Origin of the sequence: Thermus caldifontis (assembly GCF_003336745.1) — a bacterium.
Classification (GTDB): Bacteria; Deinococcota; Deinococci; order Deinococcales; family Thermaceae; genus Thermus; species Thermus caldifontis.
The window spans coordinates 107,409-161,680 of the sequence record NZ_QGMX01000003.1; the positions used below are offsets into that span (position 1 = coordinate 107,409).

At 65.7% G+C, this 54,272-nt stretch carries 55 protein-coding genes, 1 tRNA gene and 2 pseudogenes (2 of these 58 cut by a window edge); 27 read left to right on the top strand and 31 right to left on the bottom strand.

Annotation, left to right across the window (positions count from 1 at the left end):
• The 3 genes from DK874_RS06040 to DK874_RS06050 form a co-directional block, all read right to left on the bottom strand.
• Positions 1-129 carry the beginning of a TRAP transporter small permease subunit gene (locus tag DK874_RS06040; RefSeq protein WP_114313125.1) on the bottom strand. The gene continues 411 nt to the left of window position 1, outside the view, so 129 of the gene's 540 nt are visible here — the first part of the coding sequence; its start codon is at positions 127-129; the stop codon falls past the left edge of the window.
• Between the two features lie 108 nt (positions 130-237).
• Positions 238-1,446, bottom strand: a complete 1,209-nt coding sequence (locus DK874_RS06045) for an MFS transporter (RefSeq protein ID WP_114313126.1) — start codon at positions 1,444-1,446, stop codon at positions 238-240.
• 10 nt (positions 1,447-1,456) lie between these two features.
• Positions 1,457-1,705 carry a hypothetical protein gene (locus DK874_RS06050; RefSeq protein WP_240307616.1) on the bottom strand — a complete coding sequence of 83 codons (249 nt, stop codon included), beginning with the start codon at positions 1,703-1,705 and terminating at the stop codon, positions 1,457-1,459.
• Positions 1,706-1,737: 32 nt separating this feature from the next.
• Here DK874_RS06050 and folP point away from each other — a divergent pair, with 32 nt between their 5' ends.
• The 3 genes from folP to DK874_RS06065 all read left to right on the top strand — a co-directional run bounded on the left by folP (position 1,738) and on the right by DK874_RS06065 (position 3,637).
• A complete protein-coding gene (gene folP, locus DK874_RS06055; protein WP_114313127.1) occupies positions 1,738-2,556 on the top strand; it encodes a dihydropteroate synthase in 819 nt (272 codons plus the stop codon).
• A gap of 2 nt (positions 2,557-2,558) precedes the next feature.
• The gene (gene folB, locus DK874_RS06060) at positions 2,559-2,915 is read left to right on the top strand and encodes a dihydroneopterin aldolase (protein ID WP_114313128.1); all 357 of its coding nucleotides are present in this window, start codon (positions 2,559-2,561) and stop codon (positions 2,913-2,915) included.
• 176 nt (positions 2,916-3,091) lie between these two features.
• A complete protein-coding gene (locus DK874_RS06065) occupies positions 3,092-3,637 on the top strand; it encodes a LabA-like NYN domain-containing protein (protein WP_114313129.1) in 546 nt (181 codons plus the stop codon).
• 20 nt (positions 3,638-3,657) lie between these two features.
• On the opposite strand, the gene ndk is transcribed toward DK874_RS06065, so the two are convergent.
• Positions 3,658-4,071 carry a nucleoside-diphosphate kinase gene (gene ndk, locus DK874_RS06070; RefSeq protein WP_114313130.1) on the bottom strand — a complete coding sequence of 138 codons (414 nt, stop codon included), beginning with the start codon at positions 4,069-4,071 and terminating at the stop codon, positions 3,658-3,660.
• 21 nt (positions 4,072-4,092) lie between these two features.
• Positions 4,093-5,025 carry a PP2C family protein-serine/threonine phosphatase gene (locus tag DK874_RS06075; RefSeq protein ID WP_114313131.1) on the bottom strand — a complete coding sequence of 311 codons (933 nt, stop codon included), beginning with the start codon at positions 5,023-5,025 and terminating at the stop codon, positions 4,093-4,095.
• Between the two features lie 438 nt (positions 5,026-5,463).
• On the opposite strand from DK874_RS06075, the gene DK874_RS06080 reads away from it, so the two are divergent.
• The 5 genes and pseudogenes from DK874_RS06080 to DK874_RS06090 all read left to right on the top strand — a co-directional run bounded on the left by DK874_RS06080 (position 5,464) and on the right by DK874_RS06090 (position 10,393).
• Positions 5,464-5,859 carry a hypothetical protein gene (locus DK874_RS06080; RefSeq protein ID WP_114313132.1) on the top strand — a complete coding sequence of 132 codons (396 nt, stop codon included), beginning with the start codon at positions 5,464-5,466 and terminating at the stop codon, positions 5,857-5,859.
• A gap of 119 nt (positions 5,860-5,978) precedes the next feature.
• Positions 5,979-6,296, top strand: a pseudogene (locus DK874_RS12105) (RtcB family protein); the annotation flags it as partial.
• A 33-nt stretch (positions 6,297-6,329) separates the two neighbouring features.
• Positions 6,330-6,434, top strand: a pseudogene (locus DK874_RS12110) (hypothetical protein); the annotation flags it as partial.
• 1,188 nt (positions 6,435-7,622) lie between these two features.
• The gene (locus DK874_RS12060; RefSeq protein ID WP_369126466.1) at positions 7,623-8,855 is read left to right on the top strand and encodes an RtcB family protein; all 1,233 of its coding nucleotides are present in this window, start codon (positions 7,623-7,625) and stop codon (positions 8,853-8,855) included.
• Between the two features lie 74 nt (positions 8,856-8,929).
• On the top strand, positions 8,930-10,393 hold the full coding sequence (locus tag DK874_RS06090; RefSeq protein WP_114313134.1) for a phosphodiester glycosidase family protein: 1,464 nt from the start codon (positions 8,930-8,932) through the stop codon (positions 10,391-10,393).
• 96 nt (positions 10,394-10,489) lie between these two features.
• On the opposite strand, the gene pyk is transcribed toward DK874_RS06090, so the two are convergent.
• The 4 genes from pyk to dnaA all read right to left on the bottom strand — a co-directional run bounded on the left by pyk (position 10,490) and on the right by dnaA (position 15,982).
• On the bottom strand, positions 10,490-11,914 hold the full coding sequence (gene pyk / locus DK874_RS06095; RefSeq protein WP_114313135.1) for a pyruvate kinase: 1,425 nt from the start codon (positions 11,912-11,914) through the stop codon (positions 10,490-10,492).
• Positions 11,901-13,169, bottom strand: a complete 1,269-nt coding sequence (eno, locus tag DK874_RS06100; protein ID WP_114313136.1) for a phosphopyruvate hydratase — start codon at positions 13,167-13,169, stop codon at positions 11,901-11,903. The genes pyk and eno overlap by 14 nt, the downstream gene beginning before the upstream one ends.
• A gap of 52 nt (positions 13,170-13,221) precedes the next feature.
• The gene (dnaN, locus tag DK874_RS06105; protein ID WP_114313137.1) at positions 13,222-14,370 is read right to left on the bottom strand and encodes a DNA polymerase III subunit beta; all 1,149 of its coding nucleotides are present in this window, start codon (positions 14,368-14,370) and stop codon (positions 13,222-13,224) included.
• A gap of 298 nt (positions 14,371-14,668) precedes the next feature.
• Positions 14,669-15,982 carry a chromosomal replication initiator protein DnaA gene (dnaA, locus tag DK874_RS06110; protein WP_114313262.1) on the bottom strand — a complete coding sequence of 438 codons (1,314 nt, stop codon included), beginning with the start codon at positions 15,980-15,982 and terminating at the stop codon, positions 14,669-14,671.
• Positions 15,983-16,026: 44 nt separating this feature from the next.
• Here dnaA and mnmG point away from each other — a divergent pair, with 44 nt between their 5' ends.
• From mnmG to DK874_RS06130, 4 genes are read left to right on the top strand one after another with little or no spacing between them, the layout of a single operon-like run.
• Positions 16,027-17,841, top strand: coding sequence for a tRNA uridine-5-carboxymethylaminomethyl(34) synthesis enzyme MnmG (mnmG, locus tag DK874_RS06115; RefSeq protein WP_275887332.1), 1,815 nt, complete (start codon positions 16,027-16,029; stop codon positions 17,839-17,841).
• A 37-nt stretch (positions 17,842-17,878) separates the two neighbouring features.
• Positions 17,879-18,607: a 16S rRNA (guanine(527)-N(7))-methyltransferase RsmG gene (gene rsmG / locus DK874_RS06120; RefSeq protein ID WP_114313139.1), complete on the top strand. Its 729-nt coding sequence runs from the start codon at positions 17,879-17,881 to the stop codon at positions 18,605-18,607.
• Complete coding sequence (soj, locus tag DK874_RS06125) at positions 18,601-19,353, top strand: chromosome-partitioning ATPase Soj (RefSeq protein ID WP_114313140.1); 753 nt, start codon at positions 18,601-18,603, stop codon at positions 19,351-19,353. Before rsmG ends, soj begins: the two co-directional genes overlap by 7 nt.
• Complete coding sequence (locus tag DK874_RS06130; protein ID WP_114313141.1) at positions 19,337-20,149, top strand: ParB/RepB/Spo0J family partition protein; 813 nt, start codon at positions 19,337-19,339, stop codon at positions 20,147-20,149. Before soj ends, DK874_RS06130 begins: the two co-directional genes overlap by 17 nt.
• Here the strand turns inward: DK874_RS06130 and DK874_RS06135 are convergent.
• The 3 genes from DK874_RS06135 to DK874_RS06145 are packed head-to-tail and all read right to left on the bottom strand — an operon-like array spanning position 20,137 to position 23,126.
• The gene (locus DK874_RS06135; RefSeq protein WP_114313142.1) at positions 20,137-22,188 is read right to left on the bottom strand and encodes a DNA internalization-related competence protein ComEC/Rec2; all 2,052 of its coding nucleotides are present in this window, start codon (positions 22,186-22,188) and stop codon (positions 20,137-20,139) included. The two genes, DK874_RS06130 and DK874_RS06135, sit on opposite strands and share 13 nt — an antisense overlap.
• Positions 22,189-22,437 carry a ComEA family DNA-binding protein gene (locus DK874_RS06140; protein ID WP_162798739.1) on the bottom strand — a complete coding sequence of 83 codons (249 nt, stop codon included), beginning with the start codon at positions 22,435-22,437 and terminating at the stop codon, positions 22,189-22,191. It lies immediately after the preceding gene.
• A 32-nt stretch (positions 22,438-22,469) separates the two neighbouring features.
• Positions 22,470-23,126, bottom strand: coding sequence for a YcxB family protein (locus DK874_RS06145; RefSeq protein ID WP_114313143.1), 657 nt, complete (start codon positions 23,124-23,126; stop codon positions 22,470-22,472).
• 23 nt (positions 23,127-23,149) lie between these two features.
• On the opposite strand from DK874_RS06145, the gene DK874_RS06150 reads away from it, so the two are divergent.
• The 5 genes from DK874_RS06150 to pfkA all read left to right on the top strand — a co-directional run bounded on the left by DK874_RS06150 (position 23,150) and on the right by pfkA (position 26,703).
• Entirely contained in the window at positions 23,150-23,800 is a 651-nt protein-coding gene (locus tag DK874_RS06150; RefSeq protein ID WP_114313144.1) for a glycerophosphodiester phosphodiesterase, read from the top strand.
• Between the two features lie 10 nt (positions 23,801-23,810).
• Positions 23,811-24,341 (top strand): inorganic diphosphatase, encoded by a 531-nt coding sequence (locus tag DK874_RS06155; RefSeq protein ID WP_114313145.1) that lies wholly within the window; start codon positions 23,811-23,813, stop codon positions 24,339-24,341.
• Between the two features lie 85 nt (positions 24,342-24,426).
• On the top strand, positions 24,427-24,924 hold the full coding sequence (locus tag DK874_RS06160; RefSeq protein WP_114313146.1) for a TFIIB-type zinc ribbon-containing protein: 498 nt from the start codon (positions 24,427-24,429) through the stop codon (positions 24,922-24,924).
• A 1-nt stretch (position 24,925) separates the two neighbouring features.
• Positions 24,926-25,738: a 16S rRNA (cytidine(1402)-2'-O)-methyltransferase gene (rsmI, locus tag DK874_RS06165; protein WP_114313147.1), complete on the top strand. Its 813-nt coding sequence runs from the start codon at positions 24,926-24,928 to the stop codon at positions 25,736-25,738.
• Positions 25,735-26,703, top strand: coding sequence for a 6-phosphofructokinase (gene pfkA / locus DK874_RS06170; protein ID WP_114313148.1), 969 nt, complete (start codon positions 25,735-25,737; stop codon positions 26,701-26,703). The genes rsmI and pfkA overlap by 4 nt, the downstream gene beginning before the upstream one ends.
• A gap of 107 nt (positions 26,704-26,810) precedes the next feature.
• On the opposite strand, the gene DK874_RS06175 is transcribed toward pfkA, so the two are convergent.
• The 5 genes from DK874_RS06175 to DK874_RS06195 form a co-directional block, all read right to left on the bottom strand.
• A complete protein-coding gene (locus DK874_RS06175; RefSeq protein WP_114313149.1) occupies positions 26,811-27,266 on the bottom strand; it encodes a hypothetical protein in 456 nt (151 codons plus the stop codon).
• Positions 27,267-27,282: 16 nt separating this feature from the next.
• Positions 27,283-29,655, bottom strand: coding sequence for a phenylalanine--tRNA ligase subunit beta (gene pheT, locus DK874_RS06180; RefSeq protein ID WP_114313150.1), 2,373 nt, complete (start codon positions 29,653-29,655; stop codon positions 27,283-27,285).
• Positions 29,652-30,713: a phenylalanine--tRNA ligase subunit alpha gene (pheS, locus tag DK874_RS06185; RefSeq protein ID WP_114313151.1), complete on the bottom strand. Its 1,062-nt coding sequence runs from the start codon at positions 30,711-30,713 to the stop codon at positions 29,652-29,654. The genes pheT and pheS overlap by 4 nt, the downstream gene beginning before the upstream one ends.
• A 128-nt stretch (positions 30,714-30,841) precedes the next feature.
• Entirely contained in the window at positions 30,842-31,501 is a 660-nt protein-coding gene (locus tag DK874_RS06190; RefSeq protein WP_114313152.1) for a DUF5639 domain-containing protein, read from the bottom strand.
• A gap of 19 nt (positions 31,502-31,520) precedes the next feature.
• On the bottom strand, positions 31,521-32,570 hold the full coding sequence (locus tag DK874_RS06195) for an MFS transporter (protein WP_114313153.1): 1,050 nt from the start codon (positions 32,568-32,570) through the stop codon (positions 31,521-31,523).
• Positions 32,571-32,591: 21 nt separating this feature from the next.
• Here DK874_RS06195 and DK874_RS06200 point away from each other — a divergent pair, with 21 nt between their 5' ends.
• The 3 genes from DK874_RS06200 to DK874_RS06210 are packed head-to-tail and all read left to right on the top strand — an operon-like array spanning position 32,592 to position 36,169.
• Positions 32,592-34,718 (top strand): primosomal protein N' family DNA-binding protein, encoded by a 2,127-nt coding sequence (locus DK874_RS06200; RefSeq protein ID WP_162798736.1) that lies wholly within the window; start codon positions 32,592-32,594, stop codon positions 34,716-34,718.
• A gap of 1 nt (position 34,719) precedes the next feature.
• On the top strand, positions 34,720-35,844 hold the full coding sequence (alr, locus tag DK874_RS06205; protein ID WP_114313154.1) for an alanine racemase: 1,125 nt from the start codon (positions 34,720-34,722) through the stop codon (positions 35,842-35,844).
• Between the two features lie 4 nt (positions 35,845-35,848).
• Positions 35,849-36,169 (top strand): DUF3208 domain-containing protein, encoded by a 321-nt coding sequence (locus DK874_RS06210; RefSeq protein ID WP_114313155.1) that lies wholly within the window; start codon positions 35,849-35,851, stop codon positions 36,167-36,169.
• On the opposite strand, the gene DK874_RS06215 is transcribed toward DK874_RS06210, so the two are convergent.
• From DK874_RS06215 to DK874_RS06230, 4 genes are all read right to left on the bottom strand, one after another.
• Complete coding sequence (locus DK874_RS06215; RefSeq protein WP_114313265.1) at positions 36,166-36,864, bottom strand: glucodextranase DOMON-like domain-containing protein; 699 nt, start codon at positions 36,862-36,864, stop codon at positions 36,166-36,168. The two genes, DK874_RS06210 and DK874_RS06215, sit on opposite strands and share 4 nt — an antisense overlap.
• Before the next feature lie 8 nt (positions 36,865-36,872).
• A complete protein-coding gene (locus DK874_RS06220; RefSeq protein ID WP_205387566.1) occupies positions 36,873-38,033 on the bottom strand; it encodes a gluconeogenesis factor YvcK family protein in 1,161 nt (386 codons plus the stop codon).
• Between the two features lie 73 nt (positions 38,034-38,106).
• Complete coding sequence (rapZ, locus tag DK874_RS06225) at positions 38,107-38,928, bottom strand: RNase adapter RapZ (protein WP_114313157.1); 822 nt, start codon at positions 38,926-38,928, stop codon at positions 38,107-38,109.
• Positions 38,929-38,936: 8 nt separating this feature from the next.
• A complete protein-coding gene (locus DK874_RS06230) occupies positions 38,937-39,731 on the bottom strand; it encodes a CPBP family glutamic-type intramembrane protease (protein WP_114313158.1) in 795 nt (264 codons plus the stop codon).
• 96 nt (positions 39,732-39,827) lie between these two features.
• Here DK874_RS06230 and DK874_RS06235 point away from each other — a divergent pair, with 96 nt between their 5' ends.
• Positions 39,828-40,112 (top strand): hypothetical protein, encoded by a 285-nt coding sequence (locus DK874_RS06235; RefSeq protein WP_114313159.1) that lies wholly within the window; start codon positions 39,828-39,830, stop codon positions 40,110-40,112.
• Here DK874_RS06235 and DK874_RS06240 read toward each other — a convergent pair.
• Positions 40,109-40,672: a cob(I)yrinic acid a,c-diamide adenosyltransferase gene (locus DK874_RS06240; RefSeq protein ID WP_114313160.1), complete on the bottom strand. Its 564-nt coding sequence runs from the start codon at positions 40,670-40,672 to the stop codon at positions 40,109-40,111. The genes DK874_RS06235 and DK874_RS06240 overlap by 4 nt on opposite strands.
• Positions 40,673-40,723: 51 nt before the next feature.
• Positions 40,724-40,800 (bottom strand) — tRNA-Arg (locus tag DK874_RS06245).
• A gap of 44 nt (positions 40,801-40,844) precedes the next feature.
• Between DK874_RS06245 and DK874_RS06250 the strand changes: the two genes are divergently transcribed.
• Entirely contained in the window at positions 40,845-41,063 is a 219-nt protein-coding gene (locus DK874_RS06250) for a hypothetical protein (RefSeq protein WP_114313161.1), read from the top strand.
• Here the strand turns inward: DK874_RS06250 and DK874_RS06255 are convergent.
• Positions 41,031-42,887, bottom strand: coding sequence for a M66 family metalloprotease (locus tag DK874_RS06255; RefSeq protein ID WP_240307617.1), 1,857 nt, complete (start codon positions 42,885-42,887; stop codon positions 41,031-41,033). The genes DK874_RS06250 and DK874_RS06255 overlap by 33 nt on opposite strands.
• 71 nt (positions 42,888-42,958) lie before the next feature.
• On the opposite strand from DK874_RS06255, the gene proB reads away from it, so the two are divergent.
• From proB to leuS, 4 genes are all read left to right on the top strand, one after another.
• Entirely contained in the window at positions 42,959-44,062 is a 1,104-nt protein-coding gene (gene proB / locus DK874_RS06260; protein ID WP_114313163.1) for a glutamate 5-kinase, read from the top strand.
• Positions 44,059-45,327, top strand: coding sequence for a glutamate-5-semialdehyde dehydrogenase (locus DK874_RS06265; RefSeq protein ID WP_162798737.1), 1,269 nt, complete (start codon positions 44,059-44,061; stop codon positions 45,325-45,327). The genes proB and DK874_RS06265 overlap by 4 nt, the downstream gene beginning before the upstream one ends.
• Positions 45,328-45,343: 16 nt before the next feature.
• Positions 45,344-46,126, top strand: a complete 783-nt coding sequence (locus DK874_RS06270; RefSeq protein ID WP_114313164.1) for a YhjD/YihY/BrkB family envelope integrity protein — start codon at positions 45,344-45,346, stop codon at positions 46,124-46,126.
• Positions 46,127-46,257: 131 nt separating this feature from the next.
• Entirely contained in the window at positions 46,258-48,894 is a 2,637-nt protein-coding gene (gene leuS, locus DK874_RS06275; RefSeq protein WP_114313267.1) for a leucine--tRNA ligase, read from the top strand.
• Here leuS and DK874_RS06280 read toward each other — a convergent pair.
• A complete protein-coding gene (locus DK874_RS06280; RefSeq protein ID WP_114313165.1) occupies positions 48,872-49,594 on the bottom strand; it encodes a Clp1/GlmU family protein in 723 nt (240 codons plus the stop codon). The two genes, leuS and DK874_RS06280, sit on opposite strands and share 23 nt — an antisense overlap.
• Positions 49,595-49,691: 97 nt before the next feature.
• Between DK874_RS06280 and DK874_RS06285 the strand changes: the two genes are divergently transcribed.
• Positions 49,692-50,855, top strand: coding sequence for an acyl-CoA dehydrogenase family protein (locus DK874_RS06285; protein ID WP_114313269.1), 1,164 nt, complete (start codon positions 49,692-49,694; stop codon positions 50,853-50,855).
• Here the strand turns inward: DK874_RS06285 and rlmN are convergent.
• The 6 genes in view from rlmN to DK874_RS06315 are tightly spaced (at most 53 nt apart) and all read right to left on the bottom strand, a layout consistent with a single transcriptional unit that may run on beyond the window.
• Positions 50,824-51,873 (bottom strand): dual-specificity RNA methyltransferase RlmN, encoded by a 1,050-nt coding sequence (gene rlmN / locus DK874_RS06290; RefSeq protein WP_114313268.1) that lies wholly within the window; start codon positions 51,871-51,873, stop codon positions 50,824-50,826. The two genes, DK874_RS06285 and rlmN, sit on opposite strands and share 32 nt — an antisense overlap.
• A 53-nt stretch (positions 51,874-51,926) precedes the next feature.
• Positions 51,927-52,151, bottom strand: coding sequence for a hypothetical protein (locus tag DK874_RS06295; protein WP_114313166.1), 225 nt, complete (start codon positions 52,149-52,151; stop codon positions 51,927-51,929).
• Positions 52,152-52,164: 13 nt separating this feature from the next.
• A complete protein-coding gene (gene moaD, locus DK874_RS06300) occupies positions 52,165-52,836 on the bottom strand; it encodes a molybdopterin converting factor subunit 1 (protein WP_114313167.1) in 672 nt (223 codons plus the stop codon).
• Positions 52,826-53,731 carry an HrcA family transcriptional regulator gene (locus DK874_RS06305; RefSeq protein WP_114313168.1) on the bottom strand — a complete coding sequence of 302 codons (906 nt, stop codon included), beginning with the start codon at positions 53,729-53,731 and terminating at the stop codon, positions 52,826-52,828. Before DK874_RS06305 ends, moaD begins: the two co-directional genes overlap by 11 nt.
• Positions 53,732-53,735: 4 nt before the next feature.
• On the bottom strand, positions 53,736-54,086 hold the full coding sequence (locus tag DK874_RS06310) for a P-II family nitrogen regulator (RefSeq protein ID WP_114313169.1): 351 nt from the start codon (positions 54,084-54,086) through the stop codon (positions 53,736-53,738).
• Positions 54,083-54,272, bottom strand: partial view of an ammonium transporter gene (locus DK874_RS06315; RefSeq protein ID WP_114313170.1) — the 3' end only. 1,139 nt of this gene lie beyond the right edge of the window; only the last 190 of its 1,329 coding nucleotides appear in the window; its start codon lies beyond the right edge, outside the window; the stop codon is at positions 54,083-54,085. Before DK874_RS06315 ends, DK874_RS06310 begins: the two co-directional genes overlap by 4 nt.

The following is a 54,272-nucleotide window of genomic DNA, read 5'->3' on the forward strand; positions in this document are numbered from 1 at the left end:
GAACCCATAGCGCATGATGGCGTTGCCGGCGGACACCAAGGCCACCAAAAGCACCAACCACACGGTTACCCTTCCCACCGCCTCGGTAAGCGTATCTATGGCTCTAGAAAGACCCAGAAGAAAGCGCATTCCCAACCCCCTTGAAACCCGCCCCATCCTACCCAGGGCAACCGGGGATGTCAATGCGGGGTTGCGTCCAGGAGGGATTTTTCCCTGTGGCCCTTCCATTTCCAAGCCCTAGCGGGCCCGGCGGATAGGGGCCACCAAAAACGCCCCCAAGAGGAAGAAGGCCCCCGCCAGCAAAAAGAGCACCAGGTACCCCAGGCCCTCCTCGTGGGCATTGAGAAGGTCCAACGGCCGCCCGAAAGCCCCCGCCAACACCTGGGGCACCACGATGGAGGTCTGCCACAGGCCCATGTCGGTGGCGTGGGCCTCGGGGTCGCGAAGCACATCCGCCACCAAGGCCCAGTCCACCGCCAGGTAGACCCCATAGAAAAGGCCAAAGAAGAGGGAGAGGAAAAGCATGACCTCATAGCGGGGAAAAAGGAGGATGAAGGGCATCAAAAGGCCCAGGCCAACCCCCGAAAGGTAAATGAGGGGCTTGCGCCCGAGCCGGTCCGAGGCCCGGCCTGCGGGGACGCTGGCCAAAGCAGCCCCCAAGGAGATGAGGAGACCCAAAAGGGCCACCGCCTGGAAGGGCTCTTCCGTGAGGACCCGCCCCAAGGCTTGGAAGACCCGCACCACGTCGGCCAGAAAGTACTGCAGGTAGGTCTGGGCCAGGTAAAACCCCAGCATCACCAGGAAGCGGGTAAGGTAGACCAGCAGGAAGTCCCTATCCGTCCAGGGCCTCCTCATGGCAGCCCAAAAGGGCCTGGGGTTGGCCTTTAGGGGTTGGTCGGGGATGACCCGCATGCTCAAGCCCGCCCCCGCCAGGTTCAGGAGGGCCGCCAGGTACGCCTGAACGGCCAAGGGGAAAAGGAAGCCCACCGCACCCCCTAGGATCTGGCCGGAAACCTGCAACACCCCCATATACCCCGAGGCGGTGCCCCGTTCCCTTCGGGGGACCAGGTCGGGGATGAGGGCAGAGTAGGGCCCGGTGGCCAGGTCGTCCGCCACCTGCAAAAGCAGGTAGGCCAGGAGAAGCCAGAGGTAGCTGGGCGCATGGACCAAAAGGAGGAGGGCCAAGGCGGTGAGAAGGCTTCCCGAAAGGAGGAAGGGCTTCCTCCGCCCCAAGCGGTCCGAGAGGTAGCCCATGACGGGGGGGCCCAGGATGGCCATCACCGCCCCCAGGGCGAAGAGAAACCCCAGCCTCGAGGCCTTCTCCTCGGGAGGGGAAAGCTCCGCCACCTTGGCGGGCAGGATCACCAAAAGGACCAGGAACCACTTGAAACTGGTGGAAAACCAGTAGGCGGAAAGGGAAAGAAACCAACCAGGCCCGTGGCGCATGGGCCTCACCTTACCAGACCGTGGCCTCGGGAACCACCAGAAGGGGCAAGGAGCTCTGGCGGGAAAGCACCTCCACCATACGCCCAAGCCGGTGGCGCCAGGTGCTCTTGGCCTTGGACCCCAGCACCAGAAGATCGGCCACCCTAAAGGCGCTGAGGCTTGCGGGGCTTTCGTCCAGGCCCACGGCAATGCGTCGCACCTGGGTTAGGGCCTTGGGCAGAAGCAGCACGGGCGCCTCCCCCGCAGCCAACAGGCGCATGCTTCACCCCCTGGCCCCAATATAATCCTTGCGTGCTTTGGCTTCGCGACCGCACCCTGGACCTTTCCCGCCCCAGGATTATGGGCATCCTCAACCTCACCCCCGATTCCTTTTCCGATGGCGGCCTCTACCTGGACCCGGAAAGGGCCCTGGAAAGGGCCAAGACCCTGGTGGCCGAGGGAGCGGACCTTTTGGACCTGGGGGCCGAGTCCACCCGCCCCGGGGCGGAGCCCGTACCCCTGGAAGAGGAAAAAAGGCGGCTTCTTCCGGTTTTGGAAGCGGTCCTGGAGCTGGGGGTGCCGGTGAGCGTGGACACCCGCAAGCCCGAGGTGGCGGCGGAGGCCCTGAAACTGGGGGCGCACCTCCTCAACGACGTGACGGGCCTTCGGGATGAGCGCATGGTGGCCCTTTGCGCCCGGTATGGGGTGGCCGCGGTGGTCATGCACATGCCCGTGCCCGATCCCAAGGCCATGATGGCCCATGCCCGCTACGGGGACGTGGTGGCCGAGGTGAAGGCCTTCCTAAAAGCCCAGGCGGAAAAGGCCCTAAGGGCCGGGGTGCCCCAGGTGGTCCTGGACCCGGGCTTTGGCTTCGGAAAACTTTTGGAACACAACCTCGCCCTCCTCAAACACCTGGAGGAGATCGTGGCCCTGGGCCATCCTGTTTTGGTGGGGCTTTCCCGCAAGCGGAGCATCGGGGAGCTTACGGGGGTGGAGGAGCCCGCCAAACGGGTCTTTGGCTCCGTGGCCGCCCACCTCTTTGCCGCCACGAAGGGGGCCAGGATCCTTCGCGTCCACGACGTGGCCGCCCACCGGGAGGCCCTTGCGGTGTGGAACGCCCTTAGGGGGTAGACGTGGGGGAGATCGCCCTTTTGGGTCTGGAGTTCTACGGCCGCCACGGGGTGAGGCCCGAGGAAGGCCAGCTGGGAGCCAGGTTCGTGGTGGACCTCTGGCTCAAGGTGCCCTTTGAGGGCAGGGGGGACCGGCTGGAGGAAACCGTGGACTACGCCGCCGTCTACGCCCTGGTGGAGGAGGTGGTGCGCCACCGGCGGTTTTACCTGATCGAGGCCCTGGCGGACCACCTGGCGGAGGAGCTCTTAAAGGCTTTCCCCCGCCTCGAGGGGGTGAGGGTCCGGGTACACAAACCCCACGCCCCTATTCCTGGGGTCTTCCGCGACGTGTACGCGGAAACGGAAAAAGTGCGTTCCTGAGGATTCTTTTGTCCCTCATCTTGCGCTCATGGGAAAACCGTGATAGGATAGCCCCGCCCAAAAGGGCTACGTGGAGTGTGTATCCCTTCCCCCACTGCTCCATAGGAGCGGTGGGCTATAAACTTTCTCACCCATCTGGGCTAGACTAGAAGAGCCCGGCAAGGGGCGGGTTTATTATGGAAAGGGTAGCGATATTTATAGACGGCTCCAACCTGTACAAGGGGTTGGTGCAGCATCTGGGGGCGGATTATCGGCTCAACTTTGTGGAGTTTATAAGCCTTCTCACCGCTGGGCGCAGGCTCCTTCGCGCCTACTACTACAACGCCCCCCTTCCCCCGGAAGACCCCGCCGCCAAGGCCCACCAGAGCTTTCTCAACTACCTGAAGCGGGTGCCCTATGTGGCTGTGCGCCTAGGCCGCCTGGAGAGGCGGGCAGAGGGGTTCGTGGAAAAAGGGGTGGACATCCAGATCGCCATTGACATCCTTCGCCTGGCCTACGCCGACGCCTACGACGTGGCGGTTTTGGTCTCCGGAGATGGGGATTTCGCCGAGGTGGTCAGGGTAGTCCAGGACATGGGCAAGCAGGTGGAAAACACCACCTTCCACGCCCTTTCCTCCCACCGCCTGGCCCAGCAGGCAGACCGCTTTTACCCCTTAGACGGCTTCCCCTGGGAGCGGCTTAGGGCACAAAGCCTTCCCCAGGCCCCAGAAAGCGGCGAGTAAACCCGGGCTTCCAAGCAAGCCTAGAGGAGTTCCTCGGGCCGGAAGAAAAGGTCTATCTCCCTCTTGGCATCCTCCAGGCCTGCGGAACCGTGGATCACGTTCTCGTCAATGGTGGTGGCAAAGTCGCCACGGATGGTGCCCGGAAGGGCGTCCTTGGGGTGGGTGGCCCCCATCATCTTCCGCACCTCGGCCACCGCGTTCGGCCCCTCCAGCACCATGGCCACCACAGGACCCGAGGTGATGAAGCTCACCAAGCCGGGGAAGAAGGGCTTTGCCCGGTGCTCGGCGTAATGCCTTTCCGCAAGCTCTTGGGTGATCTGCAAAAGCTTAAGCCCCACGATGCGAAAGCCTTTCCGCTCAAAGCGGGCAAGGATCTCCCCCACCAAGCCCCTGCGCACGCCGTCGGGTTTCACCATGACAAAGGTCCGCTCCATACCCCTAGGAGTCTAACAGGTCTAGGGCCTTTTGAAGTAGCCCAGGAGGATGTAGACCACCACCACCACCCATAGGAGCACCAAAAGGGCGTCCCGCCAGTTCAAGCGCCCCCGGGGGCGCTCCGGTTCCAGGACCTGGGTGGGGAGTTCCTCGGGCTCCTCCCCCAGCTTGAGGCGCACCGGGGCACCCCCCGCCGCCTCCAGGGGCAGGGCATAAGGTCGACCCCCCTGGGGAAGCTCCTCGGGGATGCGCACCACTACGGCGCTCACGTTATCCGGCCCCCCCCATTCGTTGGCCAAGGCCACCAAGCGCTTGGCCGCCTCTTCGGGAGGAAAACTCTTTAGAACTTCTCCGAGGGTGCGGTCCTCCAAAACTCCCGAAAGGCCGTCGCTACACAACAAAAACACGTCCCCGGGTTCAAGCTTAAGCCCCATGAGGTCCACCCGGGCCTGGGGGAAAGAGCCTAGGGCATTGGTGATCACGTTGCGCCAGCGGTGGGTCTTGGCCTCCTCGGGCCTTAGGAGCCCCTGGCGCACCCTTTCCGCCACCCAGGAGTGGTCCTCGGTGAGGAGGGTGAGCTCCCCTTTCCTTAGGAGATAGGCCCTGGAATCCCCCACGTGGGCGATCAGGGCATAGGGCAAATCCAGGAGAAGGCAGGTGGCGGTGGTGCCCATGCCCCGGTTCTCAGGGCGTTGCGCCTCTTGATAAATGCGCTCGTTGGCCTTTTCCAAGGCTTGAAGCAGGGCCCTGGGGCTTGGGTCCGCATTGCAGAGGTTCTCCAGGATCATCTCCACGGCCAGCCTGGCCGCCACCTCCCCCGTGCGGTGCCCCCCCATCCCGTCCGCCACCACGAAGACCCCACCCCAAGGGGTGAGGGCGTGGCCCACGGCGTCCTCGTTCTTGGGACGCTTGAGGCCGGGATGGGTTTCCAGGGCGAAGGCCAGGCTGGACACAGGGGGATTTTACCGCCTTTCGCCTGTGGACAACAGGAGGCAAGCGCGCTATCCTAAAGAAAAAAGGAGGTAGCTATGACACGGCCATGGCCTCTCCTTGTGGGTGCGATCCTTGGCGTATTGGGAGCATGCGCTCCCAGGCTGGTGCTGGAACCAACCGTGCCCTTACCCCAGGTGGGAGTGCCCCAATGGGTGCTTCCGGGAAACCCCTTGCCTTTCGCTGACGACTTTGAATCCTATCCCCTTGGCGCAGTCCTGACCGTGGTAGCTCCAAACCGATATGGCCTGCTCGGGGGGAGGGACGCCCGATTCACCATCACCGAAGCGCTTAACCCCCAGAATGCCATAACTCGGGCCGTCCGCTTAGCCGGGTTTGGTGGAGCACTTCTTACTACAGGAGCAAGGGAGTGGACCGACTACCGGGTTCGATTTGAAGCAATGTCTCTTGGCGATTTCTATTGGCCGTCTGCCGGCCTCCTCCTTCGGGTGTTTGTGGACCCCACGGGAACCCGGGCCCTGGAGTTGCGCTTTGGCCATGACGGCGTAGAGCTCACCAAGGTTCTCGGGGAACAGCGCCAGGTGGTGGCAAAACGGCCCGAGCTGGCGGAGGCTGGAAGGCAGTTTGTCAAAGACAAGCACTGGCATCATTTTGAGCTCGTCGCCCGGAGCACAGGGGAGGTCCGGTTCAGCATGGACGGAGGGGAGATTCTCTCCTGGAAAGACCCCGACTTCCATCAAGGTGGGCTGGGCTTTGGGGTTCACGATCCGAACCTGGTGCTCTACCTGGACAACCTGGAGGTTACCCCCCTCGCCGAACCTCCCAAAGCCCCTTAGGCCTGTATAGGCTTGACGCATACCGCATACGGCTGTAACTTGAAGATAAGCCCGGGCCCAAAAGCCCGGCCTTTTGCTTTGGGTTGCTTGGCCCGGAGGGCCAACACATGGAGGGCGCCATGCGCTTTGAGAAAACCGCCCCCTACACCTACCGCATCCCCCGCCAGGGGAAGATGCGGGTGGATGCGGTCTTCTTCGCCTCGGAGGAGATTCTAAAGGACCTCGAGGGGGAAAACTACGCTTCCTTGCAACAGCTCATGAACGTGGCCACCCTGCCGGGGATCGTGGAGCCCGCCTTAGCCATGCCCGACATCCACTGGGGCTACGGCTTTCCCATCGGAGGGGTGGCGGCCTTTGACCCCGAGGATGGGGGGGTGGTGAGCCCGGGAGGGGTGGGATTTGATATCAACTGCCTGCCTGCTGGCACCCGTGTACTCTTTCATGACCGCTACACCCGCCCTATAGAGGAGGTGGCGAGGGAACAAGAACCCCTCCTCACCGTATGGCGGCTTGGGGAAAAACCCGAGGCAGGCAAAGCCTTCCTCCTCCTCTCCCGAGAAGCACAAACCCTGGTGCGCCTCCGCACCGAGGGAGGGTTCATCCTGGAGGCCACCCCCGATCATCCCGTCTACACCCCCTCGGGGATGCGCCCCATAGGCACCCTGAAAAATGGGGACCTAGTGGCCATCCACCCCTTCCAAGGCTTTCCCCACGAACCCCCACCGTCCCTCACCCTTCTCGACGAGGAAAGGGCCCAAGCCCTAGGCCGTGCCCTGGGATTTCCCCGGGCAGCAGACGTGTTGAAAACGAAGGGGCTCCTCCCCCTGCGGACAGACCACCCTCGCCTACCCGCTATCCTCCGCCTTTTGGGCTACGCCTTGGGGGATGGAACCCTTTACCGGTCCCAAGGCAGGGGGTACCTGGTGCTCTATGGGGATGAAGGAGGACTCCTGGAAGCCAAGGAGGACCTCAAGAGTCTGGGCTTCCAGGCTGGGGGCCCCTACGCTAGGGTACGAAACCACAGCTTCCGAGGACGGACCTTCACCTACCGAGAGGCTAGCCTTAAGGCTTCTTCCCGGGCTTTGTTCCTCCTTCTCCACGCCTTAGGCCTTCCCGAAGGCCCAAAGGCGCAAACCGCTTTTGCCTTACCTGATTGGCTCTTCTCCCTTCCCCCTTGGCATAAAGCCAACTTTCTAGCCGGACTGTTTGGAGCTGAGCTCTCCGCTCCGAGGTGGGTAAGCGGACATGGGTACAACCTCGCCTCTCCTGTGCTTTCCCAGTCCAAGCGGAAAAGCCTGCTGGAAAGTGGCCGAACCTTCATGGAAGCCCTGGCCCGCTTAATGGAAAGCTTGGGCCTGGAAGTCCAGTCCCTACGTGAGGAAGTGGATTGGGAGGAACCGGCTGATCCTTCCCACCGCTTCAAACTGATCCTCCGTAGTACACCCGAAAACCTGAGCCTTCTCTACGAGAGGGTGGGCTATGCGTACGCTCCCCAAAAGGCCTGGCTAGCCCAGGTTGCCGCTTTCTACCTGCGGCTAAAAAAGGCCCACTTAGAAGCTCGGGAAATCCAGGCCGAGGACGTCTTAGCCCTACGACAGGTAGGCCTAGGGCCAAAGGGTATTGCCGCCACCCTAGGCCTCCCTCGGCGCTTCGTGGAGCGTACCCTCTACGAGAAGCGAGGCAATTTCCGTCCCTGGGGATTTCCCACCTTCCCTAAGTTTCTCCAAAGGGCCGGCCCCATGCTTTTTGACAGGATAGTGGCTATGGAAACCGTTCCCCATGGGGGAAGGGTTTACGACCTCTCCATGGCCCATGAGGGACATAACTTCGTGGCTGAAGGGTTTGTGGTCTCCAACTGTGGGGTACGCCTCCTGGCCTCCTCTCTCACCCTGGAAGACCTCCTTCCCCGGCAACGGGAGCTGGCGGATGCCCTCTACCGCCTCATCCCCTCGGGGGTGGGGAGCGAGCGCAGGGACGTGCGCTTCAGCAAAAAAGAGCTCAAGGAAATCCTCAAGGAGGGGGCGGGCTGGCTCATCCGCCGGGGCTTCGGCTACCCAGAGGACCTCCGCTTCATTGAGTCGGAGGGCCGCCTTCCCTGGGCCAACCCCGACAAGGTTTCGGATAGGGCCTTTGAGCGGGGAGCCCCCCAGATCGGCACCCTGGGAAGCGGGAACCATTTCCTCGAGGTCCAGTACGTGGACCAGATCTACGACGAAGAGGCTGCCGAAGTCTTCGGCCTCTTCCCCAACCAGATCACCGTCCTCATCCACACGGGAAGCCGGGGCCTGGGCCACCAGGTCTGCCAGGATTACGTGGAGAAATTCCTTAAAGTGGCCCCTCGCTACGGCATAGAGCTGGTGGACAAACAGCTGGCGGCAGCCCCCATCCAGAGCCCAGAGGGCCAGGACTACCTCCAGGCCATGGCCGCCGCCGCCAACTTCGCCTTCGCCAACCGCCAGCTCATCGCCCACTTCGTGCGGGAGGCCTTCGAGGTGGTGGGCTTCCCGCCCAGGGAACACGGCCTAAGGGTCCTCTACGACCTGGCCCACAACAACGCCAAGTTTGAGGAGCACAGGGGAAAAAGGGTCCTGGTGCACCGCAAAGGGGCCACCCGGGCCTTCGGACCGGGACACCCCGAGATCCCCCTGGAGTACCGGCACGTGGGCCAGCCCGTGCTGGTGCCCGGGGATATGGGCCGCTACTCCTATGTGCTCTCGGGGACGGAAAGGGCCATGGCGGTATCCTTCGGCTCCAGCTGCCACGGGGCCGGCCGCAAGATGAGCCGTCACCAGGCCAAGCGGGTGGCCCGGGAGCGCAACCTGATCAAGGAGCTGGCGGAACGGGGCATCCTGGTGCGGGCGGCCACCAGGGCCACCGTGGACGAGGAGATGCCCGAGGCCTACAAGGATGTTTCCGTGGTGGTGGAGGCGGTCCAGGGAGCCGGGATCGGCAAAAAGGTGGCCCGCCTGCGGCCCCTCATCGTGGTAAAGGGCTGATCCAGGCCCCTTGGGCCCAGCAACGCTGCGCCACTTTTAAGGCTTCTCTAACCCCTATGTGCTCCCATGAGGGGATGAGGCTGGTCGCCCTCCTCTTCCTCCTTCCCTGGGCCCTGGCCCAGACCCTGCTTCCCGCCGGCACCTTTGGCCTCTCCTTCCGGGAGGAGGCCGGGGCCTGGATTTACGAGGGGGAGGGGGTGCGTTTGGTCTACGTGCCGGGGGTGGGCTGGGTGGAACCCCCCGATGCCCAACTGCCTGCCCCCGAGGGGGAAAGGGTGCCCCTCGAGGCCCTGAGGTCTTTGGGCTATTTCCGCACGCCGGAGGCCGGGGTCCGGTTTGCTCCTCAGGGCCGGGGCCTTCGCCTGGTCCTGGACCTAACCCAGCCCTACCCTGGCCTTTCCCAGGACTCCCAAGGGCAGGAGCGCCTGACCCTTCTTCTCCCTTACCTGGCTTTGGGAACGCTCCAGGTTGCCTGGCCCAAAGGGCTGGAGGCCAGGGTGCGGCTTCTGCCCACGGGCACGGAACTGAGCCTTTTCGCTAAGGGAAAGCTGCTTCGTTACCGGCTTTTCCCCTTGGAAAACCCCCCTCGGCTCGTCCTGGACCTGTACCCCCTGGAGCCGGAGGTGGCCGAACCCCTGGCCCCCGGGATCCGCTACCGGGAGGTCTGGGCCTTTTCCCCCGAACCCTTAAGGCTCTACCTGGTGGAGGCGGAACGGGGAAGGCTCATCCCCGTGGGTGGGCCTGGGGCAAGGGCCCTGCCCAAGGACTTGGCCAAGGACGCCTTAGCGGTCCTCAACGGGGGCTACTTTGACCCCAAAAGCGGCACCCCCATCGGCTTGTGGGTGCAGGATGGGGTTACGGTCTCCTACCCTTATGGCCGGGTGGCCCTCCTGTGGGACAGCTTCAGTTTCTTTATGGGTTTTCCCAAGTTTGAGGCGGTGGTCCAGGGCCCCCAGGGCGAGCGGGTGCGGGTGGGGATCAACGCTTCCCGCGCCCGCTACACGGCCTACACCGCCCCGGGGCCCGTGGGCCGGGAAGGGGAAGAGGTGGCCCTGGTGCGGGGAGATAAGGTCCAGAATATTCTCCCCGCTCCCCAGGAACTTCCCCCTGGGACCTGGGCCCTGGCCTTCCCCAAGGGGGCTCCCCCCTTCCCCCTTAGGCCAGGGGACTCCTTAAGCCTCTTTGGCCGCCTCGACCCACCCTTCCGCTACGCCCTCGAGGGTGGCCCCCTCCTGGTCAGGGAAGGCCAGTACGCCTTTGACCCGAGCCAGGAAAACTTCCGCGATCCCAGGCCGCTTCAGGCGGTGGCCCCCCAGGCGGCGGTGGCCTGGACCCGGGAGGGGAGGCTTTGGCTCCTGGTTTCCGAGCCCACCACCCCTGGGGTCCTGGCCCGCGCCCTCCTCTCCCTGGGGGCTTGGAACGCCCTCCGGATGGACGGAGGGGGCTCGGCCCAGCTTTGGGTCAAGGGCAGGCTGAGAAGCCCCTACCAAGGCTCTCCCAGGCCGGTGGTGAGCGCCTTGGCCCTTTACGCCCCCTAAAGGGCGCCTCTTCCTCCAGGAGGGCTTAGCCCGGGATCGGGCTTGCAAAAAGGCCTTACCTGGGTCCCACCCTGGCCCTGCCAGGGTGGGATGGTGTCAGCTCACCCGCTCCACCCGGATGAGGTTGGTGGTCCCCCGCACCCCAAAGGGCACCCCAGCGGCGATCACCACCCTCTCCCCCACCTGGGCTAGGCCACAGGCCTTCACCTTCTCCAAGGCGATCCGCACCATGTCGTCGGTGTCCTTAGGGTCCGGGGCCAGGTGGGGGAGAACCCCAAAGACCAAGGCCAGTTGCCGCTCCACCTCGGGGCTAGGGGTGAGGGCCAGGATGGGTACCCGGGGCCGGGTACGGGCGATGCGCCTGGCGGAGCTTCCCGTGGCGGTAAAGACCACGATGGCCCGGGCCTCCACCGCCTCCACAATGTCGTCTGCCGCCTGGGCGATGGCGTCCTGGGTGGTGGGGGTGGGCGCGGGGCGAAGGACGTTGAGCTTCTGCAAGAACTCAGGGGAGGATTCCACCGCCTGGGCGATCCGGGCCATGGTGGCCACGGCCTCCACCGGGTAGGCTCCGGCGGCGGTTTCTGCGGAAAGCATCACGGCATCCGTCCCGTCAAAGATGGCGTTGGCCACATCCGAGGCCTCGGCCCGGGTGGGGCTTGGGTTCTGCACCATGGACTCCAGCATCTGGGTGGCGGTGATCACCGGCTTGCCCGCAGCGATGGCCTTGAGGATGAGGCGCTTTTGCACGATGGGCACCTCCTCCAAGGGCATCTCCACCCCCAGGTCCCCCCGGGCCACCATGATGCCGTCGGCCTCCTCGAGGATCTCCTCAAAGCGGTAGACGGCGGAGGGCTTCTCTACCTTGGCCATCAGCCGGGCCCGGGAACCGTGCCGGGCCAGGTAGTGCCGGGCCAAAAGGAGGTCATCCCGGGTGCGCACGAAGGACACCGCCACCCAGTCCACCCCCAGCTCCGCCCCCAGGGCCAGGTCCTGGATGTCCTTTTCCGAAAGGGCAGGGATGGAAAGATCCGAACCCGGGACGTTGATGCCCTTGCTGTCGGAAAGAACCCCACCCAACTCCACCACGGTGTGGATCTCGTCCCCCTGGACCCTCTCCACCCGAAGGCGCAGGCGGCCATCGTCCAGAAGGAGCACCTGCCCAGGGGCCACGTCCTCGGGTAGCCCCTTGTAGGTGAGGGAAACCCGCCCTTCGTCCCCCTCCACGGGGGCTCGGGTGAGGATGAAGGGCTGGCCCACCTTAAGCTCCACCCGGCCCTCCTTGAAGCGGCCGATGCGGATTTTAGGCCCCTGGAGGTCTTGGAGAAGGGCCAGGGTTTTGCCCAGCTCCCTCGCCACCTCCCGCACCCAGGCCGCCCGCCGGCGGTGCTCCTCGTGGGTTCCGTGGCTGAAGTTCAGGCGAAAAACGTCCGCCCCCGCCTCCGCCAAGGCCCGGATGGCCTCCTTGGAGTCCGAGGCGGGCCCCAGGGTGGCCACGATCTTGGTGCGCTTAAAAGGCTTCATACCCGAGAAAGCGCGCCGCACGCCCTAGCTCCTCCTCAATGCGCAGGAGCTGGTTGTACTTGGCCAGGCGGTCTGAGCGGGAGAGGGAACCCGTCTTGATCTGGCCGGCGTTCACCGCCACCGCAAGGTCGGCGATGAAGCTGTCCTCCGTTTCCCCGGAACGGTGGCTGATCACCGCCCGGTAGCCGGAGCGCTGGGCCAGGCGGATGGCCTCGAGGGTCTCGGAAAGGGTGCCGATCTGGTTCACCTTCACCAGGATGGCGTTGGCCACACCCCGCTCAATCCCTTGGCGAAGCCGATCCGGGTTGGTGACGAAAAGGTCATCCCCCACCAGCTGGACCCTGCCGCCCAGGCGCTCGGTAAGAAGCCGCCATCCCTCCCAGTCGTCCTCCGCCAGGCCGTCCTCGAGGGAGCGGATCGGGTACTTCTCCACCCAGGAGGCCCAGAACTCCACCATCTCCTCCGAGGAAAGGACCCGGCCTTCCCCCTCCAGGTGGTACCTGCCCTCCCGGTAAAGCTCGCTGGCCGCCGGGTCTAAGGCCAAGGAAACCTCCTGGCCCGGGGTGTACCCTGCCCGCTCAATGGCCAAGAGAAGGAGCTCCATGGCCTCCTCGTTGCTCTTGAGGTCCGGGGCAAACCCTCCCTCGTCCCCCACGTTGGTGCTGTACCCCTTCTCCTTCAGCACCCCCTTGAGGGTGTGGAAGACCTCAGCCCCCACCCGCAGGGCCTCGGAAAAGCTGTCCACCCCCGCGGGCACCAGCATGAATTCCTGGAAATCCACCCGGTTATCCGCATGCTTTCCCCCGTTGATCACGTTCATGAGGGGAACGGGCAGGACCACCCCTTGCACGCCCCCCAGGTAGCGGTAAAGAGGCAAGCCCAAGGCCTCCGCCGCCGCCCGGGCCGTGGCCAGGGAAACCGCCAGGATGGCGTTGGCCCCCAGGTTGGCCTTGTTGGGGGTGCCGTCCAGCTCCAGCATGGCCCGGTCCACCCCCTCCTGGTCCAGGGCGTCCAGGCCTATGAGCTCAGGCGCTATCCGCTCCTGAATGCTCTCCACCGCCCGGCGCACCCCCTTTCCCAGGTAGCGCCTGCCCCCATCCCGTAGCTCTAGGGCCTCGTGGGTACCCGTGGAGGCCCCGGAGGGAACCATGGCCCTTCCCTTGGCCCCCCCTTCCAGCTCCACCTCGGCCTCCACCGTGGGAAAGCCTCTGGAGTCCAAAACCTCCCTGGCCTTCACGCTGACGATTGTGGTCATGGATTCCTCCCTTAGGGCTTATGGAAGCCCTTCCCGTCATCCCGGCTAAAGTTTACACCCTAAGGGGCACCACCACCGCCTGGTACCCTTCCCCTGGGGCACCTAGGGAAGCCTCCAGGGGACGGAGGAGGCTTGGGCTGGTGGGACCAGAAAGGAACAGGCTAGCCTCACCCGATAGGGGGGAAAGGGCCTCCAGGAGGTAGCGGGCATTGTAGGCCACCGCCAGGGGTGTGCCCTCGAGGCGCACCCGGATCTCCTCCCGGCCTTTCCCATAATCCCCTTCCGCGGAAAGTATGGCCCGGCCCTCCTCAAACATGAGGTCTACCCGATGGTTCTGCCGGTCCGCAAGGACGCTAACCCGGCGCAAGGCCTCGCGGAAAGCCTCCACCTCAAAGGTGGCCTTCAGGGGAAACTCCTTGGGGATCACCCGCTCATAATCGGGAAACTCCCCTTCCATAAGGCGAACCGCCATCCGCACCTGCCCCTGGGGGGAATCCCCCAGGCCTCCCGTGGCCAAACCCAGGATGCCCGGGCCCAGGGCCAGGGCCACCTCCCCTTCCCCCATGGCCTTGAGAACCCGCACCATCTCGTCCACGCTGCGGGCGGGCACCACCGCCTTCTTGGTGAAGGGCTGGGGCTTGGCAAGCCCGTAAAGGGCCAAGCGGTACCCATCGGAGGCCACGGAGCGCAACCCCTTCTCGGAGAACTCCAGCTGGACGCCCCGGAAAATGGCGCGGTATTCCTCGTTGCTGGCGGCATAGCGCACATGCGAAAGGGCCCGCTGAAGCTCCTCCACGGAAAGCAGGGTCTGCAAGGGGTAAGGCTCCGAGGGTCCCTCATGGCTGGGGAAAAACAACTCCGGGTACCCCTCATCGGGCGCCAGGCTCAGCCGGGTGCTGAAGGAGCCCGAGGAAAGGAAAAGCTCCGCGCCAAAGGCCAGCTCCACTTGGTCCCCGGGAAGGCTGCGCACCAGTTGGAAAAAGGGCTGGGCCGGAACCAGAAACCGGCCCTCCCCCTCGCTGGAGAGGTGGAGGCGCACCTCCAGATCCACTTCCCCGTTGGTCCCAAACAGGGTCAGGACCCCCGGGGAAAGGGCAAGGCCCAAGTAGGTGAAAAGGGGGTTGGAGCTTCGCGTGGGTATGACCCTCTCCAGCAAGGAGACGTGTTCGGTAAGCAAGTTTTTGGGAATGGTTACCTTCATTGTGGCTTCCTCCTCTCTACTGCTCTTACTGGTTCTTTTAAAGCTTTATAAGGATAGTAGTCGTAGTAGTAGGGGCTGTGGATATGTGGATAAGGGGGGATAAATCCCGTCGGGGAGGGCAAACCGCATGTGGAAAACTCCTGTGGATAACTGGCCTTGGCCTGTGGATAAGCTGTGGATAACTGGCCAGTTATCCACAGGCTAGAGAAGCGGCCAGGTTTTCCACAAGTTGTCCACAAGGTTATCCACAGAAAAACCCGGGTTATCCACAGGGTTATCCACAGGTTATCCACAGGGGTCATGACAGGGCCTCTTTCAGGCTGCGAAGCAGCTTCTGCACCTCTCGGTCGCTTTCCGAAAGTTCCTGAACCTTTTGGATGGCGTAAAGAACGGTGGTGTGATCCCGTCCCCCGAAAAGCTGGCCGATCTCCGGTAGGGAGGAGCGGGTGAGCTCCCGAACCAAGAACATGGCGATCTGACGGGGCAGGACCACCTCCTTGCGCCTCCCCCCGCCCAATAGCTCCTCAGGCCGGAGGGAGAAGTATTCGGCCACCTTGCGCACGATCTCTTGGGGGTCGATCTCCACCTCCCTGGAGGCGAAGATGTCGGAAAGGGCCTTGGTGGCCACAGCCCGGGTAAGCTCCACCCCGTTTAGGGAAGCATAGGCGATGGTGCGCATCAGGGCCCCCTCCAGCTCGCGGATGTTGGAGGTCACTTGGCGGGCTATGTACTCCAGCACCTCCTCGCTGATGCGCAGGCCCCGTTGTTCGGCGTTCATCTTCAGGATGGCGATGCGGGTTTCCAGGTCGGGGGGCTGGATGTCGGTGATCAGGCCCCATTCAAACCGGCTTCTTAGGCGGGCCTCGAGGGTCAGGATGTCCTTGGGGGGCCGGTCGGAGGAGAGGATGATCTGCTTGTGGGCCTCGTAAAGGGCGTTGAAGGTGTGAAAGAACTCCTCCTGGGTGCGCTCCTTGCCGGCGATGAACTGGATGTCGTCCACCAAAAGGAGGTCCACGGAGCGGTAGCGCTCGCGAAACTCCGTCATGCGGTCCTCACGGATGGCGTTGATGAGCTCGTTGGTGAAGGTTTCCGTGGACACGTACTCAATCTTCAGGTGGGGGAACCGTTTGGCCACGGAGTGGCCCACCGCGTGCATGAGGTGGGTCTTACCCAGGCCCACGCCCCCGTAGATGAAAAGGGGGTTGTAGGCCCTTCCCGGGGACTCGGCCACCGCCACCGCCGCCGCATGGGCCATGGAGTTGTTGGGACCCACCACGAAGTTCTCGAAGGTGTACTTGGGATTGAGGTTGGGTTTGGGGGTTTCAGGGGTGGGGGCGCTGTGGAAGATATCCTCCTGGACGGCCACGCTGGGCACCACCTTGAGCTCAAACCGAGGGGCTTGGGCACCGAGGAGGCTGAGGGCTTCCTGGATCAGCTCGGCGTAGTGCCGCTTGATCCAGTCCAGGGCGAAGGAGGTGGGCACCGCCAGCTGGAGCACCCCATCCTGGATGCCCAGGGGGCGGATGCGCTCAAACCAGGTGTGGAACTCCACCTCGGTGATGTTGCGACGGATGTGCTCCAGGATGTGTTGCCAGATGGCCTCGTGGGTCAAGGCTACCCCCCCGCGTTTCCGGAGGAACATTCTACGCCAAGGCCTTGGGTAAAGTGGAGGGTGGGATGCGGTACGACGTGGTGGTGGTGGGAGGTGGGCATGCCGGCATTGAGGCTGCTTGGGCGGCGGCAGCCTTGGGGGTGCGGGTGGCCCTGGTCACCATCAACCCCGAGCGCATAGGCATGATGCCCTGCAATCCGGCGGTGGGCGGGCCGGGGAAGAGCCAGCTGGTGGCGGAGCTCACCGCCCTCGGGGGCCTTATGGGCCGGGCGGCGGACGAAACCGCCATCCACACCCGGGTGCTGAACCGGTCCAAGGGGCCGGCGGTGCAAAGCTTGAGGGTCCAGGTAGACAGGGATCTCTACGCCCTCAAGGCCCAGGAAATCCTGGCGGAGAGGCCATTAGAGGTGATCCGGGGGGAGGTGGCGGGCCTTTGGGTGGAGGGAGGAAGGCTTCTTGGGGTGCGCACCGTGGACGGGCGGGGGATCGCCGCCAAGGCGGTGGTGGTGGCGGGGGGTACCTTCCTGGGCGGGGTGGTTTGGTATGGGCGGCGGTCCCGGCCGGCGGGGCGGCAGGGGGAGCCTCCCGCGCGGTTCCTCTCCCAGAGCTTAAAGGCGGTGGGCCACACCCTAAGGCGCTTTAAAACCGGTACCCCACCCAGGATCCGGGCGGACTCCGTGGAGTTTGGTGAGCTCCTGGTGGTGCCCCCTGAGGTTCCCCCGGGAAGCTTCACCGGAAACCCGGGTCCCTATGCCACCAGGCTCCCCACCTGGCAGACCCGGACCACGCCCCGGACCCACCGCCTGATCCGGGAGAACCTGCACCTCTCCCCTCTTTATGCGGGGGACATTGTGGGCATCGGCCCCCGTTACTGCCCCTCCATCGAGGACAAGGTGGTGCGTTTTTCCGACAAGGAAAGCCACCTCCTCTTCGTGGAGCCCGACGGGCTCGCCACCAGCGAGGTGTACCTGCAGGGGTTTTCCTCCAGCCTGCCGCCTGAACTCCAGGAAGAGATGGTGAGGAGCCTGCCGGGGTTTGGGCGGGCGGTGATGCAGCGGTACGCCTATGCGGTGGAGTACGACAGCCTGGATCCCACGGAGCTCACCCGGGGCCTGCAGTCCCGGTTGCTGCCCGGGCTTTTCAGTGCCGGGCAGGTGAACGGTACCTCGGGGTACGAGGAGGCGGCGGCCCAGGGGCTTCTGGCGGGCCTAAATGCGGCCCGCTTTGCCCTGGGTCTTCCCGAGGTCCACTTGCCCCGGGAAAGCGGCTACATGGGGGTGATGGTGGATGACCTGGTGGGCCGGGGGACGGACGAACCCTACCGCATGATGACCTCGCGGGTGGAGCTCCGCCTTCTTTGTCGGGCGGACAACGCGGACGAGCGCCTGGTGCCCCTGGCGGTGGAGTGGGGCCTGAGGCCCAGGGAGGATCGGGTAAGGGTACAGGAGAAGTACCGGCGGATAGAGGCGGAGCTAAGGCGCCTGGAGGCGTTAAGGCTGGAGGGGGTAAGTGGCCTTCAGTGGTTGAGGCGGCCGGAGAACACCTATGGGGCTTTGGCAGAGCGTTTTCCTCCTCCCCTCCCCCTTAGCCCCGAGGAAGCCCAGCAGGTGGAGATCAGGGCCAAGTACGCGGGGTACATAGAGCGGCAGGAGCGGCTACGGGAGAAGCTGAGGGACCTGGAGGCCTTCCGCATACCCGAGGGATTGGAGTTTCCCCGGGTTCCGGGGCTTTCTCGGGAGGCCGTGGAGAAGCTCTCCCGGGTGAGGCCGCGCACCGTGGCGGAGGCGGCCCGGGTTCCCGGGATACGGGACTCGGACCTCACGGCCCTCTTGGTGCACCTCAGGGTGCTGGCCCACTAGAGGGGGGGATGTTTCCCGTGAAACAAGGGAGGCGGGGGTGGGTCTGAGCCCCAGGGGCGTCCGGCTTCTTCTGGAAGGGGGGCGGGCCTTGGGTTTGGACCTCGAGGCCCACCTTTCCGCCTTCTCCCGCCTTTACCACCTCCTCATGGAGGCCAACCGGCGCACCAACCTCACCGCCTTGCGCACGGAGGAGGACGTGGTGGTCAAGCACTTCCTGGATTCCCTAACCCTCCTCACCCTACCCCTTTTTGAGGGGGCCATCCGGGTTCTAGACCTGGGCACAGGGGCGGGGTTCCCTGGGCTTCCCTTGAAGATCGTGCGGCCTGAGCTGGAGATCACCCTTTTGGACGCCACCAAGAAGAAGGTGGCCTTTGTGGCCCAGGCGGTGGAGGCCCTGGGGTTGAAAGGGGCCTACCCCCTCTGGGGCCGGGCGGAGGAGCTGGCCCACCTGCCCGAGCACCGGGAGGCTTATGGGCGGGTGGTGGCCCGGGCGGTGGCGCCCCTATGCGTTTTGGTGGAGCTGGGCTTGCCCTTTGTGGCCCTGGGGGGGTATATGGTGGCGCAAAAGGGGCCGAGGGTGGCGGAGGAGGTGGCGCCTTTGCCCAAGGCCCTGGCCCTTCTTGGAGGCGGCTCGGTTACCGTCCACACTTTGCTCCTTCCCGTGGCCCTGGAGGAGCGGAACCTGGTGGTGGTGGCCAAGGAGGCCCCCACCCCGGCCAGGTATCCCCGGCGCCCGGGGGTGCCCGAGAAAAATCCTTTATGCTAGGGTCCAAGGTGTTGCGGCGGATCGCCCTGGTGAACCAGAAGGGGGGGGTGGGCAAGACCACCACCGCCATCAACCTAGCCGCCTACCTGGCCCGCATGGGGAAGAGGGTGCTCCTGGTGGACCTGGACCCCCAGATGAACGCCACCAGCGGCCTGGGGCTCCGGCCCGACCGCGGGGTGTACCAGGTCTTGCAGGGGGAGCCCCTGGAGGCCTTGGTGCAGCCCGTGGATGGCTTCTTTCTCTTGCCGGCCACCCCGGAGCTGGTGGGGGCCACGGTGGAACTCCTGGAAAGGCCCATGGCCTTGGGGGAGGCCTTACGGGACGAGGGGTACGATATCACCCTTCTGGACGTGCCTCCTAGCCTCTCCGCCCTCACCCTAAGCGCCCTGGCGGCAGCCCATGGGGTGGTGGTCCCGGTGCAGGCGGAGTACTACGCCCTGGAAGGGGTGGCGGGGTTGCTCACCACCCTGGATGAGGTGCGCACCCGGCTGAATCCCCGCCTCCGGCTTCTCGGCATCCTCATCACCATGTACGACGGCCGTACCCTCTTGTCCCAGCAGGTGGAGGCCCAGCTTAGGGCCCACTTCGGGGAGAAGGTGTTTTGGACGGTGGTACCCCGGAACGTGCGCCTGGCGGAAGCCCCCAGCTTCGGCAGGACCATCGCCCAGCATGCGCCCACCTCTCCTGGGGCCCACGCCTACCGCCGCCTGGCCGAGGAGGTGATCGCCCGTGTCCAAGAAGGCTAGCGGCTTAGGGAGGGGCCTCGAGGCCCTCCTGCCCAAGGGAACAGGAAGCGTGGTGCGCCTTCCCCTTTCCGCCATCCGACCCAATCCCCACCAGCCGAGGAGAAGGTTCTCCCAGGAGGGGCTGGAGGAACTGGCCGCTTCCATCCGGGAGAAGGGCCTTCTCCAGCCCCTCTTGGTGCGCCCTAAGGGCGAGGGTTACGAACTGGTGGCAGGGGAAAGGCGCTACCGGGCCGCGGAGATGGCGGGCCTGGGCGAGGTCCCGGTGGTCATCCGCGACCTCACGGACCAGGAGGCCTTGGAGCTGGCTTTGGTGGAGAACCTCCAGCGGGAGGACCTCACCCCCCTGGAGGAGGCCCGGGGCTACCAGGCCCTCTTGGGTTTGGGCCTTACCCAGGAGGAGGTGGCCAAGCGGGTGGGTAAGGCCCGTTCCACGGTGGCCAACGCCCTAAGGTTGCTCCAGCTTCCCCAAGAGGTGCTGGAGGCCCTAGACCAGGGGCTCATCAGCGCCGGCCATGCCCGGGCCCTTTTGATGCTGGAGCCTGAGGACCGCCTTTGGGGCCTAAAGGAGATCCTGGATAAGGGCCTTTCCGTGCGCCAGGCCGAGGCCTTGCGGGAGCGTCTGCTGCGCGAACGGGAGCGCAAAGACCAGGAACCCTCCCCCCTTTCCCTGGAGCTTTCCCGGCACCTGGGCCTGCCGGTGAAGGTGGTGGGGGGAAGGAAGGGGAAGGTGGTCATCCACTACCGTTCCCTGGAGGAGCTGGAGGCCCTCCTGGAGCGCCTGGGCTACCAGGCGTAGCCGAAGAGGACCCGCACCGCCCCGTGTTGGTCGGTGCGGTAGACCGTTATCCCGCGCTGGGCCAGGCGCTTTAGGACCTCGGGGTGGGGATGGCCGTGAGGGTTCCGGCCCACGCCGATGAGGGCCACCTGGGGCCGGATGCGCTCCAGGAGGTCTTCGTCTGTGCCCGTGTGGGAGCCGTGGTGGCTCACCTTCACCACCTCTATTTTGGGTGAGGCGAGCTTCCTTTCCGCCTCCCGGGGTACGTCCGCTAGGAGGAGGGCCTTGGCACCGGCGAAGTCCAGGAGGAGGACCAGGCCGCTCAGGTCGTCGGTGGCCTGCGGGTGGGGGGGCCAGAGGACCTCGAGGCCACCCCTTCCCACCCGAAAACGGCTCCCTGTTCCCGGGTAGCGTGTGGGCACCCCTTTGGCCTTGAGGGACTGGACCAGGGGATGGTCCTCCGAAAAGGCCGGGGAGAGGAGGGCAAGGCCGATGGGTACTTCCTCCACCACCCTCAGAAGGCCCCCATAGTGATCGGCATCGGGATGGGTGGCCACCAGGACCTCGAGGGCCCCTACCCCCAAGGCCCTCAGGGCCCGCACCACCTTCTCCCCCTGCTCCGGCCTCCCGCCATCCACCAGCACTTCGGCCCCGCCCAGGCGGGCCAAAAGGGCATCCCCCTGGCCCACGTCCAGGGCCCAAAGGTCCAGGGGTTTGGGCCAGGCGGAAAGGAGGCTCAGGAGGATGGGCAGGCTGGTGAGGAGAAGGGCTTGCCGCCAAGGCAGGAGGCGGTAAAGGGCCAGGAATAAGGGTAGAAGCCCCAGGTAGTAGAGGGCGAAACCACCGGGGGAGACCTCCCCCCACCAAAGCAGGGGGCCTTGGCCGGCCCAGCGGGCAAGAAGGACGAGGGCCTGGGCCAAGGGTTCCACCAGGGGGGCGAGGAGCCCACCCAGGAGGAGCTTAAGGACGCCTAGGGGCACCAGGAGGGCCACCAGGGGCAGGGCCAGGAGGTTGCTGAGGGGCGAGAGGAGGGGGAGGAAGCCAAAGCGGTGAAGGAGTAGGGGGGCCAAGAGGGCCTGGGCCCCCAGGCTGGCCAGGAGGGTGCCCAAGAGGTAACCCCTGAACGTTGGGGGAAGGCGAAGGGGTGGCAGGGCCAGGGCGATGCCCAGCACCGCCAGGTAGGAGAGCTGGAGGGAAAGGCTCAGGAGGCTTTGGGGAAGCCAGAGAAGCTGAAGGAAAAGGGCCAGGCCCAGGGCCTGGAGCACCCCGGCCGCTCCCAGGCCCAGGAAGAGGCCCAGGAGGGAGAGCCCGGCCATCAGGCTGGCCCGCACCAGGGAGGGGGTGGGTCCAGCCAGCCAAAGGTAGAGGGGTAGCGCCAAGAGGGCCAGGAGGTACCGCCACCGGCCCAAGGGGGTGAGGAGGAGAACCAGGCTACCCACCAGGAAGCCCACGTGGAGGCCGGAAAGGGCCAGGAGATGGGCGAGGCCCGCCTTTTGGAACCACGTATAGGCTTCCTCCAGTCCCCCCTTCTCCCCTAGGGTGAGCCCCTCCATCACCTCCTTGGCCATGGGGCTTAGGCCCTGGGCCAGGCGGCTCCGGAAGGGGGCGCGGGTTTCGGGAAGGGGAGCCAAGGGCTTTGCCCGTTCCACGTGAAACACCCCCCTCACCCCCTGGGCAAGGAGCCAGGCCCTCTGGTCAAACCCGCCGGGGTTCCGCGGAGCTTCCGGAGGGGCCAGGTAGCCCCTTAGGTGGTAGATGCCGTCCTCCAGGGGCGGGAAGTGCCTTACCCAGAGCCGGTGCCCCTCCCAGGTGGTGAAACCACCCCGAACGGGGAAGGTTCCCTCCAGCCACAGGCCATAGGGGGGTTCGGGGATGGGCAGGAGAAGACCTCGCAGGGCCACCAGGGCGAGGCCCAGGGCTAAGGGCAGGCGGAAAAAGGGCAAAAGCCCCAAGGCCAACAGGAAGACCCCGGGGTGAAGCAGACCCCAGGCCCCCAGCAAACCGCCCAATCCTAGCCCCACGCTGGGACTCAGTAAGGGAGGGGGTCCGGGAAGCCTCATCTAGGGTCGCACGTACGGCCTAAGCCGCTCCAGGGTGGCTGGCCCGATGCCCTTAACCCTTAGGAGGTCCTCCACCTGGTGGTAGGGTCTTCCTTCCACGATCCGCTGGGCCAGGACGGGGCCGATGCCGGGGAGTTCCATGAGGTCCTCGAGGCTCGCCCGGTTTAGGCTCACAGGCTCAGGCGCTGGAGGTGGAAAAGCGGCCTCCACCATGGTCTCCACCCGCACCCAGTGAGGCTGGGGGGCCATCTTGGGCCAGAGGCTGGCAAGCCCGAGGAGGGCTACCGCGAGGAGGTAGAGGAGGTGGAGGAGGACCACTCCGTCAAGGCCAGGCCCAACCCGCCCAGGAGGACGCCGGCCAGCACCCAAGGATCCGCTCCCGGGTTTAGGGCCACGAAGGCCACGGTGTAGGCTAGGGTGAGGACGGATAGGATCCTTAGGGGAAGGGCGAAAGGGTTTCTTCCCCCTGGAGCCTGGGGCGTGGGGACTGGGGGAGGGGATTCCGGCTCCGGGGCCAGCTCCACCGAGTCCCGCTTGGCGGCGGGTTCCTCTTCCCACACCGGGGCCTTGGGGGGCTCGGGAGGCGGTGGGGGGGCCACTTCTTGGGTCAGCGGAGCCATGGGGACAGAGGCTTGGGCCGAGGTGGCTTTGCGGGCCCGGGCCACGTGGGGTTTCAGCCCTTCCAAAAAGGCTTTGAGCTCCTCCAGGGGGAAGGCCTTCAAGGGAAGGACCAGGGAATCCCCCTCCCCTTGCACCAGAAGGGTACCGGCCTCTCCTTTGCCCACCCGGCGGATCCTGGAAAGCTCCAGGCGCTTTACCCCGGCCTCGTCCACAAAGACCAAATGGGCTTGGGTGACGGCCAGAAAGCCACCCGGACCTTCCAGCTTGGCCAGGGCTTCCTCGCCCAAGCGGGAAAACGCCGCCTCATACTTGCCCATGGCCCCATTGTATACTTCCCCTCGTGCCCTTGCGCTTGGGACACCGCGGTGCCCCCTGCCTGGCGGAAGGCGAGCCCCCCACCTATGCGGAGAATACCCTGGAGGCCTTTCGCCGGGCCTTGGAGGCAGGACTGGACGGATTCGAACTGGACGTGCACCTGACCCGGGATGGGGTCTTGGTGGTGCACCACGACTTCACCCTGGGGGGAATCCCTCTAAACGGGCTTGGCTTTAGGGAGCTTCCGGCCTATGTGCCCACCCTCGAGGAGGTACTCCAGGCCTTTCCAGGAGCCTGGATCAACGTGGAGCTGAAAAGCCTCCCTCCGGAAACCGACGGCCGGGAAGAAGCCTTGGCCCGGCTCCTGGCCCGCCATCCCTCGGATAGGATCTGGGTGAGCTCCTTTGATCCCTTGGCCCTGGTGCGGCTTGAGCGGCTTGGGGTGGGTCCCCTGGGCCTGCTCTATGAGCACGAGGAGGCGGAGGCCTTGGCCCCCTGTCTTGGGGTGGAATGGGTACATCCCGAGGCCTCTTTGCTCACCCAGGACAGGGTCAGGGAGCTAAAGGTCCGTTACCGGGTGCTGGCTTGGACGGTGAACCGCCGCCAGCAAGCCCAGGAGCTTGCCGCCTGGGGGGTGGATGCCCTGGTCACCGATTTTCCGGGGGTCCTCGTATAATGGGGGGGCTATGGCGAACCTGAAGAGCCTTCCGGTGGGCAAAGGAGCCCCTGAGGTGGTCCACATGGTCATCGAGGTGCCCCGGGGTTCCGGAAACAAGTACGAGTACGATCCGGACCTTGGGGTTATCAAGCTGGACCGGGTTCTCCCCGGAGCCCAGTTCTATCCTGGGGACTATGGGTTTATCCCCTCCACCTTGGCGGAGGACGGGGATCCCCTGGATGGCTTGGTGCTTTCCACCTATCCCCTCCTTCCCGGTGTGGTGGTGGAGGTGCGGGTGGTGGGCCTTCTCCTCATGGAGGACGAGAAGGGGGGGGACGCCAAGGTCATCGGGGTGGTGGCGGAGGACCAGCGCCTGGACCACATCCGGGACATCGCCGATGTGCCTGAGGGGGTTAGGCAGGAGATCCAGCACTTCTTTGAAACCTACAAGGCCCTCGAGGCCAAGAAGGGCAAGTGGGTCAAGGTAACGGGTTGGCGGGATCGGCAGGCGGCTTTGGAGGAGGTCCGGGCCTGCATCGCCCGCTACGGGGCCCATTGAGGCCAGTCCCAAGGGATACCAGGAGGGGCCGGGCCGAAGGGCCAGGCCCTTTTTATGCGGATTACAATGGGGTTGGAGGGGGTTTATGGTCTGCCCGGCGTGCGGGGAAACCCTAGAGCTGGAGGGGTACAAGGCGGGGGACCTCGTGGACTGCGAGGCCTGCGGGGCGGTCTTGCGCCTGCTTTCCGACGGCACCTTGGAGCTGGTGGAGGCCCCCCCCGAGGGGGAAAGGGAGGCCTTGTGGGGGCTTTCCGCCTACGGGGAAGGGGAGGAGGCGGTTCTGGTCTTTTCCGACGGCGCCCTGGAGGAGGAGGTGCGGGTTTTGAAGGCGGAGCTTCTGGAGGCCCTTCGCCGGTTGGAGGAGGGCATAGGGGAGGAGCCCCCCAAGGAAGCGGAGGACGAGCCCAACCTGGAGCCCGACTACGTGACGGCCCATGTGGAAACCGACCAGGGCCCCATGGCCCTGCGCCGCATCCTATTCCCGGGAAGCCCGGACCTTCTGGAGTTCACCCTGCCCTCGGGCTCGGTGTACGAGTTCACCTTCCAGGAGGTTCAGGAGCTTTTGAAGTCCGTTCTCCTTTAAGGTGCGCCTGGTCCTGGTCCCCACCCCCATCGGCAACCTAGAGGACATCACCCTAAGGGCCCTAAGGGTCCTAAAGGAGGTGGAGGTGGTGGCCTGCGAGGACACCCGGCGCACCGGGATTCTCCTCCGCCACTACGGCATCGCTACCCCTACCCTGCGCTTGGACCAGCACACGGTGGGAAGGGCCAAGGAACTCCTTTCCCCCTACGCCTACGTGGCCTACGCCACCGACGCCGGTACCCCGGGCATCTCCGATCCCGGGGCGGAGCTGGTGCAGTTGGCGTTAGAATGGGGCTGGCGGGTGGAAGCGCTTCCGGGCCCTACCGCCCTCATCCCCGCCCTGGTGGCCTCGGGCCTGCCTACCCACCGCTTCACCTTTGAAGGCTTTCTGCCAAAAGGTGGCAGGGAACGCAAGGAACGCCTCCAGGCCTTAGCCCGGGAAGGGAGGACCGCGGTGCTTTACGAAAGCCCCCATCGCCTGCAAAGAACCCTGGAGGACCTGGCTGAGGTCTATGGTCCGGAGCACCCTGTAGCCGTGGCTCGGGAGATCAGCAAGGTGCACGAGGAGGTCTTCCGGGGGACCTTGGGGGAGGCTTGGAGGCATTTTCGGAACCCCCGGGGCGAGTTCGTTCTGGTGCTGGGGCCTAAGGAGGCGCAGCCTATAGAGGCCCAGCGGGTCTTGGAGGAGCTGAAAGCCCAAGGCCTTGCGGGCAAGGGGCTTTTCCGGGCTCTTCTGGCGAGGGGGGTTCCCAGGAACGAGGCCTATCGCCTTGCCCTGGAAGAGGCGAAGGAATCTTGGGAGGAGGAGGGATGAAACGGATAGGGGTGTTTACTTCCGGGGGCGATGCCCCGGGGATGAATGCGGCCATAAGGGCGGTGGTGCGCCAGGCCTATGCCCTGGGCCTCGAGGTGATCGGCATCCGCCGCGGGTATGCGGGCATGATCCTGGGGGAGATGGTGCCCTTGGGGGTGCGGGATGTGGCCAACATCCTCCAGCGGGGGGGAACCATCCTCCTCACCGCAAGAAGCCAGGAGTTTCTGACCGAGGAGGGGAGGGCCAAGGCGGCGGAGAAGCTTAAGGCGGCGGGGATCGAGGGCCTGGTGGCCATCGGAGGGGATGGGACCTTTCGCGGGGCCATGCGCCTTTTGGAGGAGCACAAGATCCCCGTGGTGGGGGTGCCCGGCACCATCGACAACGACCTCTACGGCACCGATTACACCATTGGCTTTGACACCGCGGTGAACACGGCCCTCGAGGCCATAGACCGCATCCGGGACACCGCCGCCAGCCACGAGCGGGTCTTCTTCATCGAGGTCATGGGGCGGGACTCCGGGTTCATCGCCCTGGACGTGGGGCTGGCCGGGGGGGCGGAGGTGATCGCCGTACCCGAGGAGCCCGTGGACCCCAAGGCCATCGCCGAGGGGCTTTTGCAGTCCCTGCGCCGGGGCAAGTCCAGCTCCATCGTGGTGGTGGCGGAAGGGGCCTATCCCGGGGGGGCGGCGGGGCTTCTTGCCGCCATAAGGGAGCACGTGCCCGTGGAGGCCCGGGTCACGGTCCTGGGCCATATCCAGCGGGGAGGGAGCCCCACCGCCAAGGACCGCATCCTGGCAAGCCGCCTAGGGGCGGCGGCGGTGGAGGCCTTGGCCGGGGGGACCAGCGGGGTCATGGTGGGGGAGGTGGAGGGGGAGGTGGAGCTCACCCCCCTCAAGGAGGCGGTGGAGCGCAAGAAGGACATCAACCGCGCCCTCTTGGCCCTATCGCGGGTTCTGGCCCTTTAATACCACCCCACCCTGGCGCAAGCCAGTGGGGGCCCCGGGGAAGCCCTTTTGTAGGCCCCATTGCGGAGGTGCCTGACGAAGGGAAGGGAAAGGGGGCAGCAGTGGCCTTACGGCTGGCCTAGGTCCAGGGCTCGCCGGAGCCAGGGGGAAGTCCAGGCCAGGCGGAAGGCCTCCCGGGCGAAGGGGCTTTGGCTTACCCCGTCGTATACCGGGGTGGGAAGGCTTAAGGAGGGGTAGCGAAGGGTTCCGGCGGCGGTTTTTTCCCAGGGATAGCCGGTCCAGATGGCCAGGGCCAGGAATAGGCCCAACAGGAACCCTCCCAAGGAGCCCAGAAGGGCCTCGAGGCCCTGGGAAAGGGAGGGAAGGGGCAGGCTTTTGCCCAGAAGCCCCAGGAGGAGCCCCAGGCCCAGACCCCACCAGGGGCCGACAAACCCCACCTGGGCCAGGAGGAGGTAGAGCACCACCCCAAGCCCGGCAAAGGCCCCCTGGAGGCCACTCCGAAAGCCCCAGGCCAGGCCCACGGCCAGGCTGAGGAGGGCCAGGAGGTCCACCCAGGTGAGCATGGCTTCAGTTTACCCCCTAGCCCCGGATGTACCAGCCCCGGGCCCTTAAGGCGGCCAGGAGACGGGCCATGGCCTCCTCCACCTCCTCGTCCTTCAGGGTGCGCTCGGGGTGGCGGAAGCGCAGGTGGAAGGCCAGGCTCTTCTCCCCCTCCTTAAGGGGTGGGCCCTGGTAAAGGTCAAATAGTTGAAGGCTTTCCAGGTAAGGTCCCGCTGCCTGGCGAAGAAGGGCCTCCACCTCCCCGTAGGGCGTGGCCTCCGGGACCACCACCGCCAGGTCCCGGAGGGCTAGGGGGTAGCGGGAGGGGTCCTGGAAGCGGAAGGGCTTCTCGGGGAGGGGGAGGACCAGCTCAAAGAGGAAGACCGGGGGAAGCTCGAGGGCCGCGAGGATCTCCGGATGTACCTGGCCCAGGAACCCTTTTTCCTCCCCGGCCACCCACACCTTCCCCGAAACCCCGGGATGGAGGAAGGGGTAGGGATGGGCCTCCACCCTTAGGCCCAGGCCCAGCCGGTCCAACAAGGCTTCCAGAAGCCCCTTGAGGAGGGGATACCCGGAAAGCTTCTCCCCATGGGGAAGCCCCAGACCCTCCCCGAAGAGGAGGCCTGCCAGGTGGGTTTCCTCCCTCACCCGCGTTCCCTCTTTCCCAAAAACCTTGCCCACCTCAAAGAGAAGGGCCTTTGGCGGCCGGTCCAGGGCCAGGTTTTCCTGAAGGAGCCTGAGGAGACCAGGGAAGAGGTGGGTCCTCAGGGCGGCCTTCTCCGGGCTCAGGGGGTTTTTCAGGCGCCAGGGGGGTGGGGGCAGGCGGAACAGGGGGGCCTCCTCGGGGTCCATGAAGCTATAGGTGTAGACCTCCTGGAAGCCCAGGCCCGCAAGGAGGTCCTTTAGGCGGCGCTCCCTTTGGTAGGGCCTTTCCACCCCCCGGTTATCGGGGGCGGGGAAGAAGGCGGGAAGGTCCAGGGGGATGCTCTCGTAGCCCTGGATGCGGGCGATCTCCTCTACCAGGTCCTCTTCCAGCTTTAGGTCCAGGCGGCGGCTAGGGGGTGTGACCCGGTAAGGACCTTCCCCTTCCACCCGGCAGCCCAGGCGCCTTAGGATGGAAAGCTGCACCTCCTCCGGGTACTGGGTGCCGAGGAGCCTGTTGGCGTACTGGGGGCGGAAGGGGATGGGCTCGGGTTCTCTGGGAGTTCCCTCCTCCAGGATGCTCTCCGCCACCCGGGCCCCCGCCAGGGCCTGGAGGAGGCTTAGGGCCCTCCTTGCTGCGGGCACCTGGCCCATGGGGTCCACCCCTCGCTCAAAGCGGTAGCTGGCCTCGGTGCGGAGCCCATGCCGCCGGGCGGTCTTGCGGATGGAAACGGGGTCAAACTGGGCCACCTCGAGGGCGATGGCCTCCGTGTCCTCCCGCACCTCGCTTTCCGCCCCCCCCATGACCCCGGCAAGGCCCAGGGGGAAGCTTCTTTCCCCTTGGTAGCCGGCGATCACCAGGTCCTCCGGATGGAGCTCCCTTTCCACCCCGTCCAGGGTGACAAGCCTTTCTTTGGGCTGGGCCCTGCGCACCAGGATCCCCTCCCCAATGAAGCGCAGGTCAAAGGCGTGCATGGGCTGGGCCCATTCCAGCATCACGTAGTTGGTGACGTCCACCACGTTGCTAATGGGCCGCATGCCGCAGGCGAAAAGGATCCGCTGGAGCCAGATGGGGCTTGGCCCCACCCGGAGGCCAAAGGCATAGGAAAGGGTGAAGTGGAAAGCCCCCTTGGGGTCCTCCACCCGGAGGCCGAAGGGGATGGGCACCCCTTCCGTTTCCAGCCGCCCCTCGGGCAGGACCAGGCTATAGCCCAAGGCGTGAAGGTCAAAGGCTAGGCCCAGGATCCCCAGGGCGTCCGGGCGGTTGGGGGTGACCTCAATATCCAGCACCTCTTCTTCCGGCCAGGCCTCGGCCAAGGGGGTGCCAGGGGAGAGGGCATCGGGGGGGAACTCCAAAAGCCCACCCCCATACTCCCCCACCCCAAGCTCCTTGGGGGAGAGGGCCATGCCGTGGGAGACCACCCCCTGGATGGTCCTTTCCCCGATGCGAACCCCCCGCACCTCGGTGCCGGGAAGGGCCAGGGCCACCCCGATCCCCGCACGGGCATTTTCCGCCCCCGAGACCACCTCCACCACCCTCCCCGCATCCAAAACCAGGCGTTTCAGGCCGGTTTTGGGGATGGGATGGGCCTCGGTCAACCCCAAAGGGGTTACCTCGAGGACCCGGGCGAAGACCACGCCTTTGGGCATCTGGAAGATCCTCTCCATGCGGTCGGTTTCAAAGCCCAAGCCTGCCAGGCGCTCCTCCAGCGCCTCGGGGCTTTCCAGCTCGGGTACGTAGCTTTTGAGCCAGGTAAAGGGCACCCTCATAAAATCCCCCGGAACTGCTCCAAGAACTTAAGCCTTCCCCCGAAGAAGTAGCGGATGTCGGGAACGCCGTAGCGGAGCATGGCCAGGCGCTCTATTCCCAGCCCAAAGGCGAAGCCCGTGACCCCCTGGTAGGCGGGGGGAAGGCCCAGGGATTTTCGGTACTCGTCCACCGCTTGGAAAACCTTGGGGTGGACCATCCCCGCCCCCCCCAGCTCCAGCCACTTCCCTCCCTCAGGCCACCAGATGGCGAACTGGGCCCCGGGTTCCACGAAGGGGAAGTAGATGGGCTGGAAGCGCACCCGGGATTCAGGGCCATAAAGGGCCTGGGCCAGCTCGTAGATGGCCCCCTTCAGGTGGGCCATGGTGATCCCTTCCCCCACCACCAAACCCTCCAGCTGGTGGAAGACCGCCTCGTGGGTGGCGTCCGTCTGCTCAAAGCGGAAGACCCGCCCCGGCACCACGATGCGAAAAGGGGGGGTATGGGCCACCATGTAGCGCACCTGCATGGGCGAGGTGTGGGTGCGCAAGAGGAGCCTTCCCCGCACCTCCTCCCCCAAGGGTCCGGGAAGGCCGTGCTCTTCCCCTTCCAGCCAGAAGGTGTCCCACATGTCCCGCGCCGGGTGGTGTTCGGGGATGTTCAGGGCGTCAAAGTTGAAGAACTCGCCCTCCACCTCGGGGCCTTCCACCGCCTGGTAGCCCAGGGAGCGGAAGATCTCCACCAGCTCCCGCTCCATGAGGGTGATGGGGTGGAGTCCCCCGGCGAAAACCTCCACCCCAGGCAAGGAGACATCTTGGCGTTCCCCTTCCAGGGCCCTTCTCAGCTCCTCTTCTACCAAGGCCTTTTCCCGCTCCTCCAAGGCCTTCTCAATGGCCTCCTTGAGGGCGTTCAAGGCCTGGCCCTTGGCCCTCCTTTCCTCCAGGGGAAGGCGGGAGAGGGCCTTCATCTCCTGGGTGAGAAGGCCTTTTTTGCCTAGGTAGCGGGCCTTCAGGGCTTTTAGGGCCTCGAGGTCCTGGGCTTCTCGGATGGCGGCTAGGGCTTCTTGCTCGAGCTCCCGCATCCATTAGAGAATACCGTGCCCTGTCCCCGGGGTGGGGAGGGTGGGGCAAGGGGATGGCGGCACCCTCCTGCGCCCTTTCCCGGACAGGTGGAGGAGTCCGTTTCCCCCCGCTTGGGCCAAGCGGGAACCTAAAGCGCCTGGGCGAGCCTCCGGAAGGCCTCTGGAGGCTCTGGGGCCCTGCCCCCATCCGCCCAGGAAAAGCGGAGGTCCTTTAGAGGACCCTCTCCTACCCCCATCCCTTGGGGGAAGAGGGGACGCAGGTCCAAGGGCTGGGCTTCCTCCCCGCCGAAGGCCTGTTGGAAGCGGGCCACCTCCTTTTCGTGGCCGAAGTGAAAGGCGTAAAGCCACCAACTACCCCCCTCCAGGAGGGCAAAGAGGAAGCGGGGGGTGGGGGTAAGCTCGGGAAACTCCCCGGTGAAGGGCCTTTTCCAAAAGGCCGAGGCCTGCCCCGGCCGCAGGCGGAAGACCACCTCGAGGGCCTCGCCCAAAAGCCCAAAGCTTCCCACAAAAGGCCGCACCAGGTCATAGCCCTGCACGTTCTTCACCACCACCCCCCCGGCCCGCACCACCCGGCCCTTGGGGGTCTTGAAGGTAAGGCCCAATACCTCCCCCGGAAAGAAAAAGGTCTGGCCAAACCCCCCCCGTTCCACAAGCCCCCCCACCCCCCCGGGGAGCTCCACCGGGGGAAAGGGAGGGTAAAGCCCGCTCCCGGCAAGCCTTCCGTAAACCGCAAGAAGCCCGGCCTCCGCAGGGGCCACCAGGTACTGGTCGGCGGCGTGGAGCTCCATGGGGTTATGCTACGGGACCTTAGCGCACGGGGGCCAGGCAAAGGGCCAAAAGGGCTAATCCCACGGCCACCGCCACCGCCAGGGGGAAGCTGTGGAGAAAAAAGGGATAAAGAAGGCCTGCCAGGGTGCCCCCCAGGTAAAAGGCGGCCACATAGGTGCCGCTTACCCCGGCCCCCCTTCTTCCCGCCGTTCCGGAAGCCAGGCTTTGGGCGGTGAAAAGGGCGGCCATCAGGAGCACGAACCCGAGCACCAGGCCTGGGGAGGGCAGGAGCAGGAGCCCCAGGGCAAGGAGGACCAGGGAGAAGGCCAGGCGAAAGGTGGCTACCGCCCCGAACCGGCGGGCCAGGGACCCTGAAAGGGCGCTGCCTGGAATGCCGAAAAGGTAGGCCAGGTACACAAGCCCCACCTCCCCTGGGCGGAAGCCCAGCTCCAGAAGGCGGTAGGGAAGAAGGTTGGCCAGGAAAAGGTTCAGGAAAAGAAGGATGGAGCCCACCAGGTAGAGGGGGAAGGCGGAGGGGTCGTAGTGCGGCCTACCCAGGGGGGGAAGCCCCGCGGGAGCCCGGAGGAGGAGGAAACCCAGGAGAAAAGCGGGCAGGGAAAGGAGGAAAAGGGCCTCCCGCACCCCCACGATCTCCGCCAAAAGCCCTGCCAGCACCCGGCCCAGACCGCCGCCCAGGACGTTCCCCGCCATGTACACCCCGGCCATCTCCCAGGCCCTTTGGGGGAAAAGGAGGGGGATGAGGGCGATGGCTAAGGCGGGCACCAAGGCAGCCCCCACCCCCTGGAGAAGGCGGCCTAGGGTCCAAAGGAAAAGGCTTGGGCCTAGGGCCCCCAAGGCGCCTCCCAGCCCCACCAAAAGAAGCCCTCCCCCCAGCAGGGTTCCGGCGGGAAGGCCCAGCCGGGGCACCAGGGGGGAGAGGAGGACCAAAAGCAAAAGGGGCAGGCCCATCCCTGGCCCCGTGGCTCCGGGAGGAGCCGCAAAGAGCCTTTCCAAAAGGGGAAGCAGGGGCACTACTGCATAGAGGGCGCTATAGAGGGCCACCCCGGAAAGCACCACCGCCCACCGCATCCCCCTTATCCTATGGGCAGCATGCGCCTTCTTCAGGTGGCCTTGCCCCTGCCCCTTCCCCCCATGACCTACCTACCCCCCCTGGGCCAGGAGGGGGTAGATGGGGAAGAGGCCCTGGGGAAGCGGGTGGCGGTGCCCTGGCGGGGGGAGGTGCGGGTAGGGGTGGTGGTGGGGGAGGGAGGCAGGCCGGGCCATGCCTTGCGGCACGCCATCGCCTATCTGGACTCGAGGCCCTATTTGCGCCCGGAGGAGATCCTTTTCCTGGAGGAGGCGGCCCGCTACCTCTTTGCCCCCTTGGGCCAGGTGCTGGCCGACTTCCTGCCCCCCTTTCCTGAACTGGAGCACCGGGTGCGCCTCTACCCGGGGGCGGACCCAGCCCTCCTGCCCAAGGGGCTAGAGGGCCTTGTCACCTGGCAGGAGGCCAGGGGCTTTGACCCCAGGCTCTTGGATTACCTGCGGGAGGCTGGGGTTTTGCAGGAAGAGGTGGCCTTTAAGGAGGGGAGACGGGTCCTTTTCCCCTTGAAGGAACGCCATCCCGAGCCGGTGCTGGATGGGGTCTTGCAGGCGCTCCGCGCCTTGGGCCAGGCGGAAAGCCTGGCGGCTTTGGCCCGGGCCGCCGGGGTGGGGGTAGGCCGGGTGAAGAGGCTTCTCGCCGAAGGGTATATCGGCTACGGACCTCCCCGGGAGGTTTCCCATCCGGGCAGGCCCCTGGAACCCCTTTTCCTTCCGGAAAGGCCCGAGAGGCTGAACGGGGGAAGGCTTTGGGAGAGGATGCGCTTCCTGGCGGGCCTGGTGGCCAAGGGAAACCACCTGGTGCTCTTTCCCGAGGTGAGCCTTTTGGAACGCTTCCTTCTTCACTTCCCCCAGGCCAAGCCCTACCACGGGGGCCTTGCTCGGGAAGCGCGGGAGGCCCTTTTCCGGCAGCCTGAGGGCTTGATTTTCGCCACCTATGGCGGGCTACTCCTCCCCTTCACCCCGGATTCCCTGGTGGTGGTGGAGGAGGGGAGCGAAAGCTACAAGCTTCCCTCGGGAAGCAGGGCCTTTGTGCCTCCTCTGGCGGAGCTTAGGGCCAGGCTTTTGGGGGTGCCCCTCACCTACCTTTCCCTGGTGCCTGCGGTGGAGGTCTTGGAAAAGCCGGGCCTTGCCTTTCCCGTGCCCAAGCCCCGGGTGCTCCTTTTGGACCTAAGGCGGGAGAAGGGGTATCCCCTTGCGGGGAGGGCCTGGGCCCTTTTAAAGCAGGTGGAGGAGAAGGGGCGGCAGGCCCTGGTCCTTTCCCCCCGCCTGGGCTATAGCGCCCTCCTCCTTTGCGCCGATTGCGGCTTTAAGCCCACCTGTCCCAACTGCGCCCTTCCCTTGCGCTACCACAAGGGGGGAAGGGGGGAGCTGGTCTGCCACCAGTGTGGCCACCGAACATCTCCCCCGGCCCTTTGCCCGGAGTGTGCCTCCCCCCTCCTCGAGCCCCGGGGGCCAGGGCTGGAATGGCTAATGGAGGAGCTAAAGGAGCACCTTTCCCTACCCGTGTACCGCTACTCCAGGGAGGGAAAGGATGACCTGGGCCCTCTCCTTAAGGGGGAACCCGGGGTGGTGGTGGGCACCACCGCCCTCCTCCGGGGCCCGGTTCTCCCCGAGCTGGCCTTGGTCCTCCTGCCCTATGCCGACGGTTTCCTTTACGATGCGGATTTCCGCGCCGCCGAGCGGTACCATCGCCTACTTTGGGCCCTCACCGAGCTTAGGCCGGGGCGGAGGCCCCTTCTGGTCCTCCAGACCTACACCCCCGACCACCCTGCCCACCAGGCGCTTTTAGAGGGAAGCGTGGAGGCCTTCCCCTGGAGGGAAAAGGCCCTGCGGGAGGCCCTGGACTACCCTCCCAAGGTGCGGATGGTGAAGCTGGAGGTGGCCCACCGCAAGGAGGAGCGGGCCCTCGAGGAGGCCTATGGCCTCCTTTCTGCCCTGAAGGGCGTGGCCCGGGAGGGGGAGGTGCTGGGCCCGGCTCCCGCCCCGGTGCCCCGGGTCAAGGGGATGTACGTCTTCCACCTCCTCCTAAAGGGGAGCACGGAGCGGCTTGGGGAACTTCTTTCCCGCTTGGACCGCCGCCGTTTTAAGCTGGACCCGGATCCCCACCGCTTTGTGGGGCTTTTGGAGGACTAGCATGGGTCACGCCCCAGGGCACCCCGGTCACGGGCGAAGCTCGTACCTTGAGGCCCGGGCCTGGATAGAGGTGGACCTTAAGGCCCTCGAGACCAACTGGCTTTTCCTTAAGGCCAAGGCCAGGGGAGAGGTGATCCCCGTCCTCAAGGCAGAGGCTTACGGGCATGGGGCCTTGCCCCTGGCCCGGTTCCTCTTCCAAAAGGGGGCCAGGCGGGTGGCGGTGGCCACGGTGGGGGAGGGAAGGGCCTTAAGGCAAGGGGGGGTGGAAGGGGAGGTCTTGCTCCTGGGAAGCCTCCACCCCCTGGAGGCGGAAGCCGCCTTGCGCCTGGGCCTGGTACCCAGCCTGGCCACCCTCGAGGCGGCCAGGGCCCTTTCGCAGAGGGCTTCGGCCTTAGGACTAACCCCCAGGGCCCACCTCAAGGTGGACACGGGGATGAACCGGGTGGGCTTTCCCTGGGAGGAGGCCAGGGAGGCCCTGCGGGCGGTGGAGGCCTTGGGGGTGAGGGTGGAGGGCGTCTATAGCCACCTGGCCACCGCCGGGGAGGACGAGGCCTTCCTCCAGGTGCAAAGGAGCCGCTTCCAAAAGGTGCGGGAGGCTCTGGGAGGAGGGTACTTCTACCACCTGGAAAACTCCTACGGGCTTCTCCTGCACGGGGGGGAGAACGTGCGGGTGGGCCTGGCCCTCTATGGCCTCATCCCCGGCTTTGGCCTAAAGCCCCTCCTCCGCCTCCTGGCCCGGCCCACCCTGGTGAAAAGGCTCAAGGCGGGGGACCGGGTGGGGTACGGCGGGGAGTACGTGGCCCGGGGCGGGGAGTGGCTTTTGACCTTGGGCGTGGGCTATGCCGATGGCCTCCCCCGGGGGGCGGTGCGCTTTGTGAAGGGGCTCGAGGGGGATCTTTACCCGGTGGCGGGCCGCATCTCCATGGATCAGACCATGGTCCTTGCCCCTGGGCCCTTGCCCCTGGAGGCGGTCTTGGAGGTGGTCTCCCCGGATTTCGGTCCCACGGGGCTTTGCGCCTGGGCTGAGGTCCGAAGGACCATCCCCTACGAGGTGGCGGTGCACCTTTCCCGCCGGCTTCCCAGGGTCTACCGCTACGGTGAGGAGGTGCGGGAGGTTCTAGACTAAGCGGGTGCAAGCGGTGCGGCTTTTCCAGGGCTACCTCTGGCACCCCAGGGAGGCTGCCCTGGACCTAAAAACCCTCCTTCCCCAAGAGGTGGAGGGGGCCAGGCTTCTCCTGGACGAGGTGCCGCCTCCCACCCCTTTCTTCCAGGACGGCACCCCCACCCACACCCAGCGCTTCTACCAGCTCACCCTTCTCCTCCTCACCGAGAAGCCGCCCGAGGCCCTGAAGCCCTTGGCGGAGGGCCTGGCCCCCACCCTCCAGGGGATACTGGAGGGGCTTCCCCAGGGGGTGGGCTGGCTTCTTCTGGAGGACCTGCGCCCCCTTTAACCCTTGCGGAGGAGGAAGGCCAAAAGGAGGGAAACCCCGCCTAGGGCAAAGGCCAGAAGGCTTTCCCTCTGGAGGGCGAACCCCTGGGGCCTTAGGGGTTTCAGAAGGCCGGTCTGGTAGGCCCGCACCTGTTCCAGGGGGTCCTGGGCCAACAGGTCCACCGCTGGGGGACTTCCCGGAGGAGCCCCCAGGGTCCACGGGCTGCCCTCCGGGCTGGTGGGGCGCAGGTACCAGGGGGCAAAGGGGTCGAAGAGGCCCACAGCCCCGTAGTAGCCGTAAGGCCCCGGGGGAATCCCTGTGTCCACCGCCACCCACTCCCCCTCCCGCCACACCCTTATGGGCACCCTCTCCCCGGAGGGGGTCCTTTTTTCCCCACCGAACCCCGTGAGGATGTAGGCCACCTCCCAGCCCTGGCCGTGAGGGGTAACAAGCCCGGGGAGCAGGACCTCCTCCCCCCCTTCCCCCGTGTCCAGCCACAGGACCACCGTGGCCAGGCTGAAGCCCAAGGGCCCCTCGAGGGGATTCGGGTAGCGGCTCAGGCGCACCTTGAGCACCAGCCTCCCTTCCCGTTCCTCCCCCGCCAGGGCCAGGAGGTCGGCATACCCCTCCCCCGCCTCCTGGAAAAGGGCCGCCCGGGGATAGAGGTAGGCCAGGCCCTGATCGTCGCCCAAGGGGTCCTGGAAGAGGAAGAGCATGCCCATCTTTATACCAGGGAAACCAGGGCCTTTACCACCTTTTCCGGATCGTGCTGGGCCAAGGGGCCCTCCTCCCGGAAATCCCCGGGGATCACCCGCACCCCGTCCACGGCGAAGGGCCTGGGGTCAAAGGCCACGGGGAAACGCCCCTCCTGGGCATAGCGGCTAAGGACCTCCTCCGGAATGGGGGCGGTGTGCACCAGCACCACCTCGGGCCTCCGGCCCAGGTGGTAGGCGATGGCCTTGTAGTGGTCGTAGGCGGTGTAGCCGTCGGTCTCCCCGGGTTCGGTCATGAGGTTCACCGCGTAGACCAGGGGGGCCTTAGCCGAGGCCAAGGCCTCCAGGAGGGGCTTGGGCAGGAAGCTGGGGATGACGCTGGTGTAGAGGCTTCCCGGGCCCAAGATCAAAAGGTCCGCCTGACGGATGGCCTTTAGGGCCTCCTCCATAACCCTTAGGGGTTCGGGTTCCAGGAGGACTTCCCGGATCTGCCCCCTCTTCTCCCGGATGGCCACCTCCCCCACCACCTCCGTGCCGTCGCGAAACCGGGCCTTAAGCCGCACCGCCTCGGGAGTGGCGGGGAAGACCTGGCCCCGCAGTTGCAGGATGGCGTTGGCCTCGAGGATGGCCTGGGCGAAGTCCTTGGCTTCCTGGTTCAGGGTCAAGAGGAACAGGTTGCCGAAGGTGTGGCCCTTAAACTCCCCTTCCTGGAAGCGGTGGTGCAGGAGCTTGGGAAGGGCGGGATGGTCGGAAAGCGCCGCCAGGCAGTCCACCAGATCCCCCACCGCCGGCAGGCCAAAAGCGGCTCTAAGCCGGCCCGTGGAGCCTCCGTCATCGGTCACTGCCACGATGGCCGTGGTGTTGGCCGTGCGCTCCTTTAGGCCCCTAAGCACCCGGGAAAGCCCGGTGCCCCCGCCAAAGGCCACCACCTTGGGCCCTTGCTCCAGCCTTCTTCGCACATAGACCCGTTCCGGTACCTCCTCGGGCTCGGTGAAGGCGGAGAGCATGCTCCGGTTCATGCTCCTTACCCCTCCCACCAGGAGGAGGAGGCCTAAGAGGCTGAGGGCTAAGGCCCAAGGCTTTGGGGGTGGGGGAGGGAGGAAGTGGGCGAGGCCGTAGGCCGTAAGAAGAACCCCAAGGCCCGCCAAGGCTGCGTAGCGCTTCACCCGCATCCCCGGGTAAAGCCAGCGAAGCGGGGGAAAGCGCCGGGGAAGCCCTTCGGCCGCCCGGTGGAATCCCAAGGGCTTACTCCTCCTTGTCCACATCCCGGTGGCTCACCTCCACCCGGAAGCGGCTTGAGAGCTCCTCGGCGAGCCGTTCCGCCACCGCCACGCTCCGGTGCCTTCCCCCGGTGCACCCCACGGCCACGGTGTAAAAGGCCCTTCCCTCCGCCTTGGCCCCTTCCGCCGCCAGCCCCACCACCGCCAGAAGGGCCCGGTAGTAGGGTTCGTACTCCTCCCGGAACACGTAGGCCTGGACCTCGGGGGCAAGCCCCGTTTTGGGCTTCAGGGCGGAGTCGTAATGGGGGTTGGGCAGGGGACGCACGTCCAGGACCAGATCTGCCTCCTGGGGTGGACCCCACTTGAAGCCGAAGGAGATGAGGCGCAAAAGGAAGCCCGCCTCCTCCCCCAGAAAGCGCAGCAAGACCTCCTTAAGGGCCCTGGGGGAAAGCTCCGAGGTGTCCAGGACCAGGTGGGCCCTAGCCCTTAGAGGTCCCAGGATGCGGCGCTCCTCCCCGATCTCCCGCATGAGGTTGCCCGCCCCTAAGGGGTGGACCCTCCGGGTCAGGTTGTAGCGGCGGAGGAGGACCTCGGGGCGGGCCTCGAGGTAGATCACCGTGGGCTTGAGCCCGTCCAAGGCCCCTTCCAAATCCCCAAAGAAGGCCAGGGCCCGAGCGTCCAGCACCACCCCCGCCCGCTCCACCCCCCTTCTGCCCAGCTCTTCCAGGAGGGCCGGCCACAGGCTTGGGGGGAGGTTGTCCACCATGAAGTAGCCCAGGTCCTCCAAAAAGCCCTTGGCCGTGGTCTTGCCCGCCCCGGATAGCCCCGAAAGCACCAGAAACCGCATCCCCTTGACTATACCCGCCTTCTCAGCCAGAGGTTGAAGAGGGAAAGGAGGAAGACCCCGGGAAGCCCCACCACCCCTACAAGGAGGTCGTGGGTGCGCTCCACCAAAAGGAGGGATAGGCCCGCGATGGCGTTCAAGGTTCCATGAAGGAGGGCTGCGGCCAATACCGAGCCTCCTCCTTCCCGCACCCAAAGGAGGACGGGGGTTAAGGCTAGGGTGAGGAGGATCATCATGGGAACCCCTAGAAGGGGCTCCCTGGGGTAGTTGTGGCCGGCCAGGATGAGGGGGGCGTGCCACAGGCCCCAGAAGAAGCCGATCTCCAGGCTGGCGGGCCAGAAACCCCTTTCCCGGAGCCTTTCCCAAAGGTACCCCCGCCACAGGAGCTCCTCCCCCAAGGCGGCCAGGAGGTTCACCGTGGCCCCCGCCACCAGGGCGGAGAGGATCAGGACCAAGGGCAGGAGTCTCCAGAAGGCTTCGGGGATCCCTGGGGCGGCTTCCGGGGGGATGGTGGACCGGAGGGCATCCAAGCCTTGCCAGGCGCCAAAGGGGAGGCTCAAGGGGATGGAAAGGAGGGTGAGGGCCACGGGAAAGAGCCAGGCGAAAAGCCAGTAGCGGTTGGGCCTTGGGGTGAGGGGGAGGTGGATTCCCTCCTTGCGGGCGAAGTACAGGGCCACCAAGCCGGGAATCCACATGTAAAGGAGGCTGAAGGCCAGGTAGGCAGGGGTATCCACCCTTCCGCCCCCCAGGTAAAAGGCTAAGAAGGCCCCCCAGGAAAGCCCCAGGGCCCAGGAGAAAGCTTGCATAGGCCTCTCCATTTTATCCCTTGAGGAGCCCTCGAGGGCCCTTGGCCCAGGCTCCGGGCCAAAGGGGCTCACCTCATTGGGCCATAATGGGGTTGCATGAAGGCCATGACCTTCTGGGTCAAGCCGCAAAGCTCCATAGAGGCCCTGCCCGAGGCCAAAGAGCTGGTGCAGGACCTCCTGGAACTCTTTTACGAGTACTTCCCCGAGTACGAGGGCTGCCTGGGTTTTTCCCAGTCTCCGAGAAGGCCCCGCTACCTCTTCCTCTACATGGAAGGTCCCTGCGGGGGGCTTCTGCCCTCAGCGGCCCTTTTCCTTAAAGACCTATTGCAAACCGCCTTCCCAGGGGCTGAGGTTAGGGTGTACGGGAAGCCCTGGCCCTAGCGCCTCTTCTTCACCAGCCACTCCTCCTCCCGTACGCCCTCCCGGGCGTTCACCACCCGGGCCAGGACGAAGAGGAGGTCGGAAAGGCGGTTAAGGTAGCGGATAACCTCGGGGTTAACCGGTTCCTCCCGGCTTAGGGCCACCACCTTGCGCTCGGCCCGGCGCACCACGGTGCGGGCCAGGTGCAAGGCCGCTGCCGCCGGGTGACCCCCGGGAAGGACGAAGCCCCGGAAGGGAGGGCTTTCCTCCATATAGCGGTCAATGGCTTCTTCCAGCCCCTCCACATCCTGGGCATCCATACGGGCGATGTTCTTCTCGTAGGGGCTTCCCATGCGGGTGGCCAGATCGGCCCCCAGGTCAAAGAGGGCGTTTTGGATGCGCTCCAGAAGGTCGTGGAGGTCCAGATGCTCCCGGGGAAGGAGGCTTCGGGCCAGGCCCAGGGCGGAGTTGGCCTCGTCCACGGTGCCGTAGGCCTCCACCCGGGGATGGGCCTTCACCACCCGCTCGGCCCCGTAAAGGCCGGTTTCCCCGGCGTCCCCGGTCTTGGTGTAGATCTTCATGGCCCCATTGTAGGTCCTAAAAAACATCCCCCGGGTTTCCCCGGGGGGTTTTGGCGGGCCCGAGAGGATTCGAACCCCTGACCTGCTGATCCGTAGTCAGCCGCTCTATCCAACTGAGCTACGGGCCCAAGCCGACCCTTAAGGTAGCATGGCAAAGCCCCCCTTGTCAATAATGGGTTTGGTGCGGGATAAGCGTCTGGAGGCCCATCTTCTCCATCTTCTCCGGGAGCCCAGGACCCTCGAGGACCTCCACACCCGGCTGCAACCCCTCCACCCTGGGCTTAGGAAGGCCACCCTCTTCGCTCTTCTGGTGCGCCTCAGGCGGGAAGGGAGGGTGCTTTTCTGCGAGGGGCGCTTTTTAGCGGGGGAAGAGGAGGGTGCGGAGGTTTAACCCATCGGTAAGCTGAACCTCCCACTGGCCCCCCGTGGGAAGGTTTTCCAGGGCAAACCGCACCTCCCCCGCCCGGTGCCAAAGGCCCAAGGCGGTGCGGGTGCCATCTATGGCCGTGTGGAAAAGGGAGAAATAGGGGTAGCCCTGGACCCTGGCTAAGAGGAAGCCCCCCTCTTCCCTCAGCTCCACCTGGGGCTCGGCCAGGGGAAGCACGGGACTAACCGTTTCCTTGAGAAGCTGGGTTCCGAGGTAAAGCCCCACCCGGCTGTAAGGCTCCAGGGGCAGACGGGCCTGGAAGTGCAGGATGCCTTCGGAGTCTTTAAGGACGACTACTGGGGCCTCCCGGACTTCTCCAGAGGGGGTTTGGGCCCGAAGATGGTAAGGGGAGGCTTCCCCTTCCGGTTCTGCGGAAACCCTAAGGGGCGGGTTGAAGACCAACTCCCCTTGCCCTATGCGGCCGGAAAAGAGGAGGCCTTCTTCGGGCAGGGATTGGGGCTTCGGGGGAGAGGTCTCCAGGAAACTCTGGGCTCCTTCGTAGGTATAGTCGGAAACCCACTGGGGACCGCAGTAGCTCATGAGGTCATAAAGTTGGCTTGGGTCCTTTAGGGACCCGTTGGCTAGGTCGTAACCCCAGGTGCCGATCTTGCCACCCTCGTAGGGATAGTTGGGGTCGCCGGATACCCCACAAGGGGCGTGTTCCCGGCCAAAGTTATGCCCCAGCTCGTGGGCCATGACCGCGGGGCCGCTTTGGGCATAGTCCCAACCTACCGCCACCGGATAGCCGATATAGCCAATCCCGGCGATGCCCGAGGTGTAGGAAACCTTGACGAAGCCATAGTAGTAGCGGCCGCTTCCGTCGGTTTGGCGCAAGATACGGAGCTCATCCAAAAGCTGGGCCCAGGCGTTCCCGTCCGTGGCGCTCAGGGTGCCGGAGAACGTGTAGGGAGCCCGTTGGGAAAAGGCCACCTCCTTCAAGGGCCAGATGCGCCAGAGGGTCTGGCTGAAGCTGGGCACCTGGGCTTGTTGCCCCTGATGGATTACCGGAACCACGGTGAGGTGGAGCACCGTGCCCGCACCCACGTTGGGGGTTAGGGTTAAGAGGTTGTCGCTTTCGTTGCTCTCGGCCACCTGGTCCTGGGGGTCGGCCCGCAGTTCCACCCGTAGCCCTGGAGCTACCCAACCTTCGGGTAGGGTGGCGGTGCAGGTGGTGGCCAGGTTCCCTGGGTCGGTGGCGGTGGGGATGGGGTTGGGGCAGGTAAAGGTGAGGTTGCCCTGGAAGGTGCTCCCCTGGTACACGGCTCCGGCCAAGGGGTTGCTCAGGGTGATGGGGGAAGGGCTTGCCAGGAGGTGGACCCTAAGCAAGGCGGGCTTGCCTGCCACCAAGCGGAGGTTCTCCTTGAGCACGGTTTGCCCCCATTCCGCCTTGGCGAGGCGCAGGTTTTGGGAAGCCTGGGTAACCTCGAGGGTCAAGGAAGCTTCCTGCACCAGGCCTCCTCCCTGGCCCCGCACGAAGAGGTTGTAGGTGCCGGTGGGGGTGGAGGGGCCTGCGGCCAGGGTTAAGGTCTGGGTAACGGGATTGGGGCCGGTGACGGTTAGGCTTCCCGGGGAGAGGGTTATCCCCGGGGGAGGATTAACTAAGGCCAGGCTCACGGTACCGGTGAAACCGTTTTGGGGTGTTAGGGTGAGGGTAAAGGGCTGAGTTTGCCCCTGGATCACCGTAAGGGTGGGGGGATTGAGCTCCAGCGCAAAGTCGCCAGTGGGGCGGTTGGGAAATAGGCTGTTGCAAGCCCCCAGGAGGAGTACCAAGACCAAGACAAGGGACACCCGTTGGCCCATCCCCATAACCCTAGCCGATGCATGGGCCCGGGGGATGAGAGATGCTATCCTGACCCTTAATGCGCCCGGGGCTCGAGGCCAAGCGGCTGGTCATCAAGGTGGGTAGCGCAGTCCTGGCGGGGCCTAAGGGGCTAGAGCGGGAGGTGATGGCGGAGATCGCTCGCCAGGTCCTGGCCCTTATCCAGGAGGGGCGGGAGGTGGTCCTGGTCTCCTCGGGGGCGGTGGCGGCGGGGATGGCGGCTCTGGGGGTGCCCCGCCCCCAGGATATGCCCACCAAGCAGGCCCTGGCCGCCATCGGCCAGCCCCTCCTCATGGCAGCGTGGCGGGAGGCCTTTGCCCCTACCCCGGTGGCTCAGGTGCTTCTCACCGCCGAGGACCTGGCCAGCCGCGGGCGCTATCTCAACGCCAAGGCCACCTTGCAGGCCATTTTTCACCTTGGGGCCGTGCCCATCATCAACGAGAACGATACCGTGGCCTTCCACGAGATCCGTTTTGGGGACAACGACCAGCTTTCCGCCCGGGTGGCGGCCTTGGTGGAGGCGGGGCTTCTGCTCCTCCTTTCCGACGTGGATGCCCTCTATGAGGATGATCCCAAGAGGAATCCTCTGGCCCGCCCCATTCCCGAGGTGGAACGGGTGGAGCAGGTTTTAGCCCATGCGGGGGAGGGGAACCCCCTGGGAAGCGGGGGGATGCGCTCCAAACTCCTGGCGGCCCGCATGGCCGGGCGGTTGGGTATCCCCACCCTGCTCCTGCCGGGAAGGAGGCCGGGGGTGGTGCTGGAGGCTCTAGGGGGGGCACCTTTGGGCACGTACTTCCATGCCACCAGGCGCTACCGGGGGCAGAGGGCCTGGCTCTATGGGCTTCTTCGGCCCAAGGGGGAGCTGGTGCTGGACGCCGGAGCGGTGCGGGCCCTAAGGGAAAGGGGGGCAAGCCTCTTGCCCGCCGGCATCAAGGCGGTGCGGGGGCGGTTTGGCCGGGGGGAGGCGGTGCGTCTCCTAAGCGAGGGGGGGGAGGAGGTGGGGATGGGCCTGGCCAACTACGCCGCCGAGGAGATAGAGCGCATCAAGGGACATAGGAGCACCGAGATAGAGGCCCTTTTGGGCTACCGCTACACCGAGGAGGTGGTCCACCGGGACCACCTGGTCTTGAAGGAGGAAGGATGATGGGGTTGGGTGCTTCCCAAAAGGGGCTGGAGGAAACCCTGAGGAGGCTGGCGGAGGAGGCTCGGGCCCGGCTTCCGGAGATCGCCAAGGGAAACCGGGACGGGGCCCTTCTCGCCATGGCTCGGCTTCTGGAAGAGGCCTGGCCGGAGGTGCTAAGGGCTAACCGGGAGGACCTGGAGGAGGCCGCAAGGGCGGGCCTATCCCAGGCCAAGCTGGACCGGTTGGCCCTAAAGGATAAGGACCTCAAGACCCTCACCGAGGGCCTGCGCCAGATCGCCGCTCTTCCTGACCCCTTGGGCCGGATCGAGGGGCTTAGCAAAAGACCGAACGGCCTCAGGGTGGGGAGGATGCGCGTCCCCCTGGGCCTCATCGGCTTCATCTACGAGGCCCGGCCCGGGGCCACGGTGGAGGCGGTTTCCGTGGCCTTGAAGGCGGGAAACGCCATGCTCCTGCGGGGGGGAAAGGAGGCCTTCCGCTCCAACCAGGCCCTGGTTGCCCTGTGGCATAGGGCCTTGGGGGAGGCAGGGCTTCCCCTGGAGGCGGTGAGCCTGGTGCCCACCACGGACCGGGAGGCCATCCTGGCCATGTGCCGTCTGGAGCTATTGGACCTCCTCATCCCCCGGGGCGGGGAGGAGCTCATCCGGCTGGTGCAGAAGGAGGCCCGGGTGCCGGTTCTGGCCCACGCCAAGGGGGTGAACCACCTCTACGTGGACCGGAAGGCGGATCTTTCCATGGCCCTCCGCCTGGCCCTAAACGGCAAGACCCAGCGTCCGGCGGTGTGCAACGCCCTCGAGGCCGTTTTGGTGCACGAGGAGGTGGCGGAGGCCTTCCTGCCCATGCTAGAAAAGGCCATGCGGGAAAAGGGGGTGGAGCTTCGGGCCTGCCCCAAAGCCCTCCCCCTCCTTATGGAGGCGGTGCCCGCCCGGAAGGAGGAGTGGGACCGGGAGTACCTGGACCTGATCCTTCGGGTGAAGGTAGTCTCGGGCCTGGAAGAGGCCCTGGAGCACATCGCCCGCTACGGTTCCCGCCACACCGAGGCCATCTGCACGGAAGACCCCCATGTGGCCTGGCGCTTCCTGGAGGAGGTGGACGCCAGCCTGGTCCTTTGGAACGCCTCCACCCGCTTCAACGACGGCTTCCAGCTGGGCCTGGGGGCGGAGATCGGCATCAGCACCTCCAAGCTCCACGCCTACGGCCCCATGGGGCCCCTGGAGCTCACCACCACCAAGTGGGTGGCCCTGGGGGAAGGGCAGGAGCGGGAGTAGCGCCCTGCGGGATACCGTGCTAGGGAAGGCCTTTCGCCTCTACACCCAAGCCCACGTCCCCTTTTTCGCCGCCGCCTTGGCCTACTACGCCCTCCTCTCCCTCATGCCCCTCCTGTTCTTGCTGGTGGGGGTCTTCGGCCTTTTCCTCTCGGGGAACGAGGCCCTACGGGAAGGGTTTTTGGGGGGTGTGGAGGCTTTGGCCGAGGCCCTTTTCCCGGCCCGGCCCGAGCTGGCCCAGGACCTCCTGCGCTTCCTCACCCGGGGGGCTTTTCCCCTCACCCTGGTGAGCACCCTCTTCCTCCTCTGGTCCGGAAGCAACTTCTTTGCCGCCTTAAGCTACGCCTTGGGGCTCATCTTCGGCCGGCCCCCTGGTTTTCGCCACCGCCTTTTGGGCCTCCTCATGCCCCTTCTTCTGGGCCTAGGCCTCATCCTCCTTTCCCTTTTGGGCCTGGCCTTGGGGTTTGTCCTCCGTTTTCTCCCCCCGGAGTGGCGGAGCGCCCTAGGGCCTTTTGAGGTCTTCCTGCCCCTTTTCCTGGCCTTTTTGCTCTTCCTCCTCACCTACGCCTTCTTCCGCGGCCTAAAGGGGTTTCGCGGCCTTCTTCCCTTGAGCGTGGGGGCGGGGGTGGCGGCCCTCCTCTTTGAGGGGGTGCGGCTTGGTTTACCCAGGCTTCTTCCTCGCTCGCAATACGAGCTCCTCTACGGGCCCTTGGCGGGGTTTGTCCTGGCGCTATGGGGCCTCTACCTGGTGCTTTGGGTCTTCCTCCTGGGGGCGGTGGTGGCCAGGGTGGTGGAGGACTAGAGCACCCCACGCCCTTTTGCTGGGTTGCAGTATCATGGTTCCATGAGCCCGGCCAGGCTAGCCCCCTAAAGGGAAGGGGCCTGGCCGTCCCCTTCCCCTTGGGGAAGGGTTTTTTTGGGAGGAGGCCCAGCATGGAGAGGTACAACCCGCACGCCATAGAGCCCAAGTGGCAGCGCTTTTGGAAGGAAAAGGGCTTCATGAGGGCTAAGGAGGCCCTGGGGAAAAAGGGGAAGCAGTACGTGTTGGTCATGTTCCCCTACCCTTCCGGCGATCTCCACATGGGCCACCTGAAGAACTACACCATGGGGGATGTCCTGGCCCGCTTCCGCAAGGTACAGGGGTATGAGGTCCTGCACCCCATGGGCTGGGATGCCTTTGGCCTGCCCGCGGAAAACGCCGCCCTTAAGTTTGGCCTTCACCCCCGGGACTGGACCTATGAGAACATCCGCCAGGCCAAGGAGAGCCTCGAGCTCATGGGCATCCTCTACGACTGGGACCGGGAGGTGACCACCTGCGAGCCCGACTACTACCGCTTCAACCAGTGGATCTTCCTCAAGATGTGGGAGAAGGGCCTGGCCTACCGGGCCAAGGGCCTGGTGAACTGGTGCCCCAAGTGCCAGACGGTCCTGGCCAACGAGCAGGTGGTGGAGGGCCGGTGTTGGCGGCACGAGGACACCCCGGTGGAGAAGCGGGAGCTGGAGCAGTGGTATCTGCGCATCACCGCCTATGCGGAAAGGCTCCTTAAGGACCTCGAGGGCCTGGACTGGCCGGAGAAGGTGAAGGCCATGCAACGGGCCTGGATCGGCCGTTCGGAGGGGGCGGAGATCCAGTTCCCGGTGGAGGGCCTGGGAGAGACCATCACCGTCTTCACCACCCGGCCCGACACCCTTTTCGGGGCCACCTTCATGGTCCTGGCCCCGGAGCACCCCCTCACCTTGAGGCTCGCCACCCCCGATAGGCGGGCCGAGGTGGAGGCCTATGTGGAGGCGGCCAGGCGCAAGACGGAGATCGAGCGCCAGGCGGAGGGCCGGGAGAAGACGGGGGTCTTCCTGGGGGCCTACGCCATCAACCCCGCCACCGGGGAAAGGATCCCCATCTACACCGCCGACTACGTGCTCTATGGCTACGGCACCGGGGCCATCATGGCGGTGCCGGGGCACGACAGCCGGGACTTTGAGTTCGCCAAGAAGTATGGCCTTCCCATACGAAAGGTGATCGAGCGCCCGGGTGAGCCCTTGCCCGAGCCCCTGGAGGCCGCCTACGAGGAGCCCGGCATCATGGTGAACTCCGGGCCCTTTGACGGCACCCCCAGCGAGGAGGGCAAGAAGAGGGTAGTGGCCTGGCTGGAGGAAAAGGGCCTGGGCCGGGCCAGGGTCACCTACCGCCTCCGGGACTGGCTGATAAGCCGCCAGCGCTACTGGGGCACCCCCATCCCCATGGTCCACTGCCAGGCCTGCGGGGTGGTACCGGTCCCCGAGGAGGAGCTTCCCGTCCTCCTCCCCGACCTCAAGGACATCGAGGACATCCGCCCTAAGGGGAAAAGCCCCCTGGAGGCCCACCCCGAGTTCTACGAGACCACCTGCCCCAAGTGCGGCGGCCCCGCCAAGCGGGACACGGACACCATGGACACCTTCTTTGACTCCAGCTGGTACTACCTGCGCTATACCGACCCCAAAAACGATCGGCTTCCCTTCGACCCCGAAAAGGCGGACTTCTGGATGCCCGTGGACCAGTACATCGGCGGGGTGGAGCACGCGGTGCTCCACCTCCTCTACAGCCGCTTCTTCACCAAGTTCCTCCACGACCTGGGGATGGTGAGGGTGGAGGAGCCCTTCCAGGGGCTTTTCACCCAGGGCATGGTCCTGGCCTGGACGGACTTCGGCCCCGTGGAGGTGGAAGGGGAAAGGGTGCGCCTGCCCGAGCCCACCCGCATCCGCCTGGAGATCCCGGAGAAGGAGCTTTCCCTGGAGGAGGTGCGGAAGATGGGGGCCGAGCTCAGGCCCCACGAGGACGGCACCTTACACTTCTGGAAGCCGGCGGTGATGAGCAAGTCCAAGGGCAACGGGGTTATGGTGGGGCCCTTCGTGAAGGAGGAGGGGGCGGATATCGCCCGCATCACCATCCTCTTCGCCGCTCCCCCGGAAAACGAGATGGTCTGGACGGAAGAAGGGGTGCAGGGGGCCTGGCGCTTCCTGAACCGCATATGGCGCCGGGTGGCGGAGGACCGGGAGGCGTTGGCGGCCACCTCGGGCCAGTTCGCTGCCGAGGCCCTCGAGGGCCCCGACAAAGAGCTTTACGGGAAGCTTCACCAGACCCTCAAGAAGGTCACGGAGGACCTGGAGAACCTTCGCTTCAACACCGCCATCGCCGCCCTCATGGAGCTTCTGAACGCCCTTTACGACTACCGCAAGGTGCGGCCCGTAACCCCCCTCTACCGCACCGCCATCCGCTACTATCTGCAGATGCTCTTCCCCTTCGCCCCCCACATCGCCGAGGAGCTTTGGCACTGGTTCTGGCCAGATAGCCTCTTTGAGGCGGGCTGGCCCGAGCTGGACGAGAAGGCCCTGGAAAAGGATGTGGTGGAGGTGGCGGTGCAGGTGAACGGGAGGGTGCGGGGGACCATCCAGATCCCCAAGGACGCTCCCCTCGAGGTGGCCAAGGCCGAGGCCCTCAAGGTGAGGAACGTCCAGGCCCACCTGGAGGGCAAGGCCATCGTGAAGGAAATCTACGTCCCCGGCAAGATCCTCAACCTGGTAGTTCGGGAATAGGGAGAAGAAGCCGGGTGGGGACCACCTGGGCCACCTCCGCCGCCACGGGGGTGAGGAAAAGGCCTTCATCCCCCGCCCAGGCCAGAAGCCGCCCGTAGCCCAGGAGGAACCCCTCCTCGTCCAAAAGGCCGTAAAGCCGGTGGGACTCGGCGGGCTCCATGGGGTGCGCCCCCGCGGGGCCGAGGGGAAGGGGCCGGGGCCTGGCCCCCTGGAAGTGGGCAAGAAGCCTTTCCAGGCGGTTTTTCCGCCTCTCAGCCGAGGTCTTTTTGCGAACCCCAGGGAGGGGTGGGGCCAGGCGCACCCTCAGGTCCTTTCGCCAGGAAAGGGCTTGGTAGAACCCTTCCCACCCCAGGACCAGCACCTCGGTGGGAACCAGGGCCTCCACCTGCAAAAGCCGGAACCCTGGGTCCAGGTAGCCATCCGTGTCGGCCACGGCGGGGCTTCCCGGGGGGATGAGGCGGGCTAAGCGCAAGGCCCCCACCACCGCCCGAGCCTCCACCCCCCGGGGGGAAAGGGCCCCCAGAAGGTAGCGGCGCACGGGAGTTAGGGCTCCTTCCCGGTGGCGAAAGAGGGTAAAGGCCCCGGGCAGGGCTCCTTGCCCCGGGTCCAGGTCCAAAAGGTACGCTTCTCCCGCCTTTTCCAGGAGCTTAAGGGCCAGGGTGGTCTTGCCCGCGTCCGTGGGGCCCGTAAGGAGGAGCATCCCCTTGAAGCTACCCCAAGGAGGCGCCACCTTCCAATACCCCTGTGATGTGACGTATTTTTTCCTTTTCGCAGGAAAGTGTTATACTAACCCCACCATGGGGCTCTGGTTTGAGGAAAGCCAGGAGGAGCGGGCGGTCTTGGGGCCTTTCCGGGAGTTTCTCAAGGCGGAGGTGGCCCCGGGAGCAGCGGAGAGGGACCGGACGGGGGCCTTTCCCTTTGGGCTCATAGGGAAGCTTGCCCAGTTTGGCGTCTTTGGGGCCACGGTGCCCGAGGCCTATGGGGGGGCAGGGCTAACGAGCCGGCTTTTCGCCCGCATGGTGGAGGAGATCGCCTATTACGACGGATCCTTGGCCCTCACCGTGGCCAGCCACAACTCCTTGGCCACGGGGCACATCCTCCTTGCGGGCAACGAGAGGCAGAAGGAAACCTTCCTACCCAAGCTGGCCTCGGGGGAGGCCCTGGGGGCCTGGGGGCTCACGGAGCCGGGTTCGGGCTCGGATGCCGCCGCCCTGAAAACCCGGGCGGAGGCGGTGGCGGGAGGGTATGTGCTGAACGGCACCAAGCAGTTCATCACCCAGGGGAGCGTGGCCGGGGTCTATGTGATCGTGGCCCGCACCGACCCTCCGCCAAGCCCGGAGAGGAAGCACCTGGGCATCTCCGCCTTCGCCTTCTTTCGCCCCGAGAGGGGTCTCCGCATTGGCCGCAAGGAGGAGAAGCTGGGCCTCCATGCCTCCGACACCGCCCAGCTTCTTTTGGAGGACCTTTTCGTCCCGGAGGAAGGCCTTTTGGGGGAGCGGGGCAAGGGGTTTTACCACGTGCTCAAGGTGCTGGACGGGGGCAGGATCGGGATCGCCGCCATGGCGGTGGGCCTGGGGAGGGCGGCCTTGGACTATGCCCTGCGCTACGCCAAGGAAAGGGAGGCCTTCGGCAGGCCCATCGCCGAGTACCAGGGGGTTTCCTTCCGGCTGGCGGAGGCGGCCACGGAGCTGGAGGCGGCGAGGCTTCTCTACCTCAAGGCAGCGGAGCTTAAGGATGCGGGCAGGCCCTATACCCTCGAGGCCGCCCAGGCCAAGCTCTTCGCCAGCGAGGTGGCGGTAAGGGCCTGCGACGAGGCCATCCAGGTTCTGGGAGGGTACGGCTACATCAAGGACTACCCCGTGGAGCGCTACTGGCGGGATGCCCGCCTGACCCGCATCGGGGAGGGGACCAGCGAGATCCTAAAGCTCATCATTGCCCGGCGCCTTCTAGAGTCGGTGTGAAGCGGAGGGCCTTGGGGGCCTTCAGGGCCAGCTGGCCGCAGGCGGCTCCCACGTCCTGCCCCCGGCTAAAGCGGATGGAGGTGGGGACGCCCAAACGCCTCAGCTCCTCGGCGAAGGCCAGGATGCCCGCTTTGGGGGTGCCCTCCACCGGGGCCCCTTCCCAGGGGTTAAAGGGAATCAGGTTCACGTGGGCGCTGATGCCCCTAAGCAGCTTGGCGAGAAGCCGGGCCTGCCAGGGGTGGTCGTTTAGGCCCTTGAGGAGGGTGTACTCAAAGGTGACGCGCCTTTTGGTCTTGGCGTAGTAGTGGCGCACCGCTTCCAGGATCTCCGCCACCGAGTAGCGATGGGCGGTGGGGATGATCCTCCTGCGGGTTTCGTCATCGGGGGCGTGGAGGGAAAGGGCAAGCCGTACCCCCAGGTCCTCCTCCGCCAGGCGGTAGATGCCCTTGGGAATGCCCACGGTGGAAAGGGTGATGCGCCTTGGGCTCATGGCCAGGCCCTTGGGGTGGAGGAGGAGGCGGGTGGCCTTCAGGACGTTGGGGAGGTTTAAAAGGGGCTCCCCCATGCCCATCAGCACCACGTTGCGGATCTCCCGGGGGGAGATGCCCTGGTGGTGGGCGATGGCCAGGAGCTGGGAGAGGATTTCCGCTGCCGTGAGGTTGCGGCCAAAGCCCAAGGCTCCGGTGGCGCAGAAGGTGCACCCGGCGGGGCAACCCACCATGCTGGAGAGGCAGACGGTCTTGCGGTTTTCGTAGGGCATGTAGACGGCTTCCGTCTTCTTCCCGTCCAGCAGGGTGAAGAGGTACTTGACGCTTCCATCCCGGCTCGGGTAGGCCTCCACCAAGGCGAACTCGGAGATACGCCACTCCTTGGCCAAGGCCTCCCTGAGGCCCTTAGGCAGGTCGGTCATCTCGGAGAAGTCCAAAGCCCCCCGGGCGTAGAGCCAGTGGGCGATCTGGGCCTTACGGTAGCCCTCGCCGGGAAGTTCCTCGGGCAGGAGTTCCAGAATGGGTTTCATGCCACGGTCACCTTCCCATTGTAGGGGCTGGGGGTGGGCTTTGCCCAGGGGCCTCACCGTAGCCGTCCATACCCTAGCCCCAAGCCCAGGAGGAGAAGGAGTACCCCCAAGGGCCGAGGCCGGGCCAGAAGTCCCAGAAAGGCACCAAAAAGGAGAAGGCCCAGGCCCACTCGCTTGCGCCCTTGCCGGTAGGCCCGGCCCGAGAGGAAGCCCAAGAGGAGGGGAAGGGCCCAAAGCACCAGAAGGAGGAGGCCCAAGAGGAAGGAGAAGGAGGCCATGGTTGGGGGAGGCCTAGAGGCGGTGGTCCTCCGGGGAGAACCCCTCCACCCAGAAGCTCCCGTCGGGACGGTGTTCCTTTTTCCAAACCGGGAGGACCTCTTTTACCCGGTCAATGGCGTACTGGCAGGCGGCGAAGGCCTCCCTTCTGTGCCGGGCCGAGACCACGATGGCGATGGAGGCCTCCCCGGGGTTCACCCGGCCTAAGCGGTGCCAAAGGGCCACCCGGCCCAGGGGAAAGCGGGCGCGCATCTCCCCGATGATCTCCGCCATGACCTTCTCCGCCATGCCGGGGTAGGCCTCGTACTCCAAAAAGGCCACCTCCTCCCCCCGGTTGGGGCTACGGGTGGTGCCCAGAAAGCTCACCACCGCCCCGTACTCGGGGGCCGTGGCCCACTCCACCAAAGCCTTTAGGTCCAAGGGGTCGTGGGTGAGGCCAAAGGAGTCCTGCCCTCCGGAAACCGGGGGCAAAAAGGCCACCTCGTCCCCTTCCTTTAGGGGGGTCTCCCCTTGGGCCAGGGTCTGGTTCACCGCCGCCATGCCGCCATCCAACCTTAGGCTGGGGAAGCGCTTCTCCAGAGCTTCCTTGGCGTGCCGCACCTGGGCGCCTTCCGGGAGTTCCAACTGCAGGCGGTCCGTGCCCGCCTGTTCCCGGTAGAGGGCGAAAAGCCGCACTTCAACCCGCATGCTGTCCAGTATAGACCTGGCTGAGGCTTAAGGCCACGGAGAGGGCCTCGAGGTAGCGCATGCGCATGGGCCCCAAAAGCACGATCTCTCCCAGCCACTCCCCCCGGGCGAAGCCCGCCTGCACCTGGGCCAGGCCCTCTACCTCCCCCACCCGCACGTCCACCCGGCCGGGAGGGGTTAGAACTGCCTCGTCCCCTCCAGCCTCATAAAGGGCCACCAGCCGCTCCAGAAAGCCAGGGTCCCTGGCCTCCGGTTCCTTTAGGGCCTCGGCCAGACCTTCCCGGTAGACGAGGGAAAGGCCTGTGGCGAGGGCCCGGGAGAGGTGGGCGAAGAGCTCCTCGAGGCCCCTGGGGGCTGGGGGCAAGGTGAAAAAGGGCCCCGAGAGGGCTCCTTCCGCCTGTTTCAATCGCTCGGCCGGGAGGGTGAGGGGAAGCCGAACCTCCTTCACCCTCCCCCCTTCTAGGACCAAGACCGCCAGGGTGCCCTCGGACAGAGTTGAGAGGTGGACCTGGAGGACCTTGGGGGAGTTCCTGGGCCTCAGGCGTAGGAGGGCAGGGTACCCGGAAAGCCCCACCGCCATCTTCACCAAGAAGGCCTCGGGCTCCCTGGCGCCTTCCAGGGCCCGTTGGAGCCGCTTTTGGGTGGCTTCGGGTAGGGGTTTGGGGGGAAGGAGGGAAAGGGAGTACTGGCGGAAAGCCTGCCGGGTGGGGACCCGGCCCGCCGAGGCGTGGGGCTTGGAGAGGTAGCCCATCTCCTCGAGGGCGATGAGCTCGTAGCGGACCAAGGCAGGGGAAAGCCCCAGGCCCTCGGCCAGCCTGGCCGAGGGTACCGGGGCCTTGGTCTTGATGTACTCCTCCACCAGGAGGTAGAGAAGGGCCCGCTGCCTGGCCGTCACACCCTCATTGTACCGGGGTCACGGCGGCCTCGTCCTCCTCCCCGGTGCGGATGCGGTAGACCTTCTCCACCGGCAGGACGAAGATCTTCCCGTCCCCCACCTCCCCGGTGCGGGCGGCCTTGAGGATGGCCTCCACCGTGGGCCTTACGAAGGGCTCGGACACCCCGATCTCCAGGCGCACCTTCTCGTGCAGGGCCATCTTCACCGTGGTGCCCCGGTAGGTTTCCACCCTTTCCGTCTCCCCCCCGTGCCCCTGGACCCTGCTGATGGATAGCCCCCGCACCTCCGCCTTGAAGAGGGCTTCCAGGACCTCCTGGAGCTTATCCGGCCGGATGATGGCCACGATGAGCTTCATGCCTTACCTCCCACGGGTTTAAGGGCCGGAGGGTTAGCCTCCGAGAGCACCAGGATGGCCCCCTCGCCCTCCACATAGGCCTCCTCCCCGTGCTGGGTCACGTCCAGGCCCATCCCTTCCTCCTTGGGGCTGGCCCGCAAGGGGGTGAAAAGGCCCACCAGCTTTAGGAGAAGGAAGGTGCCGAGG

What these genes read in the sequence shown, in the direction of transcription:
- DK874_RS06250 (WP_114313161.1), top strand. Translation starts at nt 40,845, where the DNA reads ATGGGTTTGGTGCGGGATAAGCGTCTGGAGGCCCATCTTCTCCATCTT.
- DK874_RS06230 (WP_114313158.1), bottom strand. Translation starts at nt 39,731, where the DNA reads ATGCAAGCTTTCTCCTGGGCCCTGGGGCTTTCCTGGGGGGCCTTCTTA.
- DK874_RS06080 (WP_114313132.1), top strand. Translation starts at nt 5,464, where the DNA reads ATGTCTCTTGGCGATTTCTATTGGCCGTCTGCCGGCCTCCTCCTTCGG.
- DK874_RS06175 (WP_114313149.1), bottom strand. Translation starts at nt 27,266, where the DNA reads ATGCTCACCTGGGTGGACCTCCTGGCCCTCCTCAGCCTGGCCGTGGGC.
- DK874_RS06215 (WP_114313265.1), bottom strand. Translation starts at nt 36,864, where the DNA reads ATGCTCTTCCTCTTCCAGGACCCCTTGGGCGACGATCAGGGCCTGGCC.
- DK874_RS06145 (WP_114313143.1), bottom strand. Translation starts at nt 23,126, where the DNA reads ATGGGCAAGTATGAGGCGGCGTTTTCCCGCTTGGGCGAGGAAGCCCTG.
- DK874_RS06200 (WP_162798736.1), top strand. Translation starts at nt 32,592, where the DNA reads ATGCGCCTTCTTCAGGTGGCCTTGCCCCTGCCCCTTCCCCCCATGACC.
- DK874_RS06045 (WP_114313126.1), bottom strand. Translation starts at nt 1,446, where the DNA reads ATGCGCCACGGGCCTGGTTGGTTTCTTTCCCTTTCCGCCTACTGGTTT.
- moaD (WP_114313167.1), bottom strand. Translation starts at nt 52,836, where the DNA reads ATGCGGGTTGAAGTGCGGCTTTTCGCCCTCTACCGGGAACAGGCGGGC.
- alr (WP_114313154.1), top strand. Translation starts at nt 34,720, where the DNA reads ATGGGTCACGCCCCAGGGCACCCCGGTCACGGGCGAAGCTCGTACCTT.
- DK874_RS06050 (WP_240307616.1), bottom strand. Translation starts at nt 1,705, where the DNA reads ATGCGCCTGTTGGCTGCGGGGGAGGCGCCCGTGCTGCTTCTGCCCAAG.
- rapZ (WP_114313157.1), bottom strand. Translation starts at nt 38,928, where the DNA reads ATGCGGTTTCTGGTGCTTTCGGGGCTATCCGGGGCGGGCAAGACCACG.
- proB (WP_114313163.1), top strand. Translation starts at nt 42,959, where the DNA reads ATGCGCCCGGGGCTCGAGGCCAAGCGGCTGGTCATCAAGGTGGGTAGC.
- DK874_RS06235 (WP_114313159.1), top strand. Translation starts at nt 39,828, where the DNA reads ATGAAGGCCATGACCTTCTGGGTCAAGCCGCAAAGCTCCATAGAGGCC.
- dnaN (WP_114313137.1), bottom strand. Translation starts at nt 14,370, where the DNA reads ATGAAGGTAACCATTCCCAAAAACTTGCTTACCGAACACGTCTCCTTG.
- DK874_RS06265 (WP_162798737.1), top strand. Translation starts at nt 44,059, where the DNA reads ATGATGGGGTTGGGTGCTTCCCAAAAGGGGCTGGAGGAAACCCTGAGG.
- pfkA (WP_114313148.1), top strand. Translation starts at nt 25,735, where the DNA reads ATGAAACGGATAGGGGTGTTTACTTCCGGGGGCGATGCCCCGGGGATG.
- eno (WP_114313136.1), bottom strand. Translation starts at nt 13,169, where the DNA reads ATGACCACAATCGTCAGCGTGAAGGCCAGGGAGGTTTTGGACTCCAGA.
- DK874_RS06280 (WP_114313165.1), bottom strand. Translation starts at nt 49,594, where the DNA reads ATGCTCCTCCTTACGGGCCCCACGGACGCGGGCAAGACCACCCTGGCC.
- soj (WP_114313140.1), top strand. Translation starts at nt 18,601, where the DNA reads ATGCTAGGGTCCAAGGTGTTGCGGCGGATCGCCCTGGTGAACCAGAAG.
- rlmN (WP_114313268.1), bottom strand. Translation starts at nt 51,873, where the DNA reads ATGAAACCCATTCTGGAACTCCTGCCCGAGGAACTTCCCGGCGAGGGC.
- DK874_RS06295 (WP_114313166.1), bottom strand. Translation starts at nt 52,151, where the DNA reads ATGGCCTCCTTCTCCTTCCTCTTGGGCCTCCTCCTTCTGGTGCTTTGG.
- DK874_RS06160 (WP_114313146.1), top strand. Translation starts at nt 24,427, where the DNA reads ATGGTCTGCCCGGCGTGCGGGGAAACCCTAGAGCTGGAGGGGTACAAG.
- DK874_RS06285 (WP_114313269.1), top strand. Translation starts at nt 49,692, where the DNA reads ATGGGGCTCTGGTTTGAGGAAAGCCAGGAGGAGCGGGCGGTCTTGGGG.
- DK874_RS06140 (WP_162798739.1), bottom strand. Translation starts at nt 22,437, where the DNA reads ATGGCCCCCCAGCCTCACTGGGTGCGGGTGGAGACCATGGTGGAGGCC.
- DK874_RS06240 (WP_114313160.1), bottom strand. Translation starts at nt 40,672, where the DNA reads ATGAAGATCTACACCAAGACCGGGGACGCCGGGGAAACCGGCCTTTAC.
- pheT (WP_114313150.1), bottom strand. Translation starts at nt 29,655, where the DNA reads ATGAGGGTGCCCTTTACCTGGCTCAAAAGCTACGTACCCGAGCTGGAA.
- DK874_RS06195 (WP_114313153.1), bottom strand. Translation starts at nt 32,570, where the DNA reads ATGCGGTGGGCGGTGGTGCTTTCCGGGGTGGCCCTCTATAGCGCCCTC.
- DK874_RS12060 (WP_369126466.1), top strand. Translation starts at nt 7,623, where the DNA reads ATGGAAACCGTTCCCCATGGGGGAAGGGTTTACGACCTCTCCATGGCC.
- pyk (WP_114313135.1), bottom strand. Translation starts at nt 11,914, where the DNA reads ATGAAGCCTTTTAAGCGCACCAAGATCGTGGCCACCCTGGGGCCCGCC.
- DK874_RS06090 (WP_114313134.1), top strand. Translation starts at nt 8,930, where the DNA reads ATGAGGCTGGTCGCCCTCCTCTTCCTCCTTCCCTGGGCCCTGGCCCAG.
- DK874_RS06065 (WP_114313129.1), top strand. Translation starts at nt 3,092, where the DNA reads ATGGAAAGGGTAGCGATATTTATAGACGGCTCCAACCTGTACAAGGGG.
- DK874_RS06310 (WP_114313169.1), bottom strand. Translation starts at nt 54,086, where the DNA reads ATGAAGCTCATCGTGGCCATCATCCGGCCGGATAAGCTCCAGGAGGTC.
- DK874_RS06135 (WP_114313142.1), bottom strand. Translation starts at nt 22,188, where the DNA reads ATGAGGCTTCCCGGACCCCCTCCCTTACTGAGTCCCAGCGTGGGGCTA.
- DK874_RS06190 (WP_114313152.1), bottom strand. Translation starts at nt 31,501, where the DNA reads ATGGAGCTCCACGCCGCCGACCAGTACCTGGTGGCCCCTGCGGAGGCC.
- ndk (WP_114313130.1), bottom strand. Translation starts at nt 4,071, where the DNA reads ATGGAGCGGACCTTTGTCATGGTGAAACCCGACGGCGTGCGCAGGGGC.
- DK874_RS06220 (WP_205387566.1), bottom strand. Translation starts at nt 38,033, where the DNA reads ATGCGGGTGAAGCGCTACGCAGCCTTGGCGGGCCTTGGGGTTCTTCTT.
- DK874_RS06155 (WP_114313145.1), top strand. Translation starts at nt 23,811, where the DNA reads ATGGCGAACCTGAAGAGCCTTCCGGTGGGCAAAGGAGCCCCTGAGGTG.
- leuS (WP_114313267.1), top strand. Translation starts at nt 46,258, where the DNA reads ATGGAGAGGTACAACCCGCACGCCATAGAGCCCAAGTGGCAGCGCTTT.
- pheS (WP_114313151.1), bottom strand. Translation starts at nt 30,713, where the DNA reads ATGCGGGAGCTCGAGCAAGAAGCCCTAGCCGCCATCCGAGAAGCCCAG.